Source organism: Paenibacillus sp. FW507-14B1B, assembly GCF_058781425.1.
This window is the reverse complement of the sequence record NZ_JBYSWS010000005.1, coordinates 115,344-173,014: the sequence shown is the minus strand read 5'-3', so window position 1 is coordinate 173,014 and position 57,671 is coordinate 115,344. Positions and strand designations below refer to the sequence as shown.

Here is a 57,671-nt window from a genome sequence, read left to right as displayed (position 1 = left end):
TTTCGATGCTGATCGGGGCCTTCATGGTCTTTTAATCGGGGTAGTTGAACTCGGGCGGGAAGTGGTATCTTATACTACGAATATCCCGCCTGTACCTTCAGGAGGAGAATGATGGAGAGAAGAAAAGTAAGGGTAGGGATTGATGTTGGAGGGACGTTTACAGACGCGGCTGTCATTGATAATGAAACTTACGAAGTCATAGAGAAGATGAAGATTCCTACGACCCACCACGATGAAGATGGTGTGGCAAAAGGGATTGTTCAGATTTTAAACAAAATTCTAGCAAGTCGAGGCATTCTACCGGATGATGTTACCTTTATTGCTCACGGAACAACACAAGCCACAAATGCTCTCCTTGAAGGTGACGTTGCATCTGTTGGTATTATCGGCATGGGTTCAGGTCTTGATGGTCTCAGTGCACGTTCCGAATCGAATCCAGGTGATATTGAACTTGCACCGGGAAAGTATTTGAAGACATTTCACACATATCTAGACTCTAAGGATTTAAGGGATCAGCAGATCGAGACGTCTATTGATGATCTTGTGAAGCAAGGTGCTGAAGTCATTGTAGCTTCGGAGGCCTATAGTGTAGATGATCCGACGAACGAGCTACGAGTGGTGGAGATTGCGAATCGCAAAGGTATTTATGCAACTGGTGGACATGAAATATCACAACTATATGGACTTAAGACGCGGACAAGAACCGCAGTCGTGAATGCATCACTCATCCCGAAAATGATGGAGACGGCTAATATGACGGAGAAGTCCGTCAAGAATGCCAATATCAAATCCCAGCTCATGATCATGCGTTGTGATGGTGGGGTTATGAGCATCGATGAAGTGCGCAAGCGGCCAATCTTAACGATGCTATCTGGTCTCGCAGCAGGCGTCGCTGGAGCATTGATGTATGAGAAAATCTCAGACGGCATTTTTTTCGAAGTTGGGGGTACGAGTGTCGATATATCTGTCATTAAGAATGGTAAAGTTATGATCAAGAATGCGCAGGTGGGAGGCCACCGAACATATCTTCAGTCACTTGATGTGCGCACACTTGGTATTGCAGGTGGAAGTATGATCAAGGTGGCTGGCGGTAAGATCACGGATGTTGGACCACGGAGCGCACATATTGCCGGTAAAGCATATGAGGCATTCGCGAAGACAGAAGATATTGTGAACCCCAAGGTGAAGTTTGTAAGTCCTAGACAGGGTGACCCGGCCGAGTACGTCATTCTTGAGAGTGAGAATGGAGAGGAGTATTCGTATACTTTAGCGGGAGCAGCGAACATCCTTGGGTATATTCCGGAAGGCGATTATGCTCAAGGCAATAAGGAGGCAGCTGTTAAGGCATGGGAAGCTCTTGCGGCGCATGTCGGACTAAGTGTGGAAGAGGCCGCTAGAGCAGTCATGAATATCGCGATTGACAAGACCATGAAGACGGTCAATGAAATGATTGAGGATTATGAACTGGACCGCTCGTTTGTCACCCTGGTAGGCGGAGGGGGAAGCGGGGCAGTTCTTGTACCAGCGATGGCAGAGCGAGAGAATCTAAAGAGCAAGATCGCGAACAATGCCCCATATGTGTCCACGATCGGTGTGGCTCTGGCGATGGTGAAGGAGCAGATGGAACGGACCGTTGTGAATCCGACAGAAGAGGACATTAAGCGGATACGTTCGGAAATTGTAGAACGGATCGTCAAATCAGGTGCCAGTGAAGAGACGGTTGAGGTTACGATTGAAATCGACAGTCAGAAAAATATTTTGCGAGCCGTAGCTACCGGCTCTACCGAGCTTCGTTCGAAGGATTTAGGACAAGAAGCGATGTCAGATCAAGAGATGGTAGCCATTGCTGCGAAGTCGGTGGATCAGCCGCTGGAATTAACAAAGCTTGCGGCAAGAAGCGGTCGCTGGAGTCTTTTTGCAAGTGAGCATGTGAAGAAATCATTCTTTGGGCTCATTAAGAAAAAGTCTAACAGTGTAAGTGTTCTGGATCGGGAAGGCGTTGTGCGCTTCAAGAAAGCGAATGTGCAGTATACGAAGCTGACCAAATCGCAGCACGGGGGTAGGCTTGGTGAGTTCCTGGATGATAATACGATATACTCGGATGCGAATGCGACCATTCCGAAGGTGTTTGTATTCTATAAAGAGAAGATGCTGGATCTAACAGGGATGCAGACGAAAGAGCAGTTGATGTCGATCTTAGAGATTGAGACGGAAATGATGCGCGCAGAAGATGAAATGATTGTTGTTGCGTATCAGTAGGAAGGAGCGAAGGCGGACCATGATCGCGACTCGTGAAGAAGTGCAGTCTTTATCAGACGAGACAATGGCTTGTGCAGAGCTTGAACAGGACCCTTTGTTTCATAAAATACCTACAGAACAAATCCCGTACTATGTTAGCACATCACTTGCAAGAGGCCGGGATACCGCATTCTCCTATATCGGAAGGGATATTCGAGAGTTGTGCCTAGAGGAAGGTCTGCACTATGAAATCACGAGTCGGTCCGGTACGTTCCATAAGGTTCAATTTCGCGCACAGATTGATTTTGCTAAGAATCCACCGGAAATTATCGTGTACGCCGAGTCTTTAGCCGGGATGAAACAATCCTATCAAGAGGTGGTTGGATCGGACGCAGAGGGGGCTGAGCTGGATCGCTTGATAGATATCCATCTGGCGCATGAATTCTATCACTATCTTGAATATAAATCAGGAAAATTCACCAATGAAGTGTTGGAGCCGATTGAAGTATTCACGCTTGGAAAATGGCTGAAGAAGCGTTCGACTGTGGTGAAGACCAGTGAGATTGCGGCACATGCCTTTTGCAAGGAACTTATGGGACTACCATGCTTACCGAATGTGCTTGATTACGTCTATCTAATGCAGAACAAGGCGCTTTCGAAGGCCCAATTCATGGAGCAGGTAAAGCGCTGGAAGTCTTGGATGTAAGCTTTATCAATACCTTACTTCAGTGTGATATAATGGGTTGTGCTAGTGTCCATTGGTAGATCAGGAGGAGGTATCATGTCTTCACAGGTTCCGGCTGTCATTGCAAAAATCGTATCGCAAACACAGAAATTAACATATGGGGAAAATCAAATTGCTAATTATGTTATCCATAACCCCGAATTTATTACGCGGAATACCATTACGGCTATCGCTAATGAGATTGGTGTGTCAGAGACAAGCATCAATCGTTTTTGTAAAAAGGTAGGGTTTAAGGGATTCAACGATTTCAAAATCGCCTTTGCACAAGATGCCTTCTATCGTGACATGCAGGCGAAGAAGAAAGAAAGACGAGAAATCAATGCCATTGATGCTCTCGCACTGGATTATAATGAACTGATCGTGAATACCTCGGCGCTGATCACGGAAGAACAGCTGCATGAAGTGGTCCATCTGCTGAAGGGTGCGAGAAGGATTGTGCTGATCGGATTGTTCGACTCCTTCTTGGCTGCCATTGCTTTAAAGAACCGGCTGGCGATCATCGGGATTATGTCTGAAGCAATCAGTGATAGTCGCGCGATGAAGATTGCGGCTTCTCAGTGTAACTCGGAGGATGTTGTAATCGCCTTCTCACGTTCAGGCTCTACGAAGGAAATTGTCGATGCAGTATCGATTGCTCAGGTGAATCAAGCGAAGACCATCGCAATCACTTGCTATGACTCGTCACCGATTACAGAGAATGCCGTTGTCGATATGATCGTGCCAGACAAAATCTCGGTCAGTAACAGTGCTCTCATGTCTAACCACATCACATTCTTGTTCGTCGTGGATCTGATAATGAATATATTCATATCCTCGGACAAGAAGTATTTGAAGAAGAAGCTCGATAGTGAAGCTATTCTGGCGAGTGATCAATCGATCACAAATTATTTTTTATAATGTATAAATAAGTGGTCCCTCCTAGGCATGATCAGAATGCTTGGTGAGGGACCACTTGTCTTTTTACTAGTTTTGTTACGAAATCTAAATCTCGTATCTATAAATAATCCCCAGGATCGATCAATGCCTCGATCCAAAGTCCGTTGAGAATAATCACGAGCCCCAACAAGGCATGAACACGCATCTTACTTAGCTTGGTTAATTCAAACACAAGTACGAGTAAGCCCAAGACCAGTGGGAATGTTAACTGTTGCAGCCAACCGTTCGAAGTGATCATATTAACCCACTGGGAGGCCCGCAAAGACAAGCCAATGGATAATATGAACAGTGGAACTCCTAGCTCAATATACATCCAGTTTACTTTGGGAGTCATTATGGTTCCTCCTTCGTTGTTCAGTTCACACCTTAATAAGGATTTATCGAAACACCATATATATTCGGTTTTATGAGCATTCCCAGACGTTCTGCGATGACACGTACAGGGACGAAAACAATATCATCATGAACAACAGGAACGGTATCCATCTTTATGATTTGACCATTCCATCTCATATCTGTGGATCCAACTTTCATGATCATAGATACTCCCTCATCCTTGATCGTAATGGTGTGAGACTTTTTATCGAAGTGTACTTTGGCTCCTAGTAGGTCGCTGACCACGTGAAGCGGGACGAACATTCTACCTTTGCGTTCAAATGGAGCGGCTGGAAGCTTTACGTATTTACCGAAAGCGTAAGCTTTCTTTGTCTTGGTTATTAGGAAAACATCCGGAAACGGATCAAATTCTGTATAACTAATTTGGGTCCCTTGTTGTTTTAACTGAGCTAAAATGGTGGCTGATGAGTTGTCTCTAACATCAATCATATTATAATGCAGCGTGACGGATTTTAATTGTTTCTTGTTCTCTAGACCTTGCATAGATACAAGGCGGTTGTCATTAAATTCGGCCTGCTTTAGATATTTCATGTGGGTTAATGGGGCGAGTGATTCAATCTGATTGTCACTTGCCTTGATGATCCGTAGTTCCTTCAGGCTTTCCAGTGGCTTCAAGGATTTCACTCGATTCTCCGCTAGGTTAAGAACCTGAAGCTGCTTCATGCCGGCAAGCGGTGTCAGATCCTCAACACGGTTGTACACCATCGATAGCTCCTGCAGCTTGCTCATTCCCTTCAGCGGCTTTAGGCTGGCTGCATTAAAATAATCGATATTCAGCTTGCGAAGATTAGTTAATGTGCTTAAAGGTTGTAGATTTCCATTACCGGAACCACCTAAGATTAATTCCTGCAATCCGGTAAGCTGACTTAACGGCGAGATATCCTCCATAGCATTCATTTCCAAGTTTAATGTTTTCAGCTTATTTAAATTCTGCAAAGGGGCTAGTCCGCTCTTTCCTTGATTCAGTTGATTCCAAGACAGATTAAGCTGCTCTAGCTTAGTTAAATTCTGAAGGGGGGCCAGATTCTGAATGGCGTTGGAACTCACATTGAGTGAGTTAAGTTCAGTTACGCCTTCTAATCCCCGAAGAGATTCTAAGGAAACACCACGGAGTGTTAATTGTTTTAGATTTTTCAAATCTTTAAGCTCGGACAGATCCTTAATCGTATGCAAGACGGTTGCTTGTTTGTGTATTGTCTGGATACGGAGAGATTTCAGATTGCGAAGCTGAGAAAGTCCCTTTAGATTTTTAATTCCGACTCGGTGAGTGCTGGCGCCGGGCTTCTTCAGTTTACTTACGAGCATGGTATGAACCTCGTTTGTATCCAGAACGGTGATCTTATCGACATCCGACTGTGTGATAGTACCTGTTGGTTTTTTGACGTAGTGCCGGATAATCATCTCAAGTACGGGATCAGGGAAAGATACTCCTGCGGATGCACCAGCTTTTGCAGAAAAAACGGAGTTTGGTATAAGGACTAGGACGAGGAGTAGAAGTAGTGACGTAAGGCTTATTTTTTTCATAAAATCGTCTCCTTCTTTATTGCATCAGATGAATCAATTCAAAGCGCCTAATAATATAACGTTCTCTTTTACAAAATGTTGCTATAAAGGTATTACATGTATTGAAAACTGTGAGAATAGGAACGTTGTGTGACGATGTCTGTTTTGAGGGTTTAGCATTTTTATTGGCAGATTTTTTTGTGATACACTTGTTAATAAATTGTAGTTATAAGAAATGTCAGCAAGGGAGCGGATAGAGTGGCATTTGTATCGATAAAAAATGAATACAAGCGCTATCAGATGGGGGAGACCACCATCGTGGCGAATGATGGCATTGATTTTGATATTGAAAAAGGTGAGTTCGCCATTATAGTAGGTCCCAGCGGTGCAGGGAAATCAACCGTTTTGAACATTTTAGGCGGTATGGATACGGCGGACGAAGGACAAGTTCTTGTAGATGGGACGGATATTGCTAAATTCAATAACAAAGAGCTTACTGGATACCGCCGGACGGATGTCGGATTTGTATTTCAGTTCTATAATCTAGTGCCCAATTTAACAACGATTGAAAATGTAGAGCTGGCATCGCAAATTTCTCCTCGAGCTCTAGATGCAGAGAAGGTACTTCGAGATGTGGGTCTAGGTGAACGATTGAACAACTTCCCAGCTCAGCTCTCCGGTGGTGAACAGCAGCGAGTAGCGATAGCGAGAGCACTTGCGAAGCAGCCAAAACTGCTCTTATGTGATGAGCCAACAGGCGCACTCGACTATAATACGGGCAAGCAGGTGCTGAAGCTCCTTCAGGATACATGCAGGAATACCGGAACAACCGTAATCGTCATTACACACAACTCGGCAATCGCGCCTATGGCTGACCGGGTTATCGAGATTAATAACGCCAAGGTCCGGAAAGTCGTGCAAAACCCAAATCCGGTCTCTGTCGATAGCATCGAATGGTAAGGGGTTAATATTTTGAAGAAAAAGGCCTTATGGAGTGATATTTTCCGGGAAATATGGCGGACCAAGGCGCGGTTTCTGTCCATTTTTGCCATCATCATGTTGGGGGTTGGGTTTTTTGCGGGGATCAAGGCTACGGGTCCTGACATGTTGAATACCGCAGACCACTATTACAAGGAACTTCGATTAATGGATCTCAAAGTTCAATCGACCTTGGGTTTGAGACAAAAGGATATTGAAACGATTAAAAAGGTCCCAGATGTTTTAGATGTACAGCCAGCTTATAGCTCGGACGTGTTTCTGGGGGATACCGGACTCATTGCCAAAGTTCTCTCCTATCATAAGGATAACCAACTGAACCAATATAAGCTTACGTCAGGCAGATTACCACAGTCTTCTGGGGAGATTGCCATTGATGATAATGGCGAGATGGGGAGCAAATATAAGCTTGGAGACACAATTACCTTTACGAATCCAGACTCAGAGGCTTTAAAAGATACGTTCAAGAAGGTTAGTTACAAGGTCGTTGGAACTGTGAAAAGCCCGATGTTCATTAGTAATCTGGGGCGGGGAAGCAGCAGTATTGGTAAGGGGACGGCCGATGTATTTGTGGTTGTTCCACAGGAGGATTTTAATCTAGAAGTATATACGGAAGCCTATTTAAGCTTTAAAGATACGGCGTCGCTAGCGCCATATACTGCAGAGTATGATGATCGTATTGAACAACATAAGGAGCAGGTAGAGCAGGCGCTTAAACTTCAACCGGAGGAGCGGTTGAAAGAGATTCAGAAGGAAGGTCAAGCTAAGCTGGATGATGCCCGGCTTAAGATTGTTGAAGCAAAACAAGAGTTAGCCGAAGCTCAGCAAGAGCTTGCAGATGCTAAGGTAATCTTGGACGATGGACGACGCAGTTATCAGCAAGGCGTGGACAAGCTTCAGTCGGAGCTTGCGAATGGACAGCGGAAGTTAGATTCGGCCGAAAGAGAGCTTGAGCGCGGAAAGGCTGAGTTGGAGCGTAACCGAACACGCTTAAGCGAAGGTCAGGCTCAGCTAAAGGCAGGTCAAGCAGAGCTGGACGGGCAGAAGAAAGCTTTAGAGCCGAAGCTGGCTCAAGGACAAGAACTAGTGAAATCGCTGAAGCAGATTGCGAAGCTGCCGCCAGGAGCTATCCCGCAGGAGCAGAAATCGCAGCTGATTAGCGCAGCGGGAGCAGCAGATAAGGGATTAGGACAGGTGGTTTCGGGTTATCTAAATGGTTCTGTGGATACTTCGGTATTAAAGGGTGCTGTGAGCTCTTTCGAACAGGGACTAAGTAAGGCTTCGGCGACACTTATTTCCGCACAGAAGGAGCTGGATGCGAAGAAACAGCAACTACAAGAAGGTCAGACTCAGCTTCTTGCTGGTGAAAGCAAGTTGATACAAGGACAAAATGAGCTGGATAAGGGGAAATCCGTGCTTGCTGAGGCAAGACAGAAAGGCGAAGCTGAACTTGCATCTGCTAAGGCGAAGCTGGAAGAAGGCCAGGCTGAATACGATAAGGGCCTAGCTACTTATAATGAAGAGAAGAAGAAGGCGGACCGGAAAATCGCTGATGCGGAGAAGGATATCGCTAACGGAGAGAAAGAATTGGATGAGCTTGAACTGCCGAAGACGTATGTTCTGGATCGCAGTATCAATCCGGGATATACCGAATTCAGTGATAATGCGGATCGCCTGGCATCCATTGCAACTGCGTTTCCCGTTTTCTTTTTCCTCATTGCTGCCTTGGTCAGTCTGACCACGATGACACGGATGGTTGAAGAACAGCGACTCCAGATCGGAACCTTAAAAGCACTTGGGTACAGCAACGGGGATATTATGAAGAAGTTTCTGGTATACGCAACACTCGCAAGTGTCACGGCTTCGGCAGCAGGCCTGGCTGTAGGATATACACTATTCCCCAATATTATCTTCGATGCATACGGTTCGCTGTATAATCTACCTAGCATTAGAATCAGCTTCTATCTAAGCTATAGTGTGATATCGATTGTAGTTGCACTCTTATGTACTACAATGACTGCGTTCATTGCGTCAAGGGTAGAACTACGAAGCAATGCTTCCGTGCTTATGCGGCCAAGGGCGCCTAAGAGTGGACAACGTATTTTACTTGAAAGGGTAAGCTTTATCTGGAAGCGGCTTGGATTTACGGGGAAGGTTACCGCGAGAAATTTGTTCCGTTATAAACAACGGATGTTTATGACGGTGTGTGGCGTTGCAGGATGTACTGCACTGATCCTTACAGGATTCGGTTTAAAGGATTCGATCGGGGATATCGCTCCTATGCAATTCGGCAAGATTATGAAATATAATGCATTGATTGCTTTTCACGACGATAACAGCGAACAGATCAAGAAGGATTACGATACATTGATTGCGAATACGTCGGGGCTTACAGGTGTACTGAATGTAACACAGGATGCAGTAACGGCAGTTGCAAAAGGAAAGAATAATCAGGATGTGAACCTATTCGTTCCTGAGTCATCGGATGAGCTGAGTAATTTTGTGGTGCTCAATGATCGGAAGACCGATAATCGTATTCCGCTTACGGATCAAGGTGCTGTCATGACTGAGAAGCTGGCAAGACTTTTCGGTGTAGGGATCGGTGACACTCTAACGATTCAGAATAACGATAATGATACTTTTGAAATTAAGATCGCAGGCATTACCGAGAACTATACGATGCATTATCTGTACATGACACCAGCTTATTATGAATCCATCTTCGGCAAGCAGCCGGAAGTTAACACACAGCTTCTCAAATACAAAGATACAAGTTCACAATGGGAGGATACCTTCGGTGAACAGCTGACGAATAACAAACGGGTTGCGATGGTAAGCTTCACGAGCGGAGTGAGTACCGCTTTCGATGATACAATGGGAAGTATGAATGTCGTTGTTGTCGTGCTCATTGTTTCTGCAGCAGCGCTGGCGTTTGTTGTATTGTACAATCTGACCAATATCAATGTGTCGGAGCGGATCAGAGAGCTGTCTACGATTAAAGTACTCGGCTTTTACGACAAGGAAGTCACGATGTACATTTACAGGGAAAATATGATCTTGACTATCCTAGGGATTATCGTTGGTAATTTCCTAGGGATTTGGCTGCACGGGTTCGTGCTTCAAACCGCAGAAGTGGATGCGATGATGTTCAGTCAGAATATCAAGTGGATGAGCTACGGATATGCGGCGTTGTTAACCTTGCTGTTCTCCGGTATTGTGATGCTGTCCATGCATTTCAAGCTGAAGCGGATCGATATGATTGAGGCGTTGAAGTCTGTGGAGTAGGTAGTGATAGAGAAGCATTTCTTATGAATCGTATAAAAAGATATAAGTTTAACAACAAAGGGCCCCGTATGATGTGCGGGGCCCTTTGTTTATGTAATTAACTGACGGAATGCTCGATTCAAAATATGCGACATCTGCATCATGTCTTTTTTGTTGCTATAAATGCCGTGTGTCACCATTTCTCTTTCGGTCTGCTGCTTGAACTCCAGGAACATATTTTGAGCTTGGATTAAGGTGTCCATAGTCCCTGCCTGATCGCGATTGTCATCGGATTTAAGATAATGAATCAGATTAATATTCTTAACGATGCTAAGTGCCACAGCCTCTTGGGGGATCTGGCTCAGCATTTTGCCCACAGCACCACCAGCAACGGTACCAAGCACGCTGCTCCCGCCAACAAGTACCGTCATGCCGCCCATCATGCCGAGTCCACCTGCTGCAATGGAGCCGCCACCAAGCATAGCCAATCTTGCGGAAGTGGCCGCTGCACCAGATAGGCCCAGTATTCCTCCAACGGCGGGGGCAATAACAGGAAGGGCGAGTACCGTGGCAACCGATCCGATCCCCACAAGACCAGTGATGCCCCATTTCGGCAGTTTTCCACCTTCATCTTTAATGTCTTTGAAGAATTTTTCAGTATTCTTATAAATTTTCTTCCCCCAGGGACCGAATCCACACATGAGTGAGATTTTATCGATATGGGCTTCAAAATAGGTTTCTTCCAAGGCATTGTTGAAGGGTTCCATATCATAATAGATCGGAGTATGGATAACTTCCTGCATAATGAGAAATAACTGTACACGTCCATCGGACGTTTCATTACATTGGCTAATCAATCGATCGATTGGGGTGTTTCTGAGATTTTCCGGTAGTACGAGCAGGTACTTTGCTTCCCAGTAAGCTTTCCATTCCTCTTTCTTACGGATCCGCTCCATAACTTTGGAGGCAGCATGATCTTTATGAGCTTTGTTAAGCGAGTGAATAAATCCGCTCTTTTGTGCGATATTTTGCTGCTTCTCTTCAATTAGTCTCAAGGTATGATGTTCATACGACAGATCTTCTTCGATTCGGAAAAGCACCAGCTTCTGGATTAGGGTGTATCCTTCTTCATTTAATGTAAACGTCTGTAGTAGATTCATTGCATCCTCTTCTTTCTACATTGCTATATATTATATCGAGAAAAGTGTGATAATAATTTAGCGAGAAACGGTTCCAAATTCCTTTTTTAAACGATCTTGTTGAAAAAATACGTTATAATATACATATATATCAATGAACGTTATCATTTGTTGGCCTTCGCATAACGTGCAGTTGCGACATCAGGGCCCGGAAGTCGGAGGAATGTGAATGGGAATTGTTTTTACTTTTTTGAAAAAGTATCGGGTAGCTGCACTCGCGGCGCTTGCCATGATGCTGATTGAACTGTCACTGGAATTAGTTCAACCGCTCATCATGTCCAAGATCATTGATGACGGAATTCAGCATCATGATCTATCGGTTGTATGGATGTGGGGAGGTATACTGACCGCCAGCTCCCTTGTTGCTTTTGCAGCCGGGATAGCTAGCTCATTCTTCGCAGCGCATACAAGCCAAGGCCTTGGGTATGATCTGCGGGACAAGTTGTACGACAAAGTGCAATCGTTTTCTTACTCGGTGTTTAATCGGTTTGCAACATCTTCATTGATCACGAGATTGACAGGAGATGTGACGCAAATTCAGGACACCGTATTCATGGGATTGCGGTTTATGACGCGGGTTCCGCTTGTTGTATCGGGAAGTATTATCATGGCCCTAGTTGTTAATGTGAAGCTTGGACTCTGGCTGGTATTAACTGTACCGGCATTATTTATTTTTATAGCTTGGATTATGAAAAAAGCCGCAACTTCTTTCCGCCAAGTGCAGCAGCAGCTTGATTCGGTGAATGGTGTCATTCAGGAAAACTTAACGGGTATTCGGTTGATCCGTGTATTTGTACGCATGGGCCATGAGATCGAGAGATTCGCTCGAACCTCCGGTAAACTTATGAAGAATACGGTATCTACGCTACGTATGACGGAACGAACGATGCCTTTTATTCTGATTGTGATGAATGCAGCGATTCTGGCGGTTTTATGGTTCGGTCGTCATGATATCGCTACGGGTAGTGGCGCTTCGATGGGGGAAGTAGTTGCGGTCCTTAACTATACCCTGCGCTGTATCGGTGCGATGTCCGCGTTGTCAGGTCTAGTTATGGTATTATCTAGAGCTCGTGCGTCAGCGCAGCGGGTTGAGGAAGTATTGAATACGGAGAATGATGCTTATGAAGCGCAATCAACTTCCGGAAGCAAAACCCTGAAAGGCGCCGTTGAGTTTGAGGAGGTTAATTTCAGCTATCCAGGCAGTGATATTGCTGTTCTGTCGGATATATCATTCGCAGCTCGTCCTGGAGAGCGCATAGCAATCATGGGTGCTACGGGTTCAGGTAAATCTTCATTGGTTCAGCTCATTCCCCGCTTGTATGAAGAGAATTCGGGTGAAATCCTCGTGGACGGAGTGAAGGCCAGTAAGATGGATCCCGAGCATTTACGGAGAAATATCGGTTATGTTCCACAGGAAGTGTTACTGTTCTCGGGTACGGTGCGTGACAATATCGCTTGGGGGCAAGAACAGGCAACGATGGATGAGATCAAGGAAGCAGCTAGAAGAGCACAAATTCATGAAACCATTGAAAGCCTGCCTAACGGTTACGATACAATGCTCGGACAGCGTGGTGTGAATCTGTCTGGTGGTCAGAAGCAGCGGTTATCTATTGCAAGGGCGCTTGTACGTAAACCTGCGATCTTGATACTGGACGATAGCACGAGTGCGCTGGATGTTCGGACTGAGGCTGCGCTGCTAGATGCACTGAAGGATCTATCTTGTACAACATTTTTGATTACACAGAAGATTAGCTCCACGACATCGGCGGATCTTATCCTGCTACTTGACGATGGCCGTTTGATTGAAAAGGGAGATCATGAGGCTTTAATGGAAAGCTCCTCACTGTATCGCCGTATTTATGAATCACAGTATGGGGAGGAGGCGCAGCATGTTCAAAGCACTCATTGAACCGTTCCGTCACCCTAAGCCAAAGTTTGAACTAGGAAAGGGCAAAGGCATATTTAGTCGTAAATCAAATGTTAAGGCAAAGAATTGGTCGGCTACACTTCAACGAATTTGGTCGTATTTGGCACGTAGAAAGGGCAAGTTATCCCTTGTCTTGTTTATGGTCATGCTAAGCTCGGGTTTAGCGCTGCTTGGCCCGTATTTGCTTGGAATTGCAGTAGATGACTTTTTGGAGACTGCAAGTATATCCGGTGGTACCGGTGGATCAGCATGGATCTATTTCTTAATTGGCTTGGCTGTTGTGTACATTCTTCAAGCACTGACCACATGGCTACATAATGTATGGATGATCGGTATTGCTCAAGAGACTGTATATCGAATGCGGATGGACTTGTTCACACACTTACACCGATTACCGATTCCATTCTATGGTAAAAGGCAGCAAGGTGAGATCATGAGCCGACTAACGAACGATATTGAGAATGTAAGTTCAACGTTAAACAGTTCGGCCATTCAGATTTTTTCCAGTGTTCTAACGCTCGTAGGGACATTGTCGGTGATGTTATGGCTTAGTCCACTTCTAACACTCCTGACATTCATAGTGGTTCCTCTTATGGCACTTGGTATGCGTTGGATTACCCGGCGCACAGGTCCGCTATTTAAAGAGCGGCAACGAAATCTTGGGGAACTTAATGGATACATTGAAGAAACGCTCTCCGGTCAGCGCATTATTAAGGCATTCTCTCAAGAGGATCGGGTCATTCGCGAGTTCGGTGAGCGTAATGCTAAGATTCGCTTGTCCGGCTTCTGGGCACAGACGATATCAGGATTTATACCGAAGCTGATGAACGGTCTTAACAACTTGAGCTTTGCAATTGTTGCCGGCATCGGTGGAGTTATGGTCATCAAGGGATATATTTCGATAGGCGTTATTGTGATTTTTGAAAGTTATGCAAGACAGTTCACTCGTCCGCTGAACGATCTGGCGAATCAGTGGAACACACTTCTCTCTGCTATTGCTGGTGCGGAGCGCGTGTTTGAGGTGCTGGATGAAGAAGTGGAAGCAAAGGATGAAGGCGCAGCAGTTAAACTGCAACAAGTCGAAGGGGCGGTAACCTTCAAGGACGTATCCTTTGCATATGAACAAGATGGTGATACGCTAGAAGGCATCAGTTTTGAAGCCAAGCCAGGTGAGATGATTGCTCTAGTCGGCCCAACCGGGGCTGGTAAGACAACGCTCATTCAGCTGCTGTCCCGCTTTTACGATCCGAATGGCGGCACGATTACACTGGATGGCCGGGATATTACAACGATTCAACGGGAGAGCCTGCGTAGTCATATGGCATTTGTGCTTCAGGATTCATTCCTGTTCGAAGGAACCATAAGGGAGAATATCAGGTTCGGCCGTCTGGATGCAAGCGACGAAGAAGTTGAGGAAGCAGCGAAGCTAGCGAATGCCCATTCCTTTATCATGCGACTGAATGACGGTTACGATAAGGTACTGAAGCAGGGCGGAAGCGGGATCAGTCAAGGACAGAAGCAGTTGCTTGCTATTGCCCGGGCAATTCTTGCGAATCCTGCGATGCTGGTGCTGGATGAAGCGACAAGCAGTATAGATACCGTAACTGAGATTAAAATTCAAGAAGGACTACAGCGCCTGATGAAGGGGCGTACCAGCTTTGTAATAGCGCACCGCTTGAATACGATTCGGCAGGCTGACCGCATCCTGGTTTTGAAGGATGGCCGTCTTCTAGAGCAGGGCTCACATGATGAGCTGCTTGAAGAAGGAGGATTCTACAGTGATTTGTACCATGGGCAGTTAAAGCGAGCGGCATTGTAGAAAACGTTTGGAGGTAATATCGTTGTTACTTTTCTTTTGATATATATCATCAATCTAATAATGAAGACTAAATTAGGAGCTGATATATATGATGGTATACAAGAATTCACTGGATGGTATTACAGAGGATATGTTAAAAGGTTTTTTTGTGGATTGGCCGAGTCCACCTAGTCCACAGACTCACTTCAAGCTACTGAAGAACAGCAGTAAAGTAATCTTGGCATTTGATGATCATATAAATCAAGTCATTGGATTTATTACAGCGATCAGTGATGGAGTATTATCTGCCTACATTCCGCTTCTTGAAGTTCTACCAGAATACCAAAACCAAGGTATAGGCAAGGAATTGGTTAATCGGATGGTCCAAGAATTGGATCACATCTATATGATTGATTTATGTTGCGACGATGATTTAGTTCCTTATTATGAGCAAGCCGGAATGTCGAAGACAAATGGTATGATATTAAGGAATTATAAAAGGCAATCTGGAAGTTTTTGAGGTGTGTTAAATGGAGGAAGATGTTATGCAGCAATTGAAATCACTTGAGGATATTCAACAGGTAATAGCGGAACAACAACTTGTACTACTAGTGATTAAGACTGGACAATGTGGTGTATGTGAATCGGTTCAGGCCAAGGTGTCAACTATGCTAAAACCACGTTCTGACGTGACGGGTATATATGCATACATGGAAGATGCTCCTGACGTAGCATCGGCTTACTTGGCGTTCTCTGCACCGACGGTGCTGGTGTTTTTTGAAGGTAAGGAAGTATTCCGCATTGCCCGTTTTGTACGCTTTGACGAGCTAGACCATGTATTGTCGCAGTATGAGGAAGTACTCAAGGAGCAAAGCTAATCATATGGAAACGCCGAATTACAGGGGGGGGCCTGTCTTCGGCGTTTTTTTGTCCCCAAAAAATCTCTTGCCTCTATTGGAATGTTTTGGTATGCTATTGTCCTTCTCTCAATTTTCGCCTTGTCTGAAGTGGACGGATAGCCGTCAACAACTACTTATCGGAGGTGTTCCATGCTTTATTTCACTCTGGCTTCCAAAGCCTATGCCCGAAACTTGCAGTATCGGGGAGCGCACATGGTCCATAATATCGCGAGCGCGATGTTCGGCTTTATGTACGCATGTATCTGGATCGGTCTAGGTGCGGATTATGCACTTGGAGAGTACGGAACGCAAGGGATGGTGAACTATATTGCCTTTACCCAGTCTGCGTTATGGGTCGCTAGCTTTGTCACGAATGGTCTTGGTATACCTCAAGCGGTCAGGACGGGCCACATTTCACTTGATTTAATGCGACCCGTGCATCTGTTTAGCCATTTGATGGCTAAGGAATGGGGGCAAATCGGTTACCAGTTCGTGTACAAATCCATTCCGATCTACCTTGTTTATTACTTCGCCTTTTCTCTTTCTCTCCCGGAACAAAAATCATCTCTTCTTTACGCAGCTTTTGCTTTAGTTGGCGCAGCCTATCTGTCCATCTGTATGAATTATCTGATTGGTGCATCGGCATTATGGACAACCGAATCTTCGTGGCTTTACTGGGCCAACCACGCCATGATTAATTTGCTTGCCGGATTTTTTATTCCGATTGAGTGGCTGCCTGATTGGCTAGAGCGTATCGCATGGTGGTCGCCTTATCCTTACTTGCTGTATGTGCCCACGCGTTTCTATCTCGGTTTAGGTAACGTCTCTGCATTATGGGGTACGTTGTTCTGGTGTGTTCTGCTCACCCTGATCTGCATATTCGTTACTGGCTTTTTGCGCCGGAAAGTGGAGGTGCAGGGAGGATGACGATGAAATCATGGATTTCTTTATACGGGTTACTTATTCGAACGAGTATCAAAAGCCGTATGCAGTATAAATTCAACTTCTTTTTGGCATCGATCCTGGCTGCGCTCATTCAAATCTCAGAATTTCTGATGGTAGCGATTGTACTTCACAAATTTGGTGCCATCCAAGGCTGGTCTCTGTATGAGATTGGGTATTTGTTTGCCGTGATGACACTTTCGAAGACGCTGTACCGAACTTTTGCCGATGAAGTGCACCATCTGGAAAAATATCTTGTCACCGGGGAACTTGATCAGCTGCTGACAAGGCCCATGCCGGTGCTGCTTGCACTGATGCCCCAACACTTCCGCATTATGCTTGGTGAGTTGTTGCAGGGAAGCTTTCTGCTGATCTGGTCACTTGGCGCCATGATAAGCAGTGGTAAAGTAGACTTCATCGCTGTGCCTCAGACGTTGCTCATTATCGGTACAGGAGCTGTCATTCTGTTCTCCATTGGCCTTGCTACCGCAACGCTCGGTTTCTGGACGACCCGAATTAACGAACTCCAGACCATTACTGAAGATGCTGCCCGCACCGCTGCGCAATATCCGTTATCGCTGTATCCCAAGTGGATGTCGTCCTTACTACTTATCGTTGTGCCTGTTGGTTTCGTCAATTACGTTCCATCATTATACATACTGCGCGGAGAACTCGGGCCTTGGGTGCTTGCTGCTGTAGCGATGGTTGCGGTGATCTGTCTCACCCTATCCTTGCGATTCTGGCGGTTTGGCATTACCAAATACCAGAGCGCTGGGAGCTAAGGAGGAGAATAAGATGATTGAGGTTCATAACATACACAAGGAATTCAAGACACCTGTAGTACGTGAAGGCCGTTTTGCAGGCCTAAGAACATTATTTTCAAGGGATTACAAGACCAAAGAAGCAGTGAGAGATATTAGCTTTCACGTCAAACAGGGAGAGTTTGTTGGTTATATCGGACCTAACGGGGCGGGGAAATCGACGACGATCAAGATGCTCACAGGCATTCTGCATCCAACCTCTGGCGAGGTGTCCATCGGTGGAATGGATCCCCATAAGGACCGGCGCCGGGTCGTTCAGAACCTGGGGGTCGTGTTCGGTCAGCGCAGTCAGCTGTGGTGGGATTTACCGGTGAAGGATTCGTATGATATTTTGGCAAAAATGTATTCGGTGGATCGTAGGGATAAGAAGCGTAGACTCGATCAGTTTACAGAGCTTCTGGATTTGCACACGTTCTGGGAAACGCCTGTGCGAAAGCTATCGCTCGGACAGCGCATGCGCGCAGACCTCGCGGCAGCGATGCTTCATGATCCGAATGTGTTATTCCTAGATGAGCCAACGATTGGTCTTGATGTGAACGCGAAGCGGAATATCCGTCAGTTTCTTACGCTTCTGAACAAGGATTTTGGCAAAACCATTCTCTTGACCACGCATGATATGGACGATATTGAGCAGTTATGCAGCCGAGTGATGGTTATTAATGATGGTAAGCTGACCTATGACGGAACGACCCGTTCACTTCGTGATACGATTGGATTGCCAACGCGAATTACAGTTACTTATAAAGGTTCTTTTCAGGTTCCAGATGTATATCAGTCTCTGAGCCCTGGAGATTCCAGCATTAGAGGTTGTGGTGGATCGATCGTGGCAGCTAAGCCATCTCTTATCCGTGTAACAGCAGTAACGCAGAATATCGTTACCATTGAGGTTAATCGTCAAGAGATGAACACGATGGCTGTACTTAAGGAGCTCGGGCGTTGGGGGGAACTGGATGATATCGATATGGAGAACCCCGACTTTGAGGATGTCATCCATAAAGTGTATTGAATGAGAGACACTGGACATTTATCGCCTTTTTATACAATATAATAGATATATGAGAATAGGGAAGCCGATGGGTTTCCCTATTTCAAGTATTTAGGGGTATTGTGAAATGGATAGTGACTTACATACAAACTTAAAGGGTGAGAGAAATGCTGTTACTGGATAGAATCTGGCTTAAGCTCGGTAGCTACTATCGTGGTCGTCAAGATTTGGAGAAAGCACTCAAATATATCAGAAAGGGCCAAAAAGCTCTAAAGTCATTAAATGATCAGATCATTTATGCAGAGCTGCTGCATCATACGGCTCATTCGGATGAGGCAATAGCGTATCTTGGACAGGTTATAGATCGGACGGGGGCAGCAAGAGCCTATGAAAGGCGAGCACATATTTTACGTGAACTGAACCGTGAAGAAGAAGCCATATTAGACCTGAATGAAGCGATTGAGCTGAATAGCGATAACTTTATGAATTGGTACACAAGAGGGATAACCTATAAAGATATGGGTAGATACGAGGAGGCAATTCGGGACCTGAAAGAATCCATAAAGCGAGAGGATGCGAGTACAGTCATCTCGACTTACTATGAATTGGGTGTGACGTATTATGAGAATGGTAACCCGGCCGATGCCGTTCACTGTTTCAAAGAAAGTGTGAAAAATCCAGATCGGGCAATCCCCATGTATTACTTCATGCTTGCGCGGTGCTTAGATTTAGTTGACTCCATGGAAGAAGCAGTCACTGTATTAAAGAAAGGCGTAGCGTTGTCTAATCGGTATGAAGCGGAATCAGACCAAGGTTACGCCATATTCGATGGCGCTACCAATTACAGCTATGGTGCATTTATGACGTTTCAAAGGCAGACGAAGGAGAATTTCTCATTCCGGCGATTACTGGCAGATCTGTACCTGCAGCTAGGGCAATACGAAAAAGGCGTTGAAGCGGCAACGGAAGGGCTGCAAATCTATACAGGAGCTGTGGATCTGTACCTGAAGCGTGCGGAGATTTATGCAGCTTGGGGTAAGAAGGCTGAAGCGATAGAGGACTTTGGCCTCGCCATTCACCAGGATGAGAACGACTTCCGTGCTTATTTCGAGCTTGCGAGATTGTATAGAGAGGATGGAGAGGAAGCAGCAGCAGCTGAAGTGATAACGAAATTGTATCGACTGCATTCCGAATCTCCACTCGTATGCTACTGGATGGCAGATTGTTTGTATCGCTTAGGCAAGAATCAAGAGGCTATTAAGCTGAACGATAAGCTGCTGGAGATGGAAAAAGACGACGCGGCTAATTTTACGCAGCGTGCAGATATTTTCATTGAAATGGCTGATTTGCCAGCTGCTGAAGAGGCGCTAAGTGAAGCGCTGAAGCTAAGTGATACTTCGGAAATACACAATAAACAAAGTTATGTGATGTATTTGCAAGGGAAGAATGAGGAAGCATTGATTGAGTTGCAGAAAGCTGTTGCACTAGACCCAGATTATGAAGACCACCCGACCTATTTAACTGCAAGTGGTCATATTTATAAAGAGATGGGCCTATGGGACTTAGCGATTGATGCATATACCAAGGCTATTCATATGACCTCTGGAAATTCGAGGTTATATGAATTCCGAGCAGGTTGTTTTTTTGAGACGGGACAGCTGGATCGAGGATTATCTGATTGTACGCAAGGGATAGAACTCGATAACAATTACGCGGCGCTATATAGTCTTCGAAGTGCTATTTATTTATCCATGATGGACTACGCCAGAGCTAGAGTAGATATCATGAAATTCCTTGAACTTCAACCAGGCCATCCGGGGGCATATTTTAGGTTAGGGCAGATACATTATAAGGATCATGAAGAAGATGCTGCGCTAGAAGCTTTTGATGAAGTGCTGAGCATTTTGCCGGAGCATGCAGAAAGTTATTTGTACAAAGCGCATATCTATTTCCGTCAGTTTGAGACAGAGGAAACCATACAGAATATTGTGAACTGGAGTCTTCACCTGAACAAGGAAAGTTCACCAGCGGATAAGATCAGAGCTATCGAAGGACTAGACGGGTTTGATGAAATGATACTTGAACGTGCTGCCGAAAAATTGACTGAGATGTACGGTAATCAGTTGTATTTATCTTAGATTATTTGAGGTTAAGATACCAAAATTTGATTTATTTTTAAAAGAGACAACATTCTTTCATTATGTGATATGATTCGAATAGTTGGATTCACATCGAAACGGTCATTGTACCCTAAAGGGTTCGAGCCGTTTCTTCTTATGTTTATATGCAAAATGAAAGAATGGAAAGTGGGGGTGCGCAGCTTAGACTATGATTGCTTTACAACAGGTGAGTAAGAGTTTCGGTCCCCCGAAGAGCCGGTTTCTTGCCGTAGATTCTGTCTCCCTATGCATTAAAGAGGGTGATGTTCACGGCATAATTGGGGCGAGTGGAGCAGGTAAATCTACGCTTTTGCGAATGATGAACGCTCTTGAACGACCTGATCTTGGTGAGGTGAAGGTGGCTGGTAGAAGCCTGACTGCGATGAGGAATTCACAGCTTCGAGAGGCAAGAAGATCGATCGGAATGATCTTTCAGCACTTTAATCTGATCGGTAATCGGAATGTTGCTGGCAATGTAGGGCTTCCCCTTGAGCTTGCAGGGATACCCAAGAGAGAGCGACTGAAGCGGATAGAAGAATATTTACATTTTGTAGGACTCAGCGACAAAATTCACCAATATCCTGCAGAACTTAGTGGAGGACAGAAGCAGCGGGTAGCGATTGCACGAGCTTTAGTGAATCAGCCTAAAGTACTATTATGTGATGAACCGACTTCCGCGCTGGATTCACAGACGACTTCGGATATTCTTGATGTGCTTAGCCGCATTAACGAAAAATTCGGGGTTACGATTGTGATCGTTACGCATGAGGTAGATGTGGTAAACCGGATTTGCAAGCATGTCTCAGTTATGGATCAGGGTCGTCTGATCGATACCTATCCGGTGGAGGCAGATTTATGATGGATTGGTTAAGCAGTATCGTCCATTATATGAGCGATTATTTCACATATGTAGGACAGTATCAGTCGGAGATTTGGAAAGCGATTGGTGAGACATTCGTTATGGTCGGCATCTCTATTGCTGCGGCTGTCATCCTTGGTCTGCCGGTAGGAACACTGTTGTACCTTTGCCGTAAAGGTCAAATATACGAGAATCGTATTGTCTTCTCAGTGCTGAACGGGCTCGTGAATGTCATTCGTTCATTTCCGTTCTTGCTCCTAGTGGTCATTATGATTCCGGTTACTCGTATGCTAGTGGGGACATCCTTAGGTACATTGGCGGCTGCTGTACCATTATCCGTGGTAGCTATAGCTTATTACTCCAGGCTAGTAGAACAAGCATTGCTCGACGTTCCGCGAGAAGTGACAGTGACGGCTTCCTCGATGGGAGCCTCGACACTGCAATTGATCTTCAAATTTCTCTATGTGGAAGCCCGATCTGGTCTTGTACTAGGACTGACAACTTCGACGATCAGCTTTATTTCCTACTCAACCGTGATGGGAATCGTAGGCGGTGGCGGCGTAGGGGATTTTGCTATTCGATATGGGTATCAGCGGTTTGAAACGGAGATTATGGTATTTACGATTATCATCATGATTATATTGGTTCAGTCTATTCAATTCACGGGGAACTTGTTGTCAAGGTTGTTAGATAAGAGGTAAAGTGCTTGTTTCGATCATGAAGTAATAACATCTAAGATGGGGGTAAGATGGTAATGAATTTCAAGTCAAAACACTCAAGAAGTATGCTCGCAGGTCTATTAGCTGTAATGATGATAATCGTCGCAGGTTGCGGTCAGAAGGAAATAGGAGACCAAACCGGTAGTGGTGAAAAAGAGACAACGGGTCAAGAAGTTACGCTCAAGGTAGCAAGCCTGATTCCACCAATGACCGAAGTTTTGGAGCTAGTTAAGCCACAACTTAAAGCGGAAGGAATTAACCTAGATATCCAGATTCTATCGGATAATGTGCAGCCGAACAATGCGCTTGCGAACAAAGAAGTGGACGCGAACTTTTTTCAACATGTTCCTTATATGGAGGAATACAATGCGAACAACGGAAGCGAGCTTGTGGCCGTTCAGCCGATTTATCACGCCATTTTCGGTGCTTACTCCAAGCGATATAAATCTATTGAAGAGCTTCCAGAGGGAGCAACGATCGCCGTAGCGAATGATCCTTCCAATCTTGGTCGATCGCTCGTGATGCTAGAGAAGCACGGCTTGATCAAGCTGAAGGATGGAGTAGGCATTAAATCGACAACATCTGATATCGTTGAGAACGCTAAAAACTATAAATTCCAAGAAGTAGATCTGCTCATGCTTGCTCGTACATTGGATGATGTAGATATGGTTGTCATGACGCCTGCCTACGCGAAGCCTCTTGGACTCACTCCAAAGAAGGACGCGTTGATTACGGAAGGCACAGATTCAGAATTCGCAATCACACTGGTTGCTCGTAAAGATAATGCTGATTCTGAAGCCATTCGTAAGCTTGCTAAAGCGATGACTGGACCTGAAGTTAAGAAATTTTTTGAAGATAATTATGATGAGATCGCTATTCCTGCATTTGAATAATGAAATTGATAAGGAGTCCTTCATCATGAAGGGCTCTTTTTTACATAGAAATCTGTATTTTGCATAAAATTATACAATTTTATCCTATCTTTGTAAGAATGTATCCCTTCTCATTTACTGAGCCAAGTTTCATTATAGTACTAGTTACAATTATTGTATTATTTTGAAGAATGGAGGTAATATTTCAGAAAACATCACTAGAGCCTCATAAAGACCGAATGTTGCACTCACCGAAATGTAACCGCTTTTATGCATGCCTGACCCCGAAATATAAAACTTAATAGAGGTGAAATTAATGAATCTAAGGATACATAACAGGTATTCCAAATGGATGGTAATCTTTCTTGTATTTGTTCTATCTTTTACTCCGTTATTGAACGCTCCCGTCTCTTACGCAGCTGAGACAGATACTCCACTAGTCACGGACTCCGAGACTCCACCAACGAACGTAGCACCCGAAACGCCACCTACTGAAGTAACTCCTGATACGCCAACAGACGTAACACCTGAAACACCACCAACCGATGAAACACCACCTACGGATGAAACAACTGCGGTTCCACCTGCTGAGGGTGAAAAGACTCCAGCCACTGAGCTAAAGGACGCTGCAATTGCTGGGGAGCAAGATCCGCTGGCACCGCAGAATCTGAGAGTGAAAGAAATTTACCATAACCGTGCTTTGCTTGAATGGGATTTCAAGTCAGGACCCAATGGAACAGAAGATCCGAATGATATTCAGATTTGGGATGCGGATACGGGAGGATGGAACAATTGGGGAAATAAAGAAACCCGTTATGCAATTAAGTTAAAACCAGAAACGAAGTATCGGGTTTATATCACTTGGAATAACGACCCTGCAAAAGCACACAAGAGTAACATCGTTGAGTTCACAACAACAAAAGACGAGAGCGATTATCAAGAAGCACCTCTGACACCACCAAGTAACTTAAAGATTACCGAAGTGACCGGGGATACAGCGACTTTGAGCTGGGGGCCAAGCCCCAATGCTACAGGGTATGACATTTACGTGAATAAAGGATGGAAAGGTGGAACTTGGAGTAATGATGCGACAAGATTCACAGTAGATTCTTTAAAAGCTGGTGAAACTTATACTTTTGAGGTAGGAGCACAGAATCCTCCAAATCCAGTTTCCTTAAACAGTAACAAGGTAACGCTTACGTGGGGCGAGTTAGATGCACCTCAAGCATTGCAAGTTATTACAGCTACTCGAACGACTGTATCTCTTGGTTGGGCACCGGTCTCGGGTGCAACGGGGTATGATATTTTCCAAGATGGCGTAATGATTGGATCAAGCGAGGATAATCGGTATGTAGTTGAGGGGCTTGAGGAAGGTAAGAATTATAACTACCATGTTACTGCCAAGAACAGCCTCTGGACTTCTCAAGAAAGTGCATCTATCTCTGCCGTTCCAGGCAGTAATTACACGAACGTTACTTATTACACTTCATGGTCTAATACCTCTGGTAGATTTGATTTTAAACCAACTGATGTTGACGCCTCACAAATCACTCACATAAATTACGCCTTTGCTGATGTATGTTGGAAGAAGTATGGAACAACGGGAGCTAGAGCTTGTGAAAATCCAGAAATAGCTCTTCAAAATCGTTATGTCAATGACGGAGAAATCGTTATAGGTGATCCAGGTCTTGATTTTTCGAATATGAGCTCATGGGTATCGATACGAGAAAAAAATTCTCATTTGAAATTAATAGTTTCTGTTGGAGGATGGACCTGGTCTAAGAACTTCTCTAATGTAGCCAATGATGAGGTTACTCGTCGCGCCTTTGCTAACTCTGCTGTGAAGTTTTTACGGGAATACAAACTAGATGGGCTTGATATTGACTGGGAGTATCCCGTAGAAGGTGGAGATGACAGTAATTCTCGAAGACCAGAGGATAAAGAGAATTTCGTGTTATTAATGAAGACAGTTCGAGAGGCTTTAGATGCTGCAGGTTCTGAGGATGGTAAGTACTATTTGCTTACTATTGCATCTTGGCAAGCAGATAAGTTTGTAGTCAATGCAGACCTTCAGAATTCTTCCAATTATCTAGATTTTATTAATATTATGACGTACGATTACAGTGGAAAAGGGGACAAAATAGGTCACCATAATTCCCCACTTTATTATGACAAAAATCTTCCTACAGCAAGCGCTAAACGTAACAATGTTCTTGGAGCTTTAAACGGTCATTTAAAAGGTGGAGTGCCTACCTATAAATTAGTTGCAGGAGTACCTTACTACGGAAAAGGTTGGAGGGGTTGTCCAGCAAACGGTGAGTATCAAGCGTGCGATGGTTTCTTCTCGGGGACATTTGATAGTAACGACAATTTATTTGATTTCTCCGACATCGAAAACAACTACCTGAACAAAAACGGCTATAAGTACTACTGGAATAACGCAGCCAAAGTAGCCTATGTATATAACGAAGAGAACGGCAATTTCATCACGTTCAATGACAAGACAACGATGATGTATACCGCTTCCTTGGTGAAGACACTGGATATTGCGGGCGTCATGAGCTGGGATATAAGCGGTGACCGCAATAAGACGCTGACTACACAGCTCGTGAAAGATCTACCGATTCATGGCGAGGTGAATACATCTGCCCTGCCGGCTCCTCATAATCTGCAATTGGCATCCAAATCAGCAAATGCTCTTTCTCTGAAGTGGGATGCTGCACCGGGAGCAACAGAGTACGAGATTTACGTTGATAAAGCCATGGTGGGAACGACCAAGGAGACAACGTACACCATTACTTCTTTGAAACCAGAACAAACTTACCAATTACATTTGCTTGCTATCACAAAATCAGGAGATGAAGTTCAAGCGGTGTCCGTCGCTTCAGAAGAACTGAGTGCGGCGACTGCATCTGCACCTACGGAACCGGGTAGCGGCAATGGCGGCGGAAGTTCCAGTGGCGGAAGCTCCAGCGGAACACCAACAACACCAGCTCCAACTCCGACACCTCCAAAAGGTAAAGATGAGCTAGGTGTGCAGATTAATAAACAAGCCGACAAATCGGTTGTAAGTATACCAGAAGCAGCAGCGATTCAATTAATTAATGCTTCATCTTCCTCGAACTTCCAGATTGCACTTGGGGATATAACGAATCAGGCAGAGATCGAAATTCCGCAAGGGGTTATCGCAGCGATCGCCAAGAAAGATCCAAAGGGTACCTTGTCGATGCTGATGAATGGCGCTGAGCACCGAATTCCTGTTGCATTAATATCTAAGGGCAACATGAAAGTTACCATTGGCGCTCCGTCTGAGAAAGACGCAGAGACTGCGAATGGATTGCTTAAAGGAATGAAAGGTCTCTCGAAACCAGTCTTGTTCAAGATCGAACAAGTGAATGCGGATAAGAGTGTTACAGAGCTGAAGCAGTTTGGATCATTATATGTGAGTGAGTTCATTACATTTGATCCGAAGCAGATTGATCAGAAACGTGCAGCAGGAATGGTGTTTGTACCGGGTACAAGTGAGCTTCGTTCTGTGCCTACACTGTTTACGCTTCTACCTGACGGCAAGGTTAGAGCGGAACTTAAAATGACAGCCGGAGGTATTTATGTGCTGGCTGAGAACGAGGTTACTTTTGGAGATGTTATCCCTGCTTGGGCGAAACAAGATGTAGCAAGAGCCGCTGCTATGCTGATCGCACAAGGAGAGCGTGCGAATGTCTTTGGAGGAAACTTGGATATTACGCGTGCTGAGATGACATCGATCATCGTTAGAGGTCTTGGTGTTATGCCTAACAGCAATGAGACCAACTTTAAAGATGTAGATGCGAATTCGAAATATGCGAAGGAAATTGCGGCAGCAAAAGCAGCAGGACTTGTTCAAGGTAAATCCGGAGATCGCTTTGATCCGAATGGATTACTGACAAGAGAAGAACTAGCTGTGATTCTAGCTAATGCAATGAATTATGCAGGGAAGTCTAGTGATGCTAATTCCGCATCGCTGGCCAAATTTAAGGATCAGAAGGATATTTCGGCATATGCTAAATCATCGTTGGCGCTGCTTGTTGAGCATAAAATCATTCAAGGAGTATCCAAGGATCAGATCGCTCCGCAGATGAATGTAACGAAAGCGCAAACCGTAGTTACGGTGATGAGAATGCTTCGAGTGTTAGGATTATCTAATTAATTAAAGAAGGCCGCTCAAGGGAATAACCTTGAGCGGCCTTCTATCATTTCGGTCTATTCTAAACATCAGGCCAGCGGTAGAGATATCGTGAAGATTGTTCCGGAGCGTGGCTCACTTTCTACTGTGACTGTACCATTCATGGAACGGATGGCTTGGTAGGAGTAAGTTAGACCAAGTCCGGTTCCTGTACTTTTCGTAGAGTAATAGATGGAGCCAAGACGGCTAAGCTGGTCATGATCCATTCCCACTCCGTTATCCTCAATTAGAAGCTGAACCCGCTGTAAATGCACATGGAAAGTAATACCAACACGCGCTTTTGGGATGTCCGTACATGCTTCAATCGCATTTTTGATGAAGTTAACGAGTACTTGCTTTATTTCTGTGGGACTGCCGAAGATGAGTATAGGCGAAGATGGAATTTCCGATTCAAGGGAAACGTTATTCATATTTGCATAAGGAGTCATCACTTCTACGACGGTTGTTAATTGGCGGACCAGATCAATCTGCTGCTGAATCGAGATAGGAGGTTTACTGATTGAGAGGTAATCGGACAGGATTTGCTCTGTTCGATGGATTTCTTCAATACTGATATCGATGAAACGCTCGGTCTTTTCCCGTTCAAAACGGTTGGCTCTTATTAGTTTCAGGAAGCCTAGAACCGTTGTTAACGGATTTCTAACTTCGTGAGCTAAGGAAGCGGCGACTTGATTGATGGCCTCTACCTTTTCATTCTGAATATGCTTAAGGTAAAATTCCTTGTCAGATACGGATTTGTTAAACAGTGTGATAAGTAGCCATATACCAAGGCTGTTCTGAACGGGCATAACGAGAATATTGAATGAAAAATAGCTGACAACATAGTTCGGTTGGTTTATGTATAGCGCAATAAGCGGGATGAAGGAGAAGCTGATTCCTGCGATAAACGTAATGATATGTTTCTTTCTCATCTTGTGATAGAGAGAGCCTAAAAGTAAGGATAGAGGAAAGGTAATGGCTTGGATAATCAGGGCATCAAGAGTACCAGCGCCGCCGATGTACATCCGGAAAGCAATAAACTCCCCTAATAAAATAAATCCTGATATGACTCCTCCAAATAAAATACCGAAGAAGATGATGACATACCTGACATCAAATATGAAGCCTGCCGCTGTACTAGAGGCAAAGATCATAGATAGTATTAGACAAAAGGAGCAGGTAATCAGGATAAATCGTCTGGAATAGTTAATTTCGAGGTTGCGGTAGAAAATGTTGTATACCACAAATGGTGAAAGTGCAAATAGTAACTGTAACAGAATATTTTTGATTTCCGACAAAATGTTTCACCCTCTGATTCAATAATACATCTTCATTGCACTAATCTTTCGACATGGAATGTGGAAATCCCTTGGTATGTATACGAAATTTAAAAATTTACATTTTAGTAGGATGCTATTTTATAATTCGATGAAGAAAATCGCCATATTTAGACAAGTTTTGGTACAATGGGATAATAATTCTGTGAATGGCCATTCCTGCTGGGGGCAACAGGATATCTATCTTAGAACGAAGGAAGGCTCATCGTGAGAAAGCGTAAAGGTTTAAAACTTCGTATGATACTTGGTTTGTTAGTAGTTGGCTCTGTATTGCTAACTGCTGTTGTCGGAGGGTATCTAGCAATAACTGCTAATCTAAAATCTTTGACCTCGAATTATTTGGAGAGCAATTATCAGTACGCTAAGAAATTAGCTTCGAATACAACTGACTTATTGAACATAATGCAGAATAACATGAATAGTATCGCTGGCTTGGCAGGTGAAAATTCCTTTAGTAAGCGTGACTTAAATATCTGGTTTAAAGCTAATGAGCAGTACTTCAACTCGGTTGTGATTGTGGATTCAGAGCGAAAAATTCAATCGATTACACCAGATCAGTCCTACAGTTTGATAGGGAGCCAGTTAACTTCTGATGCATCAATTCAAGCTGTTGAGTTAAGGACTCCTCTCATATCAGAGCCTTATATAGCGGCAACTGGGCGTCTGATCTTACTGGTATCATCCCCCATATATGATACTGAAGGACAGTATAAAGGCTTTGTTGGTGGTACGATTTATCTGCAGGAGGATAATGTTCTAAGCCGGCTGTTGAGTGAGCATTTTTATGGCAACGGCTCCTATGTCTATGTTGTTGATAAGCACTCCCACCTTATATTCCATCCGGATGCTGAGCGGATCAATGAGAAGATTGAAGGAAACTCAGTCATTAATAACGCAATTCGTGGAATAAGCGGGTCAACGGAGATAACAAACTCTCAGGGACATGACTTTTTTGCAGGATACGCGTATGAACCAAAAAGTGGATGGGGAATTGTCTCTCAGACCCCTGTAGCTGTTCTCAATGAACCGCTTAAGAAGCTTGCGTTGCATATTATACTGCAGGCGCTTCCAGTGTGTATTATCATTCTGTTCGTGGCATGGCGCGTATCTCGATATATCTCTTCACCACTGTACGAATTGGCAAGGTTCTCGGAAGAAGCAGTGATGACTAAGAATTCTATTCCACCAGAAATGCCGAAGATTGCTTCCCTCATCTATGAAGTGAAGCAGTTACATCAAAGCATAGGCAATCATCTGAACCTTCTTAATGATGAGATCCAGATTGATGGTTTAACGGGGCTTGCGAATCGAAAGAAATTGGACATATCTCTTGAGGAGTGGATGGAGGCAGAGGATTCATTTGCAATTATTTTACTCGACATCGATTATTTCAAATGTGTGAATGATAGGTACGGTCATGCGGTTGGGGATGAAGTACTGAAACATCTAGCTTCAGAGATGCTCTTATGCGCTAGGCAGCAAGATGTATGCTTCCGCTACGGTGGAGAAGAGTTTGGAATTCTCGTTCGGGAGGAAGGCCTTCAGAAACCTTCAGCCATAGCGGAGAATCTGAGACAAAGGATAGCAGCAGGTCCAGATTCAAATGGAGTGGCGATCACGATATCAATAGGCATTGCGCTCTATACCCCTTCCGAGGACATAACTGCTAAGGAGCTTTTGGAGCGGGCCGACATGGCTTTGTATAGATCAAAGCAAGAAGGAAGAAATCGGATCACGGTATTCTCAACGAATAACGGATGATTTATCTATTAATATAGTAAGCAATATAAAGAAACCTTATGTTTATTGTTATCGGAGGATATTTAGACCGATGCAGGGCAGAGGTTTCTTTTTTTGTTACTAGGATAGTACTTCTATTTAAAATTTCAAAAAAACATTCGCATTTGCGCAAAAAATGCCGATAATAATCATAGTTAGTCTACATGAAATGATAAAAGGGGATTCCGATAAAGTTTGAATATATACGTTCTGCTCTCGTTGCTTGAATTGATTGTAAGTGTTGCAATTGTTTATATGATGTATCGTTGCAAGCAGGATGCCGTAGATATGCACTACAGGAATTGCAAATATTCACAGGATAAGAACATAAATGTTGACCATAATTGTAAGCCGTATTTAGTTGATAGTTTTAAAGAGAGTTATGAACGATATGGGAGATTAATCGACCTTTATACTCAGCCCATGATTGTTCAGCGTGATGAGAAGTTTATATTTGTTAATGCAGCGGGGGTGAAATGGTTTGGAGCCGACTCACTTGAGGAACTCATTGGTCGGTCCATATTCGATGTTCTTCCTCCGTATGAGATGGCTAAAGCTCGTAGTCGAATCGAGTACATCGTCACACATCAATATGGCCATGCGATTGAATATGAGATTCTAACGCTCAAAGGACAAGTCATTGTAGGGGAAGTTACTGGCATATATGATGAGCAGACCAGAGCTACCGTACATGTATTTCATGATATTACAGAGCGCAAAAAAATGGAGAGAGCTTTAAAAGAGAGTGTAGAGCGTTACCGTAAACTTGTAGAGTTATCACCGGTCGCTATTGCGGTCTCAAAAGATGGGGTTCTGACCTATCTCAATCCGAGTGGTTTGAAGGTGCTCGGAGCCAAAAGCCTGGAGGGCATTATCGGAACAAGTCCATGGGAATGGGTTGCTGCAGGAGAGCCTAACTGGGCGGGTATGATTAGACTGGAGATGCAAGAGAGTGGCTATCTGTCACCTAAAGAACTTAGGATTAATCGAATGGATGGTCAAACCATTGATGTGATGGTAAGTGCAATATATGATAATCAATCTGAAATGATCGAAATTGTATTTGAAGATATCACAGAACGTAAACGAGTGGCTAAAGCCTTGATGGAAAGTGAGCAATTGAACCGTCAAATTATTGAAATTTCACCAGTAGCCATGTTGCTACACAAAAATTTTAAATATACATATTTGAACTCTGAAGCTTTGGCATTAAATGGTGCAACAGAGCTCGATGAGTTCGTTGGTCGTCCAATTCTGGACATCATACATGAAGATTCGAAAAGTATGGTTCAGGAATATTTACAAGAGGTATACCGCGAGCGTGGGACCATTCGTCTTGGAGAACACCGGATTGTGCAAAAAGATGGTACCGTTATCGATGTAGAAGCCATTACTGCTTCTATTCCTTTTGCAGGATCCGATACAGAATCTGTGACCATTTTAAGAGATATCACGGAACAAAAGCGTGAAGAAAAAGACCGGCAATATGCTGATGAGATGATACGAGAGAGTGAGGATCGATATTTCAGACTACAAATGAGTCTGGATCAGTTCTCTTCGGATTTGTTTGGTATGGTTAAGATTGAGGATTTAAACATTCGCTTTGTTCGAGAGGTCTGTCAGGTCCTAGAGACAGATCATATTAGCTTCATTGATATCGATTGCCATTCAAACATAACGTTAAAGCATGGAAATCCTCGAATTCCCGAGGATATATTGTTGATGATTCGTGAACTGGGTGCCGAGAATCTGCCAATCTGTCAAATCATGAATACACCGACCGGACATTTTGTGAAGATCGGAGAGATACATGGAAAGAGTTGTATCCTATGCGTAGGAGAAAAAACATCCTATTTACACGTGAAAGCTGTAAAAGTATGGCTTGATACGATATCACGTTATGTCAACGTTCTTTATGATAATTTTCGTGTAATTGAGGATTTGACACGAGGGTTAGAGCGACTTGCTCCTCAGTCGTGTGCCCCTGTGTGGCTGCTACGGCTTATGTTCCAACTGTCAGAGAATGAGCGAAAGAACTTGGCACAGGATTTACATGATGCAGCTCTACAGGAGCAGATAATATGGTACCGAAGATTGGATCAACTTATATCTGATCCCCATATTGAGATGTCTGATGAATCACGTGAAGAACTGGAACGGATCAAGCAAGGGCTGCTCGATGTCACGTACCAGATACGCATTACGTGTAATGAGTTACGGCCGCCGCTACTAACTGAAGTGGGGCTAAAAAGATCACTTGAAGCGCTCTTTGAATTTACACAGCTTCGTTCAGATTATGCGATTTCGTTTGAATGTTTAGATGTGGGGAAGGTCCTTAGTGATGATCTATTAATCGGACTTTATCGTATTGTGCAAGAGATGCTCGCTAACGCCACCAAGCATTCAAATGCAACCGAGGTTTTTATAAAGTTGTTCTGTGATATAGAGCGTATATACCTGGAGTATGAAGACAATGGAGTTGGTATGAAGATAGTAGATACGAATCCGCAATTCGGAAGTATGGGGATTTACGGAATAAAAGAACGGGTTCGGAGTATGGATGGGGAGATTGAATTTGTGTCATCTCCACACAACGGATTATGTATTTATATTTCGATGCCCTTAGATTAAGACGATGATGCTGCATACTATAAAACGGGGGTAAGTGATAATGTATCACATCTTATTAGTAGACGATCATCCTTCAGTTATGGAAGGAACCAAAATGCTACTTGAACAAGAAGGAGACTTTAAGGTTGTACTGGCGAATACGGGTGATCGAGCACTCGATTTGGTTAAAGAGCAACGCTTTGATGTCATGCTGATTGATCTACATATGCCTGATATTAATGGTATTGATCTTGCTAAGAAGTTTCTTGCTATAGTGCCTGATGCTATAATTTTGACCTATACTGGATATGATTTTACGAATCATTTCAATCTAATGATCGAATCAGGAATTGCAGGACTTGTTCATAAAACATCTAACAAGGAGCAGCTAGTGACTGCTGTCCGTTGTGCATTGCGTGGAGAGGTGGTGCTCCCACTATCCCTAGTGAAACAGATGCGAAGAATAACAGGGCATGTTCGTAATGTGGCTCAGGTCACTGAGTCAAGCTCAATTACCGGAAGGGAATATGAAATATTAAAATATATTGCAAACGGTAGAAGCAATAAGGAAATAGCAGAACTGGTCATTATGAGCCAGCGCTCCCTAGAATACTGCTTGACCAATCTGTTTCAAAAGTTGAATGTGAAATCCCGTATAGAAGCAGCGATTAAGGCAAAAAATCTTGGGCTGTTGTCTGACTTAGACTTTTGTAGTTCGTCCTCATAAGAGTACATATCCTTTCCTTTTTATCAAAAATGACTGATGTCCAAACGGATGTCGGTCCTTTTTTTTTGTTAATCGACAAAAAACAGCAAATATCCGCAATATTTTTGCGTGGCAGCGCAATTATTTTTCGGTTACCTCTGAAGCTGTGGGGTGTATGATTATTTTCATACATAAATATAGGTCTATTTTCTTACAAAAGGGTGAATTTAGTGCAAATGAACGAAATGGATTTAGTGATATTAGATAGTACCATCGAAGCTATGAAGCAGGTAATTATGCATCCCTTGGAGGTGTCTTCACCTGATCTAATAAAGCAAGGATTCGCACAGCAAGGAATTGCGGTGTTGATCGGCATTGTAGGCAACGTACAGGGAAGATTGGTATTCCACGCTGAGCCCGAGATTTTTAGCAGACTAGGTGAAACGATGTTCGGTATGCCGCTCGAGGGTGAAATGTTACATAGCTTTATTGGAGAAGTGGCGAATATGATCGCGGGTAACACATCGACCATTTTGTCTGCAAAAGGTAAGCATGTTGATATTACCCCTCCGACCATATTAAAAGGAGATTTAAAAATATTTGGTTTCGAATCAGGTGTTCAAATATCTGTCCAAGTCCAGGGAATCGGAGTAATCCATATCGCGATGTTGTTTCATAACTAAGGGGGAGCACAATGATGAAGAAGATTTTAATTGTAGATGATGCGGCATTTATGCGGCTTGTATTAAAAACGATGCTGGAGAAAAACGGATTCGAAGTCGTAGGGGAAGCAGCGAACGGATTGGAAGCGATAGAGAAGTATAAGACGCTTACGCCGGATCTGGTTACGATGGATATTACGATGCCGGTCATGGAAGGAATTGAGGCAGTTAAACGAATTAAAGAGGTAGACGGCGGGGCCAAGATTATTATGTGCTCCGCTATGGGGCAGCAGACTATGGTCGTGCAGTCACTACAGGCAGGGGCCAGAGATTTTATTGTGAAGCCATTTCAAGAAGAAAGAGTATTAGAATCCATTCGTAGAGTCATTTAAATGTAAGGCGAAATCATAGAATAAGGGGTTATTATAATGAAACGTTTAAAAGGAATGTTCGGGATGAGACTCCGATCTAGAATGCTGTTTTTTATACTTGGCTCTATTATTATTTTACTAGCAGGAATGATATACACCATTATTGTATTTTCGGGTAGTCGAACGATGGATTCAGCCATGTCTCTGTCTGAGACCGCAGGAGAGAAAATCGGTGTATCGGTTCAGAATGAGTTGGATACCACGATGGGGATTGCTCGTACTTTGGCACATAACTTTGAAATCATGAAGGATACTGGGGAAACGAACCGTGCAACGGTCGACGCCATTTTAAAAGATGTACTGGAAGACAACGATAATTATTTAGCTGCCTGGACGATTTGGGAAGCGAATGAGTTTGATGGTAAGGACCTGGATTATCGAAATACAGCAGGCACGAATCAGAGCGGTAGATTAATTCCATATTGGAAAAGGACGGATCAAGGGATAGAGCTGAGTGCGCTGCAAAGTTATGACAAAGAGGGCGTAGGTGATTACTATCTATTGACCAAGAAAAGTGGGAAGGAGACAATTTTAGATCCGTATAAAGAGATCATTAACGATAGAGAAGTCATGATGACCTCTCTTGTCGTTCCGATTAAAGAGGATGATAAGGTCATAGGAGCTGTTGGTATCGATATTGATCTGGAGAAGCTGCAAGCTATGATGGATCAATTCAAGCTGTTTAAGACAGGGTATGCTCACCTCTATTCCAATGAAGGAACAATTGTTACTTTGCCCGATAAAAGTAAGATTGGAAAAAATCTAAAAGAAGTATTTCCTAGTGAACGAGTCTCTGATATATTGGCAGCTATTCATGGAGGAAAAACGCTGAACTATAACGTTGATGGCACCTATCTGATGTACACGCCTATTCAAGTTGGACATACGGATACACCGTGGTCTGTTACGATTGTTATTCCAATGAAGGAAATAGCAGCTGATACACTGGAGCTTTTATTTTATATCATTGGTGTTGGTGTCATTACATTAATACTGCTTGGAATCATCATTGTAGTGTTAACAAACACGATTGTGAGACCTTTGAACCGCGCGGTCGTGGTCGGGGAAAGTATGGCCTTGGGTGATTTTACACAAGAGCTTCCGGAAAAATATCGGCAACGTAAGGACGAGATTGGAACTTTAGCAAACGTGTTTCATAATATAACGCAAAGTATGACCCGTATGATTGGGCAAGTGAATATGAATGCTTCACAGGTTGCAGCTGCATCGCAGCAAATATCAGCCAGTGCAGAAGAACTGGCGATGGGAAGCAGCCAGCAGGCTGAAGCTGCACAAACGATGAATGAGTTATTTAAAGAGCTCTCATATGCGATCAATGCTGTAGCCAGCAGTGCCACATCTGCTGCTGAGCTAGTGAGTCAAACTTCGGATGTTGCTTCTCAAGGCGGTACCGTCGTTCAGCAGTCCATTAAAGGCATGAATCGTGTGAGCAAGCAGGTATCGATGCTTGAGGAAGATTCAGTGCGTATCGGTGAGATCATTAAAGTGATTAACGAGATCGCAGGACAGACGAATCTGCTCGCTTTGAATGCAGCGATTGAAGCCGCCCGAGCAGGAGATCAGGGAAGAGGATTTGCTGTTGTTGCGGATGAAGTGCGTAAACTCGCGGAACGAAGCGGGGAAGCGACCAAGCAGATTTCGGTGATTATCAAGGGGATGCAGGATAATACGAATGAAAGTGTGAAGGCTGTGGAATCTGGTGTTATGACTACGGAAGAAACAGGGAATTCTTTTGATCATATAATTACTATGGTAAATGAATCTTCCAACACGGTAACGGAAATCGCTGCAGCAAGTGAAGAACAAGCGGCTCAAGCGGCTGAAGTCGTTACGGCAATCGAGAGTATTTCTGCCACTGCGGAAGAAACGGCAGCCAGCAGTCAGGAGACCGCTGCGACTGCACAATCACTGGCTCAATTGGCAGAAGAGTTGAACAATATGGTGGCAGCGTTCAAAATTAAGTAGCGTATATAATGGTAGAAGATCTACTGAAGTTGGGTAAAATGCTGTAGAGAGTACTCATACTTCATGTTAAGGAGAGCTGAAAGCCATGATTATAGGAGTTCCGAAGGAAATAAAGAATAATGAGAACCGCGTTGGGATGACACCGGGTACGGTAGTTAGCTATAGAAATTCAGGTCATGAAGTTAGGGTGCAAACCGGAGCGGGAGAGGGTATCGGATTCACTGACGAAGATTATACCATCGCTGGTGCTTTGATCGTTCCGACTGCCAGAGAAGCATGGTCTGCAGACATGGTAGTTAAGGTGAAGGAACCGCTACCTGAGGAATACCCATATTTCCGTGAAGGACTAATTCTGTATACTTATCTTCACTTAGCACCAGAAGCGGACCTGACAAAGGCACTGGTGGATTCAAAAGTAACGGCCATCGCGTATGAAACGATACAGCTGGATGATGGAAGTCTGCCACTGCTCACACCCATGAGTGAAGTAGCCGGGAGGATGTCCATTCAGATTGGAGCTCATTTTCTAGAGAAGGCTCATGGCGGCAAAGGTGTATTGCTTAGTGGAGTGCCTGGTGTGGCGCCGGGGAAGGTTGCTGTGATCGGAGGTGGCATTGTAGGAACGAATGCGGCTAGAATTGCACTTGGCATGGGAGCGGAGGTAAGCATACTTGATATTAACCCGAATCGATTGCGTCAGCTTGATGATATGTTCCAGGGTCGAATCAAGACAATCATGTCAGACCCCTTCCATATAGCAGAGACGGTCAAGGGAGCAGACCTTGTCGTGGGTGCGGTTCTTATCCCTGGAGCGCGAGCTCCTCGGTTAGTGACGGAAGAGATGGTAAAAGATATGAGTCCTGGATCCGTGATTATCGATGTAGCTATTGATCAGGGAGGTTCCATTGAAACCATTGACCGCATAACCACACACGATAATCCTACCTATCTTAAGCACGGCGTGATTCACTATGCTGTTGCCAATATGCCAGGAGCGGTAGCGCGCACCTCTACACTGGCACTTACGAATGCCACTACACCCTATGGGTTAAAAATAGCAAAACTCGGAGTGCGTGAGGCTTCGATGACGAATCGTGCTTTGGCCAAAGGAATCAATGTTATTGGCGGCAAAGTTACCTATCAGGCTGTAGCGGAAGCTCATGGTTATGCTTATACGAGTTTAGATGCATATTGGACCAGTCCTTGATGAAGCGAGGATGATGCGGTTCTCGGCAGCTATATTCCAGATTTAGTACAATAAATAGCCGTCCTGTGAAGGTACGGCTATTTGTGTTATTTAGTTATTGTCATAGCCGTCGTAGAAGTCAGATCCACCATGATCTTCATCTGCAACGGCCTGAATCTCTTCCGAGCCAATACTGATGTAATGGTATCCCTCTTCCATATGTTTTTTTAGTGCACGTTCCTTCACGAATTTCGGACTGGCTTCACCTGAGTCCTCATCATACACAAGTAAAATTCCCTCCGTCTTACGGAATAGCAGTTCATCTCTGGCTTTAAATTGCCAACTTCCCTGATAAGAATCTTTACTGACAGCTGCATAATAGTCGATTCCGTTTAGGATCTGTTGGTAGTATTCTTTTTTCTCCTCGCTCCATTTTTCTTCTGGATGGTTATAAGCTGTAATAATAGAGCATTTTAGATGAGGGTACTTCGCTTTTAACGAAATGGCTGCTTCACAGGCCCACAGATCGACTCCATATTGACCAGGTGTAATGACCCATTCCAGTCCTTCTTCAATGAGGGGGATCAGTCTTGCCTCAATCGCTTTTCGGATATAGGGAATCCCTTTATGTTTATTGTTGTATATGCCAAGCTCATGAGCTCTGTAGCCTGTAATAAGGAGATTTTTCAATTGAAGCACTTCCCTTGATGATATTTCTTACTTCTTTTTTGATGATAACACATTTATGTTGTTACGATCTCTGGAGATGTGGGTAAATACAGTAGAATACATATTTTAGGAGGAAATGATTTTGAAAAAGTGGACAGTGGCGTTACTCAGCGTGATTTTGGTGATGGGGATCACAGCATGCAGCAAAGAAGATGGAGCGGATGGAGGTACAGCGAACCCGCCAACGACAGAGCAGCCAGGAGGCAATAATGAGACGCCTGGGGAATCACCAAAGGAAGATGCTCTTCCAACCGTAGATGAACTGATTCAGAAGTCGGCAGAAGCGAGTCAGAATATGAAGAGTTTCGCCATGGATGCTGATATCAAGCAGCTGATTACTATGAGTGATGGTAAAAACAAACAGGAGCAGAACGTCGATATGTCGATGAAAATGGAAACTACATTGAATCCGATGGAGATGGTTCAAGAGATTATTATGGATGTACCTGGTGAGGGCAAGCAGAACATCAAGCAGTACATCACTCAGAATGGTGTATATTCTTCTGTAGATGGTCAATGGTTCCAACTGCCGGAAGAAAGCGTTAAAGAAATTATGTCTAGCATGGAGATGACAACCGAAGGTCCTGAGAAGCAGCTTGAGCAGTTTAAATCGATCGCCAAAGATACGAAAGTGAGCGAAGAAGGCGATGCATATATTTTGACAGCTGATGTTTCTGGTGACAGTCTGAAGGAGCTAGCGAAATCTTATATGAATCAAGCTGGTGGTTCCAATGATCAAACCGCTGCGATGATGGAGCAAATGGATATCAAGAGCATGAAGATTATTTATGGGGTGAAAAAAGACACCTATCTGCCAACCAAATCCGATGTGGATATGGTGATGTCGATGGATCAAGAAGGACAAAGTATCTCACTGGATATGAAGATGAAGAGCACGTACTCGAAGCATAATGAGATCAAGAAGATCGAAGTTCCACAAGAAGCTTTAGATGGTGCAAAAAGCCCTGATAATGTGAAGTAGATGATGAACTTTAACTAACTATAAAAACGGATGCCCTAGGGCATCCGTTTTTGTTCGTTTATTGGACGGTGACAATTACACTTCCGAAGAGCTGACCGTCAATGGATACCATAAGTCTCCATATGCCGGGAGTGGGGAGACTCATGGTAGTAGGAATCGCAGCATCTGCTCCATTGAGCTTACTAGGATGCAGTTTGGCTTCGAATATATCTATGATTTCTAGTGAATTTTGTTTCACTGCCGTAATACGAAGCTCACCAGTAAGATTCGAGTCGGATCCCCAGAAATGCCACATGTATTTATTAGGCTGGCCCGCTATAAACCCAGGATTAATGAAGCCCAGGCGGTTCGTTACACCTGTCATCTCATAATTCCCTGATCTGAATACAGGGCTTGGTTCCCATCTACTATCCGGTATATCAATCACAACATCTCCGAATTTTTCTTCCCCTGTAAATACATCAAATCTCCACAAGCCGCTGAGTGGGAGGGAGAAAGTTGATGAGACACGAGTGAAATCTTCATACTTCATATCAGATGTGATCGTAGTAGCAGGTAGCTCCTCTATCTGCATGCCAGTATCCTTATGAACCGCCGTGATGTGAATGCTCTCCCCGGTAAGTGTCTCTATAGGAACGTATAGATTCCACCAGCTTCCTGCTGGAGTTCCTGCCTGAAATTCACCCCCGGGAAAGACTTGAAGTTTCGGACTTCCGTCCTTAGCCAGATATTCCACATGAGGTGTCCAGTTACCAGGAATAGTCATGGGCCCGTTCTCTGGCTGGACCTTCTGGCTATCCAATAGATTAGGGAGGAAGATAATGAGCATTCCGAGGATGGCGAACGAGCCTAATCCTGCTACAGTAGCACGAAAAATACTTTTTTTTCTTGTCTTAGATGACCGATTACTCTTACTCGAACGATCGAGCACATCGTTCTTCATGTCTTGTGTGAAGTATGGCTTCTTAAACGGAGAGGTACGTAGCTCTTTAGTCCAATCTTGTTCTTTTTCGTTCTCAGGGTGGCTCATTTATGCTTCATCTCCTTTTAGCAGCACTTCCATGCGAACACGGGCACGATGAAGTCGTGATTTAACTGTACCTTCAGAAATATCAAGGAGAGCTGCAATTTCACGTCTCGGTATCTGGTAATGAAATTCGAGGAGCAATACCTCTCTGAGTTTGAAAGGTAAACTGAGTACATGCTGCCATATTCGAGATACTTCCATACTCCCGATGGCTTCCATTTCAGCGGATCGTTGATGACTCTTTGGTGATACCCAGTCGACAAGCGTGACCTTACGGATGAATGCGGATTTAAGGTAGTTTATGGTCAAATTGCGAGCAATGGCGAACAACCAAGTCTTCACGGAGCTGCGACCTTCGAAGTGCTGAATATGTTGAAGTGCTCTCAGAAAGACCTCTTGGCTGATGTCATCTGCTACATCACGACGCTTTGTGAGGAAATATACATAATTCCACACATCCTGTCCATAGGCCTCCATCATCTCGGTTAATACAGTGCTGGGATTATCAACGCCGACCATGTTATTCAAATATTCCAAGCCCAATCGCCTCACCTCTCTATTCATTAGACAACAGAGTTATCGTTTGGTTCCAGAAATACTAAAAAAACGATAAGTGTAGCGTAAACAATTCATCTTGCTGAAATTATCGGAAAGGAGACATATAATAAAGTTACATGTTTTGGGTAATGGATGGAAGGGAGCAGCCGCGATGGGGATATATTTTAAAGATAATTTTTTTAGTGCGGGTATGACCGACATTATGAATGAAGCCGGTGATATTCTTGGACATGTAGATTTGAAAAGTGCCTTTGGTTCTTCTCTAGATGTGTATGATCAGGCAGGAACTAGGGTTTGTGGAGGGAAGTTTCGCTTCTTCTCGAACAAGTGGGAAGTTTCGGATGCTAATGAATATGAGCTTGGTGTGCTCCGCATGCGTATGAGTTTTTTTACGAAAAAATTCGAATATGATGCCGGAGAACGTGGGATCTATGAAATTACATCCCCATCCTTCTCTAAGGAATATGAGGTGCAGGGAGAAGACGGACGAATAATTGCTAGCTTCAGACAGACGAGCAATTGGCTGCAATCCGGAGCTTTTTATTTGGCGAATGGTAGTGAGCGTCTTGGTGACTGGGAGCTGATTGCTATCGTTATGGGTGTTCATGCCATTCGTAAACGAGCCAATAACAGTTCTGCTTAAGATCTATGAACGAAGCTGAAATCTTAACAATAGTCATTCCATTAGTACAAAATGTCAATCACAGGAGGGAGCAAACATGCACGAGATTATGGATCATCTGGACCACGGGCTCTCCATCCTCTTTATTGGCTTTAATCCAAGTCTGCGTTCTGGTGAAGTGGGACATCATTATGCGAATCCTCGGAATAATTTCTGGCGCATATTGCACCGATCGGGGTTAACGCCTCGTCTATATGACACTTCGGAGGATGGTGAACTACTGAAACTAGGATACGGGTTTACGAATATTGTCGCTAGGCCTACGCGCGGCGCGGAAGATATTACCCGTGAAGAGTACGAAGAGGGACGTGAAATACTGAGAGTGAAGCTAGAACAGTATCGTCCGCGCATCGCCTGTTTTGTAGGTAAAGGAGTGTATACTGAATACAGCCGTAAGTCTCAAGTGAAATGGGGCTTTCAGCGGGAGTCCGTTGTAGATGGAGTACTGGAATTTGTAGCCCCTTCCTCAAGTGGCTTGGTTCGTATGAAGATGGATGACATTATCGGAATTTATCAGCAACTCAGTGACTTCATTCAAAATGAAGGGGAATTTGGTTGTTGATTCGTTAGCGTAATGGGAAGAGAAAAAGGAGTGCCAATGTTCATCTGAACGTTGGCACTCCTTTGTTGTTAAGTTCTGGCGATTAATGATTCGAATAATCTTGCTCTTTAAGTTATCGAAGCTTTGCTGGATCAATTCTAGGAACAAGTCCTTCATCTGCTGCACGAGTCAGCAGTGCAGATACAGCCGCAAACCCATCATCTCCAAGATCTCCAGTAAATGAATTCACATATAAGCCGATGTGTGCATCCACCACTTCTACATCCATCTCCTGGGCATGGCTCAATACATACTCACGGGAAGCTTCCGGATGAGCCCATGCGTATTCGACGGACGCCCGAGTCCATGCGGTAATCTGATCTAGGTCTAGGCTGCGACGCGCGATGATCGCACCGAGTGGGATGGGGAGCCCTGTATCGGATTCCCACCAGCTTCCAAGATCGGTCATGAGTTTGAGGTCATAAGAAGGATAGGTGAATCGGGCTTCATGAATGACAAGCCCTGCATCAACTTCTCCATCTCGGACAGCAGGCATGATCCGGTCGAACGGCATAACAATAATCTCACCGAAACCGCCAGGAACGTTCTGTGCAGCCCAGAGTCGGAAGAGAAGGTATGCGGTAGAGCGTTCACTCGGGACAGCGACCTTGCGACCTGACAAGAAGGTAGGATCAGCTGAGTTCACAGATGGATCCCAAGATGATCCATTAGTCAGCAGAAGCGGGCCGCATCCACGTCCAAGCGCTCCCCCACATGGAATTAGTGCATATTCTTCGAGAACCCACGGCAATGCAGCATATGAAATTTTGAGTACATCATGGTCAGTTGGATTCTTTCCAGAGGCCCAGTTGTTCGTCATATCGATATCTGCATAAGTCACTTCCAATTCAGGTGCACCAGGAATAAGGTTATGTGCCCATGCGTGAAAGACAAAGGTGTCATTCGGACACGGAGAAAAGGCGATTTTCATGTCAGCACCTCCGGTAGTTTTGAACTTGCAACTTCTAATACTTGCAGTGCTTCAGGTATTCGCCAGGCTTCACGGTCACGAGGACCTACCAGATTAGATATGGCACGGATTTCAAAGACAGGAAGTTCGAAATCCTGTGCAGCCTGTGCTACACCGAATCCTTCCATAGCCTCTCCAGCAGCTCCAGGGACACGGGCTGCCAGTGCCGCGGCAGTCTCGCTAGTTCCGGTTGTTGTTGATACGGAAAGGATTGGAGCATATGTTGCAGTCAGTCCTGCCGCTTGCAGCGTACGACTAAGCTGTTCTGCAAGTTCTGATGATGGCCGGATATGGGACGAACCGAAACCGAGCTCGTCCACACTAATGAATCCTTCAGGTGTTTCAGAGCCGAGATCTGCGGCAATGATCGCACTAGCTATGACAAGCGATCCGACAGGAGCTTGTCCTGGGAAGCCGCCGCCAATACCTGCGCTGATGACGAATTTATAATGACCTGACGCGAGCGTCTTTGCTGTACGAGATGCTGCCGCTGCGGGTCCCACGCCTGCGGCGATAACCTCATACTGAGTATTGCCAGCAAGTCCACGAAGCACGGCATCTCTTTCTGCGGCAACGGCCGTGACGATTAATATTTTTGGTGAAGATTCATTCATAAGTTTTCCCCCTCATCAAGCAGTTACACCTTCTTATTGTAACTTAACGTTAAAAGGTTTTCGGATGAATGTAAAGTCGGGCAGGAGATATTGAGTAAATCTTCAACGAGATACTTAACTTAACCGAAGAATATAATATGGGAATTTATAGATATCTTCGAAAGGAAAGATGAGCATGAAACTTTACGAGATAAATCCGATGTACAATAAGGTGATGACGATAGATAGTCCTGATTGGGAGGGACATCCAATAGCCAGTGATTTTGACGGTAGTTCTAAATTGAACATTTGGACTCCTTTTAAGGTTGTGACTACGCACAAAAGATTGTGTAATGATTTTCCATCCTATCGGCCTGGCGTTCCTATCGTTTCAGTTAAAGCTAAAAATATTATGGACGATCTGGTTATCAAGGAAGTAGAATTTCTACCGCTAATACATGATGATTTTAATTTGTTTATTATGAATGTAACTAATGTTCTGGAATGTGTTGATTGGGAGAGATCATCATTCGAAAGATACCCTACAGGTAAATTTTCCAATTTTAATAAACTAGTATTTGATTTTAACAAGATCACTTCGGATACTAGCATCTTTAAAATCAAGGAAATGAAGACATCCGTTTTTGTTACGGACGCATTTAAACGACTAATTGAAAAAAATGAATTGAAAGGTATTGAATTTTCTGTCGTCTGCGACTCCGAGTTCACAGAGGAAATGGAAAGACAGCAGCAGATGCAATACCAAACAGCTTTAGCAGAAATAGAGCGAAACAAAGGGACTGAATTCAGTTATGATGAAGCATTGGATAAGACACATGAAGGAAGAGCAGTGGCCAGTAGGGAATGGAAAATGCAGCGTGATGCTCAAGGGAGGTTATGGCTTGGAAGTTTGACGCTCGACCTGACATACCAGTGGTTGAGACCCGTCTACATTCCGCCAATATTGTTACTGCAACAATGGCATGAGGTTGAAAAGACAGATATCTGTTTGGTCGGAGAAAAATAAAAAAACGCATACTATGCTGCTATACAGGACTATTGTACCTTCTTAGAAAAATACATATAATGGAACACTAGAGAAGTACTTACTATTAAGGAAGGGACAACAATGCCTAGAAAATTTGGTTTATTGTTATTGGGACTGATTGTAGCTAGCACAGTGACACTTTATTTGGAGGGAAGTCCAACGGCTAAACGTTGGATGGAAGTTGTAGAGAGGAAGTTAAGAGAGCCAAAGATTGATAGTCTTGTCATGTCACAACCTAAGGTAATAGAGAAAGAGACGATTAGCTTTCTTGGTAAACCGACTGAAATTGATCGGAGTGGAGAGATACTAATTAGCTATGAGGCAATTGAAAAGATCAATTCACGAATGCTGAAGCAGCTTATTAGTGACAAAGAGAAAGGTTTGGAGATTTATGGTTCTTCCCAGTATAGCGGCAGATTTCTAGCCGTGTATGATGTGATCGATTCGCTTCCGGCCACCGTTAATCGGCATTTGAAGAATCATGTACTTGAGAATCGGTGGGGGCCAGATCATGATAACATTCAAATTGATTTAGAGGGGTACTCTATATTTTTGTATTATTTTAAAAATGATGACGGAAGCTATCAAAAGATCTCTAACGTCCGCTGGATCCCATCCGAGTTAAAGGACCAAGAGCTTCAGTATGAACGATATGAGGAGCAGTTGGATCTTGAAATAGGGCCTAATTATTCGGTTAACAACGAGTATTTGGATGTGTTTGCTCGCTCAGACATGGAGATGCAGAACAGAGAACAAAGACGAGAGCGAATTTATAAATTGCGAGATCGCTACATAACGAAAGACACTCTTGGAGCAAGCGCAATCCTTCCTTTCAAAAAAAATTAACCGCTTTCAATCGTTCTAGCATTCACAGTAAGCACGATTGGTATATAATGATTACACAACTAGATAAAGACGGAGGTTTGATAGCTTTGCGAAAAAAAGGTGCAAACGGACAAGAAAGTAGAGCGAGACTGCTCACAGTTGCGGCAAGTGAATTTGCGCGGTCTGGTTATCACAAAACAAAAATCAGCACCATTGTTTCACGGGCCGGACTAACCCAGCCGTCGTTTTACCTTTATTTTGAAAGTAAAGAGGCTGTGTTTAACGAACTGATGGATAAATTTCGCTCACAGCTGAAGGAACTTGTAATAGATAGTAGGTTGGAAACGGGAATTAGCCGAGAAGATGTTCCTTCTCGAATTAGAGCCGTACTTGGCAACTTATTTGGATTTTTAGAGCAAGACCCGGATTTGACCCAGATCGGGTTTTTCATAGGTGAGTATGCAGAAGAGATTAAGGAAGAACTCACTAGCATACTTGCGCACAATTTGAGGGCTGAACAGGCAGAAGGATATTTTCAACAAGAAATTGATATGACGATTGTTGCAGAATGTCTAGTGGGAGCAATTGAAAGATTGACTTTACAGGAGCTGCTTAGCGGTAAGCGGACGGCTGATGAGCTGGCACATCAGGTAGTAAATTTATATTTGTTCGGCATTCGTGCACATCGAGAATCATAAAAAGAGGGGACCTTCATGAAACAGGTCCCCTCTTTTTATCGTCCGCTCTATTTCTCTGCCTCCAACGATTCATGTGAATCCATAGGAGGGCGTTTACCCCTCTTTAACTCTCGCAAAGACAGACCGAAGTCCATCTGAAGGTGTGGATAGTCGGGGAAGTTCGTCCAATCGCCGCCCCACTCGAAGCCGAGATCCTTAGCAATGGCTACGACCTCTAACCAGTCGGATTTTCCATTTCCATTACCGTCATACTCCATATCCCAGATCACACTCCCATCCTTCAGGCGGAGGGCAAAGTCGATAGCAAGACCGTAATTATGTAGCGATTCACCTGCTCTGGCGTTCGTTACAATATTTCCTTCGCTGCTTCTTCCTTTGCTATACAGGCGGTTCTGCTCATCATCACTTCGATAACCATCCGTAATCATTATTCGAATGCCGATTTCCCGAGCGTGAGCCACAAGTTTATTCTTCTGGGCGAGCACTACAGGGTGGATATCGGTAACAGGAGTGGGATCCTCCTCATTTATATCGGGCAAAATATCTGGTAAAGACGTTGATAACTGCATATATAAAATAGCAAGCAAAATAGCAATAAAGATAAATAATGTCGATCTTGATCTTCTGCGTTTGACTTGTGCCATATCGTCTCTAAGTTACCTACTTTCATCGTTGATACGTTTATAACGATTATATCGGTTATTTAGTCTTCATTCCAATAGAGTGATTTTCCATGTTAATTCTCAGAATCTACGATCTGTTAGCCTTTTTTCATAGAGATGCTATATTGTACAGACCGTTTCTATATGCAAGCATAAGATAGATTAAGCCACCACAAGATATACGTCCTCCCGCTCTCCTGATCTGTTAGCCAGTGCCCGTTTCAAACGGGTGCTGGCATTTTTTCTTTTGTATAGTCTGTAAGGAAAATACGGATATAGAAATCGTATGAAAGTTCGATAGAATTTCATGCATAATGAAGCAATGATTTTTGCATGCTAATGGTAATTACACGTTATCTGGATTTGAAAGGGGAGACTTAAATGACTAGTATTCAATCCATAGCAAGCAGATTGGGTCAAGTATCCGGAATGCTATCAGAGATACAGCAGAGTGGAAATGCAGAGCAGCTGGAGGCAGTGCTGAATGATTTGGGGCAGGTGGATGCTGAATTGAAGAGTGCTCAGGCAGAATTCACGCCCGAAACATCAGAAACGATGAGGAAAGATCTGGTTCATTGCCGAATGGCACTTCACGGTATGCTAAGTCTCGTATCGGATATTCGTTCGGAGACGGCTGAGCGATATCGTCAAGTATTGGGGGAGCAGAAAACTTCTTTCGAGCAGATGGATGAGTCTACGCAGCAGGGTGCTCATCCTGAGGCTTATCAACACAGACAGATGTTTAAACAGATGGATGTAGTCAGCAGTCAGCTTCATCAGCTGAATGGTGCCATGATGGATGCAGGGTTTCAGGCCGGACGTGGCCAACAGAGTGACATCGAGACAACTTACGGGGACAGCGTCATGAATGATCCAACAACTGGAACAGATTCCACGAATTACTCCTGAGGACGGAGTATTAGACAAGATTTTCACTCTGGATAATGGATCTAGCAGATAAACTTAATATGATACCAAAACAAAGGAAGAGGGTGCTTAGGTTAATAAACCTAACGCACCCTCTTATACATTAACCTTCTTTACGCCACTGCTCAACAGCCGTGTGAAGACGAGTCATGGCTTCTTGCGCCGTAGCACGTGTACAAGCGACATTCATACGCATGAATCCTTCTGCGTTCTTTCCGAAAGTGGTTCCGTTATTCATGCCGATTTTAGCTTTCTGAACTAGAAAGCGGTTCAAGTCATCTTGGGCCATCCCGAGCCCCCTAAAATCGATAAAGAGGAGGTATGTGGCTTCGGGCAGCGCAACTTTTACTTCAGGAATATGCTGCTCTAAATAGTCTTTGATATACTCCATGTTTCCACGCAAGTAGGTCAGCAAACCATCAAGCCATTCCCCACCTTCACGGTAGGCAGCTTCCGTAGCGGCCGCACCCATGGGTGTGATTGACCCTAGCGCATATTTTTGGAGAGCTTTCTCGAATCGGCGGCGAAGCTTATCATTCGGAATAATGATGTTCGCTGTATTCAGCCCGGCGATATTGAATGTTTTGCTTGGGGCTGTACAGATGAAAGAGCGATTCATAGCGTCCTCAGAAAGAGCGGCGAATGGTGTGTGGGATCCTGCTTGGTAAATCAGATCAGCGTGGATTTCATCCGATACCACGAGCACATCATATTGTTCACAAAGTGCAGCCAGACGAGAAAGTTCCTCACGCGTCCATACTCGACCTACCGGATTATGAGGACTACATAGGATGATCATTTTTACGCGGCCACCGGAAAGGCTTCGCTCAAGATCTTCAAAATCCATCTCATAATCACCCTGATCATTCACCTGAAGTGGATTCAGTACAAGCTCTCGTCCATGATCCTTAACGACACTGTAGAAAGGCGGATATACCGGGGTCTGGATGATCACCTGATCATCAGGCTCTGTGAAGGATTCAACGATCAGGCTCAGTGCAGGTACGACACCGGGACAGAATTGAATCCACTGTGGTTGAATACTCCAGTTATGACGAACATTCATCCAGTTGGATATCGCTTCGCGGTACGAATCAGTTTGAAGGGTATAACCGAAAACACCATGTTCCACGCGGTTATGCATTGCACGAACAACGGCCGGAGGTGCTGCGAAATCCATATCTGCCACCCACATGGGAAGTGCATCTTCAACGCCAAATATGGCGGGGATGTGATCCCATTTCAGTGAAGCGGTACGGCTGCGGTCAATAGTTAAGTCAAAATCAAATTTCATTCAATCTCCTCCAAGCGATGACAAGTGTGATTAAGCTACAAGTTTGGCAATAGATATTAAGCCGGTAATAGTAATAACGTTCAGAATGGTTGACAGAAGTACAGTCTGTGCTGCAAAGTCGGGTTCATTCTGATATTCTTCCGCAAGAATGGATGTGTTTACTCCTACTGGCATACCTGATGCAATAATGAGGGCTTGAGCTGGAATTCCTTTGAGTCCAAGTGCGAATACAATAAGTACACCGATTGCAGGTGCAACAAGCAGCCGCAGAGCTACGCTTAAGTATACATCAAGTCGACGCAGTCGCAGTGGATACTTGATAATCTGAGCCCCAAGCGTTAATAGCGCAATGGCGACCAGAGATTGATCAGCATAGATCAGTGGCCGAGAAACAAAGACCGGAAGTGGAACGGCAAGGGCATGCAGCAATAATCCTAGAATAAGAGCGTAGGGAACCGGCATTTTTAGAAATCCGATAATAGCATGTCGGTATAATCCTTGTGTTTTGGCCCCTTGAATAGAAATAACCCCAAAAGTAAATGTAAGCAGACTTTGCAGGGACATGATGAGCGCTTGTACAGAGCTGGCTAGAGGGTCCCCTTTAAACGCAAGGTCATTGATTGGTAGTCCGTAGTTTCCTGCATTGTCGAGAATAAGACTGTTCGTAAAAGCGGCTCTCATGCCAGGACTAAATTTGCGGCGTGCAGCCATCAGGCGTCCAATGAGATAGAGCGCTAATACATATATCGCATAGAACAGTGTGACCGTTCCAAGCAGCTTTGGAGACATTTCAGATTCATACATGCTCATGAATACAGCGGCCGGGGTGATGTAATAGAAATTGATCTTGGCCAGTGTGTATAGATCTAGTTGAAACGCCCGCTGCATGAGGATGCCGAAACCGATCAGGACAAAAATAGGCAGAACCACTTCAAGAAGGATGTCAGTGATCATAAAGGTTTTGTTCATCTTCTTTCTATCGACATAAGGCTATGTAAGCACCCAGTCATTATATCATGGTAATTCTGTTTGCACACCGTAAGAAGTGCATAATTCTGTATGATTGAAGATAAGAAGATGGCATATAAAAAAACCGCCTGATACCCTTAGAAGAGTATCGACGGTTTAATCGATTTAAGAATTAAATCAGGTATAGAATCTTACTGTGGATTGGTTGTCCAGATCCCAGCCGTTTTAACAAATACACGAGAAGGGAGTTTTAGGGTAGCTAGTGCCAATTCAGCAACATCCTCTGGCTGCATCATATGGTCCTCGGTACCAATCTTCAGCCCTGCATTAACAGCGAGGTCTGTATTAACGGTACTAGGTGTCAATGCAGTAACTCGGATGTTATGTTTACGAACCTCTTGCAGTACTGCTTCAGTCAGACCCATAACAGCAAATTTGGAGGCATTGTATGCTGAACCTGTAGCGAATCCGCGCTCTCCAGCTGTGGAAGAAATATTGATGACATCACCTTTTTGGTGCTCGATCATACCAGGAAGCACCGCACGAAGCATATGATAAGTACCCATCAGGTTAACATCCACGATACGCTTCCATTGTTCAGGCTCCATATCGAGCAAATTGCCGAACTGCGCAATACCTGCATTGTTTATGAGGATGTCGATAGCCCCGAGTTCTTGACTGATCGTAGCAAAAGCGGCTTCAGCTTCGCTCTGTATCGAAATATCAGCAATGGCGGCGACTACCTTGACGCCATATTGTTCTGTAACGAGCTTTCCTAGGGATTCAAGATCAGATGCAGTCCGGGCAACGAGACCGAGATGAACCCCTTCCTTCGCAAGGGCGAGCGCTAGTGCACGTCCGATTCCTTTACCTGCTCCGGTGATGATAGCTGTTTTATTTTTCAAGCTCATATCCGTTCACTCCTTAATTAACATACTATGGTTTCAGTTACAGTATAACTCGGAGAGTACCCTGATACCAAATCAGCGGTTATTCATCTATTCTATTCTGGTATAATCAGAATCGACATGAATTGGGAGTGGGTCTTATTATGTTGACTCAAGGAGTGTGAATATCAGATGTTAGATTCACTTTGCGCAATATCTGCTTACAGGCAGGGAGATTTCTCCGTTACTGAGAAATATGAATGGCTTAAATATATCGTTTCAGCAGAAGAACAAATTGTGAACCTGGAGCGTATCACATCAATCAGTGAGCTGGCTGGCGCGAATCCAGTACTTGATTATGTGGAGAGGACACTACGAATTCTGGATGATCTCTCGGTTTCGTTTTGGATCAGAGAGCTGCTGGAGGAAGTGCTCGTCTGGTCTGAGACGGCTAAGGGTGGCACGATGCGAGAGAGGATGAAGTGGCAGGCGTCGGGTGTGAATCTGTTTGTTCATAATCAAGGCTCGGGGGAGCTATATGCCAGATATATTCAGGAACATCATGGAGATATGAACTTACGGCACAAGGTCATTCATACCCTTATTACAACTCACGGGCTTGTGGGTCAGTATATTCGGGGTGAGATTGTTTTTAGCGAGAATCATAGCTTAACACAGCTTGTTAAGGCAGGGGATCTGACTGCAGATGAGCTTATCAGGCTACTAATCCCTCTTAACCGCTGTATTATGAGCGGGGTATCTGAAGAGCTGTGGCATACCGTAGGGAGCGAGACCAATCAGATTGTTATAGCGATGGCTGAAGGAAGAGAACCAGAGGAGCGTACATATATCAAGCGATTAGAGCGATTGAGGTCAGGAAGTATCCGGCAAGGTGAAGCTTTTTATTCGGAAATATCTCAAATTGAGGCGAAGATAGATTTACCTTCTATTTTGTTACCCCTTGGTAATCTGACCTTATGGTTCGTGGAGGCTGCATTACAGGATTACTCTGTAGAGGAGTTTATGAAGGTAATGCTCATTAGTTTAAATGGTGAGATTGAGCAGCACCCAAAGAATCTGAATATGTCGTCAGCATCCATCACGGATCGTACGAAGCAAGAGCAAGACAAGCCTGTCCGTCATTTAAGCTTTGAACCCTTGATGAACGAGATGTATTACGATTATAAAGGGTTTAAGAAGCTGAATGTGTACAAAAAGAGGATGATTGAGCAGTATTTGCGTCAGATGAGTTGGGATTCTTGTCTTAAGGGAATCCCGGGTGACAACCCGCATTTGCGTTACCGGATGGAGCAGAAAGAAGGTCTTGATGATACTATCTTTTTTACCTTTGAATTTTCACGTGCAGCCGAGAAATTAATTGAGTTCTGTATTGAAGCCGAGAAATCCCCACTTTATGAAAAGGCAGTTCTGATGCTCTTTGACCTGTTTGGTCTTCGGAGAGATGCTTACGATCGTTTTCATAACGAGGATACTTATTTGCAGGATATGAATAGCTCAGGCGATTACAAAAAAGTTATTCTGGACTATATTGCTGGTACCCGTGTGGTCGATATCGGTCCGGGTGGAGGTATTCTGCTGGATCTCATTGAAGAGGAAATGCCCCATGTTCATGCGGTTGGAATTGATATTTCATCCAATGTGATTGAGGCGCTTGAGAAAAGAAAGCGACTGGAAGCACGTAGATGGGATGTTGTAAAAGGTGATGCTTTAAATCTTAGGGAAGATTTAGAGCCGGGAAGCGTGGATACAGTCATTTTTTCGTCTATACTACATGAGTTATTTTCGTATATTGAATATGAAGGTTGTCGGTTCAATCCGAGTACGGTTACAGCAGCGCTGAGAAGCGCTTACGAAATCCTATCGCCAGGTGGCCGGATCATCATCCGTGATGGGATCAAGACAGAGCCCGAAGAGATCGTTCGTCGTATCCGTTTTCTCGAAGAGGATGGGATGCAATGGCTGCAGCGTTATGTGGAAGATTTTAAAGGCAGATCAATTAGATATGAAACACTTTCCGACAATGAGGTTCAAATGCCTATAAATGATGCGATGGAGTTCTTGTATACATATACATGGGGGGAAGAGGCCTATGTTCATGAGGTACAGGAGCAGTTTGGGTATTTTACACCGTCACAGTACGAATCTGTCATTCGAGAAGCAATTGGACATGAAGCGAAGATCGTGGTTTGTGAACACTTCCTACAGGCAGGTTATACAGAGGCCCTACTTGGGCGTATTGAATTTATGGATGTATCCGGTCATCCCGTATCTCTTCCGGATAGTACATGCCTGATTGTGATCGAAAAGCCTGAATAGAACCTATCTCATAAAAAAGAGGACAATGCCGCACTGATGCAGGCTTGTCCTCTTTGTGATGTGTAGCAACTGAATTATTTCTTTTCAGGTTCTGGATACTCTTTACCAAGTGTATCGACGGTTACCTTTTTCATCGTTGGTAGTGGTTTATTCGGGCGGTCATTTGCACCCGTAGGAAGAGTAGCAATTTCATCTACGACTTCAATACCTTCGATTACTTTACCAAACGCCGCATATTGAGTATCCAAGGACGGGTAGTCAGCATGCATAATAAAGAACTGAGAGCCAGCAGAGTCAGGTTCTCCGGTTCTGGCCATGGAGAGTACTCCACGTGTATGCTCCAGATCATTCTGGAATCCGTTCGAGGTGAACTCTCCCGCAATACTATAGCCAGGACCGCCTGCACCCGTTCCATCTGGATCGCCGCCTTGGATCATAAAGCCTGGAATAACACGGTGGAAGATTACCCCATCATAAAAGCCTTTCTTCACTAAAGAAATAAAGTTGTTAACGGTATTTGGGGCTACTTCTGGATAAAGTTCAAGCTTGATAGTCTTGCCGCTATCCATTTCGATCGTTACGATGGGGTGGCTTGCTTCGGGATCAGGTACGACCTTCTTCGCAGCAGGCTCTTCTGTTGAAGGTGTTTCGGTCGTAGGCGTTCCACTTGCATTACTGTTATTATCGCTTGCATTTCGATTTTCGTCTTGACCACAGCCACTCAAGATCAAGAGCAGGGTCATCATAGACACGAGAACGAGCATTAACTTATTCTTTTGTTTCATTTCGTTACTTCCCCCTAAGAGTATGGTTCATGGTTGTTATCTTATCACATGTAAAGCTTTACCGAAAATGCCACAGAGGGACTATATCTGCATTTGCATGAAAAAATTCCCGTTCCTGATTCAGGACCGGGAATATGGAGTATCACCTGCATTCATGTCATATTCATCAAGTTGATTCGTTGACCGCTATTGTACAAGATAAATCCCTTCGACTTTGTTTAGTGGAAACAGGATTCGGGAAGGAGCCTTTCCCTTTCCTTGTAGTTCGATGAAATCGGAGCCGATTCGAACAAGCCGAATCCGGTTGAAGGCTTTTCCACTTGAAAATGTTGTTCTTACACCAACCAGAATGCTGCGGTGGGGAGGCTTAGTATCGAATACACGGATTGAATTAAGGCTAGCGGGAACAAATAGTTCACCCTGGACCTGAATGAAATTAGTTTTATATACAGCTTCCAGCCGTCCAGGTTCAAGTCCTGTATTCGGTGCATTAATCTCAACAAGATGCCCTTTAAGCATGGCAAGCCGCTGTTGAAGCGTGAGAAGGCGTTTGCCCTGTAATGCCAGGATTCTATTCATGCATATCATCCTTCCATGGTCATATGCATTATTGTATGATGCCGGCATCAGATAGGGTGACAGACACCTGGTTTTTCTTTATTCGAATAGATGCTGAAATGCTGTCTATACTGGGTACTAACGAACGGATGTAAAAGGGGGAGCAGCCGATGGAGAAGCAGGGGAATATTTGGACCGGATTGATGTGGGGAACCTTAATTGGTGTTTTATTATGGATTGCGATTCTCGGCTTGCTCAGCTTTATATGGTAGACAAGCGTTATTCAGCAAAAAGAGCAAAGAACTACCCACATAGAAGGGTTGTTCTTTGCTCTTTTTGCTTTTTCTAGAAATCATCAGGTAACTTGCGTTCATTCTCGTCATCTACGCCGCCTACACCATTGAGCAGGTCAATCCCATGTTGATCTATACCGCCAGGAACAGCGGGATCTACAGGGCTACCGGCATGAAGCTCATCTGCATCGGGTACATCTTCTAGTGTCGTTTCAGTCGGCTCTACGTCTAAGGATTGAGTGGATTTATCTGCGAACACCTCATCATGGCGGATGTCTGTATCCTGCTCAAATGCTGTATTATTAACAGGGGTTCGACGCGGATAAGTCGCATTCGCTTCTGAACCAAGTGAGAAGGAGGTATCTGCGGGAACATGATCCAGCGGCAACTTGCCTGTGATTACGGCTTCATCGCTGTTGTTCTCTTCATAGTCAATACTGATCCGTTCCTCAAGTGGCTGGCTGGCTGTTTCCTCACCAAGTGTTCGGTTATCAGGTTCAGCCCCGGTGGCTTTCCATGCTTCGAGTGCGCTAGGATCTGGATTAAGCCATTCCTCTTTATCGGCATCTGCAGGTCCCGCGACATTCTGACTGAACCCGCTATGGTCCGCATCCTCTCGGCTTAGGCTCTGACTTGTAGTAGTTCCTACATGTTTAGATTCATCTTCAGGAATGTCAGTCATGGGTTCAAGAGGATTCATGCTTTCGTTCTGCTTATAGACTAAGTCTGCATAGGTACTCCGATTTAACTCATCACGCATGATGTACATCTCCCTTCTGAGTATCATTCCAATTTCGTATAGTAGGATTTTACCCTGATAAGCGGGTTTGAATCCTTCCTTCATTAACAGGTTGCTCAAAAACAAGGTCGATATGTATCGTTTGCCGCATTTCATCTATAAATCTATGTAATTTATTCTGATTGGTTTGGAGCCGAATAGTAGGGGGATGCGCCTCATTTGTCATTGCCGTGACGATTTCGTTCTTTGGAGGAAGTTCTGGAAACATTCAGCTGTGACTGCAGCGATGACTTCTCTGATGGGATTGAAGCTGGGCGAAGTACATTCATAAACGGCTAATTTAGACGTAAGTCAAAATAAAGAGCACCTCTCACTTAACTGAGAGGTGCTCTTTAGGATGAATGCCGTTATTTAACGGAAGCGATATTTTTACCGGATAACGAAATAGATTGATTGACGAGAACTTCCATTGCATCAATAGAGCATTCTTTATAGAAATCACTCAGTTCAATACAGGAAAGTTCTGTGCATGCAAGGATAACACACTGGCAATGCTCTTCATACACTAGGTGATGAATAAGTGCTTCGAGTTTACCAGGGTCCACGTTTTTATGACCTTTTACATCATTGTAAATAATATCCATGACTTTCTGTTGAAGGGAAGCATCAGGCTCATAGAGAGACATATGATATCGTTCACAGGTATCCCGATAGATTCCAGTACGAACCGTTCCATTTGTGGCCAGGAGTCCGATCTTGCTGCCGTCACCATATCGTCTGTGAATTTCTTGTACCGTCTCATCAACCATATTAATAATATTGATCGAGGTCATCTGCTGCATTTCGTTATAGAAATAATGGGATGTATTGCATGGTATAGCGATATTCGCGACGCCAGCTAGTTCAAGTAGCTTGAAATCTTTCTCTACCGCGTCCAGGAAACGTTCGCCACGTCCTTCTAAGATGACTTGGGTTCGATCGGGTAGGGTAGCATGATTCAGTATGATCATATCAATATGATCCTGGTCACGCTCGGCCTCCGTACTCTCTATCAACTTCTCAAAAAAAACTGAGGTTGCCTGAGGTCCCATACCCCCGATGATGCCTAATTTTTTATTATCCATTATTCAACAACTGCCTCTTTTTGAATTCATTCACTATCTCTGCCTCGTTAAAAGGAATTTCTGTTGTACCAATCACCTGAGTTGTTTCATGACCTTTCCCGCTAATCAGGACGATGTCATCTTTTTGACTGATGGAGAGCGCATACTCGATGGCTTCTTTGCGGTCAACAATGGCTTTATATGAGCCGCCTGTCTCATCCATGGAAGCTGCAATCTCAGCAATGATC

General features: G+C 44.2%; 51 protein-coding genes (2 of these 51 cut by a window edge). 33 read left to right on the top strand and 18 right to left on the bottom strand.

The window, feature by feature from the left end; translation table 11 throughout:
• The 4 genes from AC3WJJ_RS22020 to AC3WJJ_RS22005 form a co-directional block, all read left to right on the top strand.
• Positions 1-35, top strand: the 3' end of a protein-coding gene (locus AC3WJJ_RS22020) for a citrate transporter (RefSeq protein ID WP_492543782.1). It extends 1,258 nt beyond the left edge of the window; 35 of the gene's 1,293 nt are visible here — the last part of the coding sequence; the start codon falls outside the window, past its left edge; the stop codon is at positions 33-35.
• A gap of 76 nt (positions 36-111) precedes the next feature.
• Positions 112-2,259 carry a hydantoinase/oxoprolinase family protein gene (locus tag AC3WJJ_RS22015; protein ID WP_492543780.1) on the top strand — a complete coding sequence of 716 codons (2,148 nt, stop codon included), beginning with the start codon at positions 112-114 and terminating at the stop codon, positions 2,257-2,259.
• A gap of 19 nt (positions 2,260-2,278) precedes the next feature.
• The gene (locus AC3WJJ_RS22010; protein WP_492543778.1) at positions 2,279-2,944 is read left to right on the top strand and encodes a hypothetical protein; all 666 of its coding nucleotides are present in this window, start codon (positions 2,279-2,281) and stop codon (positions 2,942-2,944) included.
• Between the two features lie 75 nt (positions 2,945-3,019).
• Positions 3,020-3,880 carry a MurR/RpiR family transcriptional regulator gene (locus AC3WJJ_RS22005; protein WP_492543776.1) on the top strand — a complete coding sequence of 287 codons (861 nt, stop codon included), beginning with the start codon at positions 3,020-3,022 and terminating at the stop codon, positions 3,878-3,880.
• 97 nt (positions 3,881-3,977) lie between these two features.
• On the opposite strand, the gene AC3WJJ_RS22000 is transcribed toward AC3WJJ_RS22005, so the two are convergent.
• The gene (locus AC3WJJ_RS22000) at positions 3,978-4,253 is read right to left on the bottom strand and encodes a hypothetical protein (protein WP_492543774.1); all 276 of its coding nucleotides are present in this window, start codon (positions 4,251-4,253) and stop codon (positions 3,978-3,980) included.
• 32 nt (positions 4,254-4,285) lie between these two features.
• Entirely contained in the window at positions 4,286-5,839 is a 1,554-nt protein-coding gene (locus tag AC3WJJ_RS21995) for a leucine-rich repeat domain-containing protein (RefSeq protein ID WP_492543772.1), read from the bottom strand.
• A 279-nt stretch (positions 5,840-6,118) separates the two neighbouring features.
• Between AC3WJJ_RS21995 and AC3WJJ_RS21990 the strand changes: the two genes are divergently transcribed.
• Positions 6,119-6,778 (top strand): ABC transporter ATP-binding protein, encoded by a 660-nt coding sequence (locus tag AC3WJJ_RS21990; RefSeq protein ID WP_422661386.1) that lies wholly within the window; start codon positions 6,119-6,121, stop codon positions 6,776-6,778.
• A gap of 12 nt (positions 6,779-6,790) precedes the next feature.
• Positions 6,791-10,099 (top strand): FtsX-like permease family protein, encoded by a 3,309-nt coding sequence (locus AC3WJJ_RS21985; RefSeq protein ID WP_492543770.1) that lies wholly within the window; start codon positions 6,791-6,793, stop codon positions 10,097-10,099.
• 89 nt (positions 10,100-10,188) lie between these two features.
• Here the strand turns inward: AC3WJJ_RS21985 and AC3WJJ_RS21980 are convergent, their stop codons facing one another.
• Positions 10,189-11,238, bottom strand: coding sequence for a hypothetical protein (locus tag AC3WJJ_RS21980; RefSeq protein ID WP_492543768.1), 1,050 nt, complete (start codon positions 11,236-11,238; stop codon positions 10,189-10,191).
• Positions 11,239-11,446: 208 nt separating this feature from the next.
• Here AC3WJJ_RS21980 and AC3WJJ_RS21975 point away from each other — a divergent pair, with 208 nt between their 5' ends.
• The 12 genes from AC3WJJ_RS21975 (at position 11,447) to AC3WJJ_RS21920 (ending at position 27,444) form a co-directional block, all read left to right on the top strand.
• Positions 11,447-13,186 (top strand): ABC transporter ATP-binding protein, encoded by a 1,740-nt coding sequence (locus tag AC3WJJ_RS21975; RefSeq protein WP_492543766.1) that lies wholly within the window; start codon positions 11,447-11,449, stop codon positions 13,184-13,186.
• Positions 13,167-15,023, top strand: a complete 1,857-nt coding sequence (locus AC3WJJ_RS21970) for an ABC transporter ATP-binding protein (protein ID WP_492543764.1) — start codon at positions 13,167-13,169, stop codon at positions 15,021-15,023. Before AC3WJJ_RS21975 ends, AC3WJJ_RS21970 begins: the two co-directional genes overlap by 20 nt.
• 91 nt (positions 15,024-15,114) lie before the next feature.
• A complete protein-coding gene (locus AC3WJJ_RS21965) occupies positions 15,115-15,522 on the top strand; it encodes a GNAT family N-acetyltransferase (RefSeq protein ID WP_492544051.1) in 408 nt (135 codons plus the stop codon).
• A 25-nt stretch (positions 15,523-15,547) separates the two neighbouring features.
• Positions 15,548-15,880, top strand: coding sequence for a thioredoxin family protein (locus AC3WJJ_RS21960; RefSeq protein ID WP_492543762.1), 333 nt, complete (start codon positions 15,548-15,550; stop codon positions 15,878-15,880).
• Positions 15,881-16,051: 171 nt separating this feature from the next.
• Entirely contained in the window at positions 16,052-16,828 is a 777-nt protein-coding gene (locus AC3WJJ_RS21955; protein WP_492543760.1) for an ABC transporter permease, read from the top strand.
• Positions 16,825-17,625 carry an ABC transporter permease gene (locus AC3WJJ_RS21950; RefSeq protein WP_492543758.1) on the top strand — a complete coding sequence of 267 codons (801 nt, stop codon included), beginning with the start codon at positions 16,825-16,827 and terminating at the stop codon, positions 17,623-17,625. Before AC3WJJ_RS21955 ends, AC3WJJ_RS21950 begins: the two co-directional genes overlap by 4 nt.
• 13 nt (positions 17,626-17,638) lie before the next feature.
• Positions 17,639-18,670, top strand: coding sequence for an ABC transporter ATP-binding protein (locus tag AC3WJJ_RS21945; protein ID WP_492543756.1), 1,032 nt, complete (start codon positions 17,639-17,641; stop codon positions 18,668-18,670).
• A 146-nt stretch (positions 18,671-18,816) separates the two neighbouring features.
• Positions 18,817-20,787: a tetratricopeptide repeat protein gene (locus AC3WJJ_RS21940; RefSeq protein WP_492543754.1), complete on the top strand. Its 1,971-nt coding sequence runs from the start codon at positions 18,817-18,819 to the stop codon at positions 20,785-20,787.
• A gap of 190 nt (positions 20,788-20,977) precedes the next feature.
• Positions 20,978-21,667, top strand: coding sequence for a methionine ABC transporter ATP-binding protein (locus AC3WJJ_RS21935; protein ID WP_492543752.1), 690 nt, complete (start codon positions 20,978-20,980; stop codon positions 21,665-21,667).
• Between the two features lie 29 nt (positions 21,668-21,696).
• Positions 21,697-22,368, top strand: a complete 672-nt coding sequence (locus tag AC3WJJ_RS21930; RefSeq protein WP_492544049.1) for a methionine ABC transporter permease — start codon at positions 21,697-21,699, stop codon at positions 22,366-22,368.
• Positions 22,369-22,451: 83 nt separating this feature from the next.
• A complete protein-coding gene (locus tag AC3WJJ_RS21925) occupies positions 22,452-23,279 on the top strand; it encodes a MetQ/NlpA family ABC transporter substrate-binding protein (protein ID WP_492544047.1) in 828 nt (275 codons plus the stop codon).
• A 295-nt stretch (positions 23,280-23,574) separates the two neighbouring features.
• Positions 23,575-27,444 carry a glycosyl hydrolase family 18 protein gene (locus AC3WJJ_RS21920; protein WP_492543750.1) on the top strand — a complete coding sequence of 1,290 codons (3,870 nt, stop codon included), beginning with the start codon at positions 23,575-23,577 and terminating at the stop codon, positions 27,442-27,444.
• A 65-nt stretch (positions 27,445-27,509) separates the two neighbouring features.
• Here AC3WJJ_RS21920 and AC3WJJ_RS21915 read toward each other — a convergent pair whose 3' ends face one another.
• Positions 27,510-28,757 (bottom strand): ATP-binding protein, encoded by a 1,248-nt coding sequence (locus AC3WJJ_RS21915; RefSeq protein WP_492543748.1) that lies wholly within the window; start codon positions 28,755-28,757, stop codon positions 27,510-27,512.
• Positions 28,758-29,003: 246 nt separating this feature from the next.
• Here AC3WJJ_RS21915 and AC3WJJ_RS21910 point away from each other — a divergent pair, with 246 nt between their 5' ends.
• From AC3WJJ_RS21910 to ald, 7 genes are all read left to right on the top strand, one after another.
• Positions 29,004-30,557: a sensor domain-containing diguanylate cyclase gene (locus AC3WJJ_RS21910; protein WP_492543746.1), complete on the top strand. Its 1,554-nt coding sequence runs from the start codon at positions 29,004-29,006 to the stop codon at positions 30,555-30,557.
• A gap of 213 nt (positions 30,558-30,770) precedes the next feature.
• Positions 30,771-33,206 carry a PAS domain-containing sensor histidine kinase gene (locus tag AC3WJJ_RS21905; RefSeq protein WP_492543745.1) on the top strand — a complete coding sequence of 812 codons (2,436 nt, stop codon included), beginning with the start codon at positions 30,771-30,773 and terminating at the stop codon, positions 33,204-33,206.
• A 40-nt stretch (positions 33,207-33,246) separates the two neighbouring features.
• Entirely contained in the window at positions 33,247-33,912 is a 666-nt protein-coding gene (locus AC3WJJ_RS21900) for a response regulator transcription factor (RefSeq protein ID WP_492543744.1), read from the top strand.
• Between the two features lie 215 nt (positions 33,913-34,127).
• The gene (locus AC3WJJ_RS21895; protein WP_492543743.1) at positions 34,128-34,574 is read left to right on the top strand and encodes a chemotaxis protein CheX; all 447 of its coding nucleotides are present in this window, start codon (positions 34,128-34,130) and stop codon (positions 34,572-34,574) included.
• An 11-nt stretch (positions 34,575-34,585) separates the two neighbouring features.
• Positions 34,586-34,945, top strand: coding sequence for a response regulator (locus AC3WJJ_RS21890; protein ID WP_492543742.1), 360 nt, complete (start codon positions 34,586-34,588; stop codon positions 34,943-34,945).
• Positions 34,946-34,981: 36 nt separating this feature from the next.
• Entirely contained in the window at positions 34,982-36,970 is a 1,989-nt protein-coding gene (locus tag AC3WJJ_RS21885; protein ID WP_492543741.1) for a methyl-accepting chemotaxis protein, read from the top strand.
• Between the two features lie 85 nt (positions 36,971-37,055).
• A complete protein-coding gene (gene ald / locus AC3WJJ_RS21880) occupies positions 37,056-38,177 on the top strand; it encodes an alanine dehydrogenase (RefSeq protein WP_492543740.1) in 1,122 nt (373 codons plus the stop codon).
• 90 nt (positions 38,178-38,267) lie between these two features.
• On the opposite strand, the gene AC3WJJ_RS21875 is transcribed toward ald, so the two are convergent.
• The gene (locus AC3WJJ_RS21875) at positions 38,268-38,846 is read right to left on the bottom strand and encodes an SLOG family protein (RefSeq protein ID WP_492543739.1); all 579 of its coding nucleotides are present in this window, start codon (positions 38,844-38,846) and stop codon (positions 38,268-38,270) included.
• A gap of 121 nt (positions 38,847-38,967) precedes the next feature.
• On the opposite strand from AC3WJJ_RS21875, the gene AC3WJJ_RS21870 reads away from it, so the two are divergent.
• Positions 38,968-39,867 carry a DUF6612 family protein gene (locus AC3WJJ_RS21870; protein ID WP_492543738.1) on the top strand — a complete coding sequence of 300 codons (900 nt, stop codon included), beginning with the start codon at positions 38,968-38,970 and terminating at the stop codon, positions 39,865-39,867.
• 58 nt (positions 39,868-39,925) lie between these two features.
• On the opposite strand, the gene AC3WJJ_RS21865 is transcribed toward AC3WJJ_RS21870, so the two are convergent.
• Positions 39,926-40,897 carry a DUF4871 domain-containing protein gene (locus AC3WJJ_RS21865; RefSeq protein ID WP_492543737.1) on the bottom strand — a complete coding sequence of 324 codons (972 nt, stop codon included), beginning with the start codon at positions 40,895-40,897 and terminating at the stop codon, positions 39,926-39,928.
• The gene (locus tag AC3WJJ_RS21860) at positions 40,898-41,431 is read right to left on the bottom strand and encodes an RNA polymerase sigma factor (protein WP_492543736.1); all 534 of its coding nucleotides are present in this window, start codon (positions 41,429-41,431) and stop codon (positions 40,898-40,900) included.
• Between the two features lie 172 nt (positions 41,432-41,603).
• On the opposite strand from AC3WJJ_RS21860, the gene AC3WJJ_RS21855 reads away from it, so the two are divergent.
• Together AC3WJJ_RS21855 and AC3WJJ_RS21850 are read left to right on the top strand one after the other, a co-directional pair.
• Positions 41,604-42,095: an LURP-one-related family protein gene (locus AC3WJJ_RS21855; protein WP_492543735.1), complete on the top strand. Its 492-nt coding sequence runs from the start codon at positions 41,604-41,606 to the stop codon at positions 42,093-42,095.
• Positions 42,096-42,171: 76 nt separating this feature from the next.
• A complete protein-coding gene (locus AC3WJJ_RS21850; protein WP_492543734.1) occupies positions 42,172-42,696 on the top strand; it encodes a mismatch-specific DNA-glycosylase in 525 nt (174 codons plus the stop codon).
• 112 nt (positions 42,697-42,808) lie between these two features.
• Here AC3WJJ_RS21850 and AC3WJJ_RS21845 read toward each other — a convergent pair whose 3' ends face one another.
• On the bottom strand, positions 42,809-43,666 hold the full coding sequence (locus AC3WJJ_RS21845) for a 1,4-dihydroxy-6-naphtoate synthase (RefSeq protein ID WP_492543733.1): 858 nt from the start codon (positions 43,664-43,666) through the stop codon (positions 42,809-42,811).
• Positions 43,663-44,319: a futalosine hydrolase gene (locus AC3WJJ_RS21840; protein WP_492543732.1), complete on the bottom strand. Its 657-nt coding sequence runs from the start codon at positions 44,317-44,319 to the stop codon at positions 43,663-43,665. The genes AC3WJJ_RS21845 and AC3WJJ_RS21840 overlap by 4 nt, the downstream gene beginning before the upstream one ends.
• Positions 44,320-44,494: 175 nt before the next feature.
• On the opposite strand from AC3WJJ_RS21840, the gene AC3WJJ_RS21835 reads away from it, so the two are divergent.
• The 3 genes from AC3WJJ_RS21835 (at position 44,495) to AC3WJJ_RS21825 (ending at position 46,869) form a co-directional block, all read left to right on the top strand.
• Positions 44,495-45,325: an imm11 family protein gene (locus AC3WJJ_RS21835; RefSeq protein WP_492543731.1), complete on the top strand. Its 831-nt coding sequence runs from the start codon at positions 44,495-44,497 to the stop codon at positions 45,323-45,325.
• A 102-nt stretch (positions 45,326-45,427) separates the two neighbouring features.
• Complete coding sequence (locus tag AC3WJJ_RS21830; protein ID WP_492543730.1) at positions 45,428-46,192, top strand: hypothetical protein; 765 nt, start codon at positions 45,428-45,430, stop codon at positions 46,190-46,192.
• Between the two features lie 86 nt (positions 46,193-46,278).
• The gene (locus AC3WJJ_RS21825; protein ID WP_492543729.1) at positions 46,279-46,869 is read left to right on the top strand and encodes a TetR/AcrR family transcriptional regulator; all 591 of its coding nucleotides are present in this window, start codon (positions 46,279-46,281) and stop codon (positions 46,867-46,869) included.
• Between the two features lie 47 nt (positions 46,870-46,916).
• Here the strand turns inward: AC3WJJ_RS21825 and AC3WJJ_RS21820 are convergent, their stop codons facing one another.
• Positions 46,917-47,513 (bottom strand): M15 family metallopeptidase, encoded by a 597-nt coding sequence (locus tag AC3WJJ_RS21820; protein ID WP_492543728.1) that lies wholly within the window; start codon positions 47,511-47,513, stop codon positions 46,917-46,919.
• Positions 47,514-47,912: 399 nt separating this feature from the next.
• Between AC3WJJ_RS21820 and AC3WJJ_RS21815 the strand changes: the two genes are divergently transcribed.
• Positions 47,913-48,440, top strand: a complete 528-nt coding sequence (locus tag AC3WJJ_RS21815; protein WP_492543727.1) for a hypothetical protein — start codon at positions 47,913-47,915, stop codon at positions 48,438-48,440.
• A gap of 121 nt (positions 48,441-48,561) precedes the next feature.
• Here AC3WJJ_RS21815 and AC3WJJ_RS21810 read toward each other — a convergent pair whose 3' ends face one another.
• From AC3WJJ_RS21810 to AC3WJJ_RS21800, 3 genes are all read right to left on the bottom strand, one after another.
• Entirely contained in the window at positions 48,562-49,752 is a 1,191-nt protein-coding gene (locus AC3WJJ_RS21810) for a MalY/PatB family protein (protein WP_492543726.1), read from the bottom strand.
• Between the two features lie 30 nt (positions 49,753-49,782).
• Positions 49,783-50,706, bottom strand: coding sequence for an AEC family transporter (locus AC3WJJ_RS21805; RefSeq protein ID WP_492544045.1), 924 nt, complete (start codon positions 50,704-50,706; stop codon positions 49,783-49,785).
• A gap of 206 nt (positions 50,707-50,912) precedes the next feature.
• On the bottom strand, positions 50,913-51,632 hold the full coding sequence (locus tag AC3WJJ_RS21800; protein ID WP_492543725.1) for a 3-ketoacyl-ACP reductase: 720 nt from the start codon (positions 51,630-51,632) through the stop codon (positions 50,913-50,915).
• A gap of 168 nt (positions 51,633-51,800) precedes the next feature.
• Here AC3WJJ_RS21800 and AC3WJJ_RS21795 point away from each other — a divergent pair, with 168 nt between their 5' ends.
• Positions 51,801-53,945: a class I SAM-dependent methyltransferase gene (locus tag AC3WJJ_RS21795; protein WP_492543724.1), complete on the top strand. Its 2,145-nt coding sequence runs from the start codon at positions 51,801-51,803 to the stop codon at positions 53,943-53,945.
• 74 nt (positions 53,946-54,019) lie between these two features.
• Here the strand turns inward: AC3WJJ_RS21795 and AC3WJJ_RS21790 are convergent, their stop codons facing one another.
• From AC3WJJ_RS21790 to AC3WJJ_RS21770, 5 genes are all read right to left on the bottom strand, one after another.
• Positions 54,020-54,730, bottom strand: coding sequence for a peptidylprolyl isomerase (locus AC3WJJ_RS21790; protein WP_492543723.1), 711 nt, complete (start codon positions 54,728-54,730; stop codon positions 54,020-54,022).
• A 186-nt stretch (positions 54,731-54,916) separates the two neighbouring features.
• Positions 54,917-55,309 (bottom strand): hypothetical protein, encoded by a 393-nt coding sequence (locus tag AC3WJJ_RS21785; RefSeq protein WP_492543722.1) that lies wholly within the window; start codon positions 55,307-55,309, stop codon positions 54,917-54,919.
• A 324-nt stretch (positions 55,310-55,633) separates the two neighbouring features.
• Positions 55,634-56,341: a hypothetical protein gene (locus tag AC3WJJ_RS21780; RefSeq protein WP_492543721.1), complete on the bottom strand. Its 708-nt coding sequence runs from the start codon at positions 56,339-56,341 to the stop codon at positions 55,634-55,636.
• A 386-nt stretch (positions 56,342-56,727) separates the two neighbouring features.
• Positions 56,728-57,444: a cysteate racemase gene (cuyB, locus tag AC3WJJ_RS21775; RefSeq protein ID WP_492543720.1), complete on the bottom strand. Its 717-nt coding sequence runs from the start codon at positions 57,442-57,444 to the stop codon at positions 56,728-56,730.
• A protein-coding gene (locus AC3WJJ_RS21770) for a UDP-N-acetylmuramoyl-L-alanyl-D-glutamate--2,6-diaminopimelate ligase (protein ID WP_492544043.1) crosses the window boundary here: on the bottom strand, positions 57,437-57,671 show its 3' end. Its footprint extends 1,241 nt past the window's final position; only the last 235 of its 1,476 coding nucleotides appear in the window; its start codon lies off the right edge, out of view — the gene reads right to left on this strand; the stop codon is at positions 57,437-57,439. Before AC3WJJ_RS21770 ends, cuyB begins: the two co-directional genes overlap by 8 nt.

What these genes read in the sequence shown, in the direction of transcription:
- AC3WJJ_RS22015 (WP_492543780.1), top strand. Translation starts at nt 112, where the DNA reads ATGGAGAGAAGAAAAGTAAGGGTAGGGATTGATGTTGGAGGGACGTTT.
- AC3WJJ_RS22010 (WP_492543778.1), top strand. Translation starts at nt 2,279, where the DNA reads ATGATCGCGACTCGTGAAGAAGTGCAGTCTTTATCAGACGAGACAATG.
- AC3WJJ_RS22005 (WP_492543776.1), top strand. Translation starts at nt 3,020, where the DNA reads ATGTCTTCACAGGTTCCGGCTGTCATTGCAAAAATCGTATCGCAAACA.
- AC3WJJ_RS22000 (WP_492543774.1), bottom strand. Translation starts at nt 4,253, where the DNA reads ATGACTCCCAAAGTAAACTGGATGTATATTGAGCTAGGAGTTCCACTG.
- AC3WJJ_RS21995 (WP_492543772.1), bottom strand. Translation starts at nt 5,839, where the DNA reads ATGAAAAAAATAAGCCTTACGTCACTACTTCTACTCCTCGTCCTAGTC.
- AC3WJJ_RS21990 (WP_422661386.1), top strand. Translation starts at nt 6,119, where the DNA reads ATGGGGGAGACCACCATCGTGGCGAATGATGGCATTGATTTTGATATT.
- AC3WJJ_RS21980 (WP_492543768.1), bottom strand. Translation starts at nt 11,238, where the DNA reads ATGAATCTACTACAGACGTTTACATTAAATGAAGAAGGATACACCCTA.
- AC3WJJ_RS21975 (WP_492543766.1), top strand. Translation starts at nt 11,447, where the DNA reads ATGGGAATTGTTTTTACTTTTTTGAAAAAGTATCGGGTAGCTGCACTC.
- AC3WJJ_RS21970 (WP_492543764.1), top strand. Translation starts at nt 13,167, where the DNA reads ATGTTCAAAGCACTCATTGAACCGTTCCGTCACCCTAAGCCAAAGTTT.
- AC3WJJ_RS21965 (WP_492544051.1), top strand. Translation starts at nt 15,115, where the DNA reads ATGGTATACAAGAATTCACTGGATGGTATTACAGAGGATATGTTAAAA.
- AC3WJJ_RS21960 (WP_492543762.1), top strand. Translation starts at nt 15,548, where the DNA reads ATGCAGCAATTGAAATCACTTGAGGATATTCAACAGGTAATAGCGGAA.
- AC3WJJ_RS21955 (WP_492543760.1), top strand. Translation starts at nt 16,052, where the DNA reads ATGCTTTATTTCACTCTGGCTTCCAAAGCCTATGCCCGAAACTTGCAG.
- AC3WJJ_RS21950 (WP_492543758.1), top strand. Translation starts at nt 16,825, where the DNA reads ATGACGATGAAATCATGGATTTCTTTATACGGGTTACTTATTCGAACG.
- AC3WJJ_RS21945 (WP_492543756.1), top strand. Translation starts at nt 17,639, where the DNA reads ATGATTGAGGTTCATAACATACACAAGGAATTCAAGACACCTGTAGTA.
- AC3WJJ_RS21940 (WP_492543754.1), top strand. Translation starts at nt 18,817, where the DNA reads ATGCTGTTACTGGATAGAATCTGGCTTAAGCTCGGTAGCTACTATCGT.
- AC3WJJ_RS21935 (WP_492543752.1), top strand. Translation starts at nt 20,978, where the DNA reads ATGATTGCTTTACAACAGGTGAGTAAGAGTTTCGGTCCCCCGAAGAGC.
- AC3WJJ_RS21930 (WP_492544049.1), top strand. Translation starts at nt 21,697, where the DNA reads ATGAGCGATTATTTCACATATGTAGGACAGTATCAGTCGGAGATTTGG.
- AC3WJJ_RS21925 (WP_492544047.1), top strand. Translation starts at nt 22,452, where the DNA reads ATGCTCGCAGGTCTATTAGCTGTAATGATGATAATCGTCGCAGGTTGC.
- AC3WJJ_RS21920 (WP_492543750.1), top strand. Translation starts at nt 23,575, where the DNA reads ATGAATCTAAGGATACATAACAGGTATTCCAAATGGATGGTAATCTTT.
- AC3WJJ_RS21900 (WP_492543744.1), top strand. Translation starts at nt 33,247, where the DNA reads ATGTATCACATCTTATTAGTAGACGATCATCCTTCAGTTATGGAAGGA.
- AC3WJJ_RS21895 (WP_492543743.1), top strand. Translation starts at nt 34,128, where the DNA reads ATGAACGAAATGGATTTAGTGATATTAGATAGTACCATCGAAGCTATG.
- AC3WJJ_RS21890 (WP_492543742.1), top strand. Translation starts at nt 34,586, where the DNA reads ATGATGAAGAAGATTTTAATTGTAGATGATGCGGCATTTATGCGGCTT.
- AC3WJJ_RS21885 (WP_492543741.1), top strand. Translation starts at nt 34,982, where the DNA reads ATGAAACGTTTAAAAGGAATGTTCGGGATGAGACTCCGATCTAGAATG.
- ald (WP_492543740.1), top strand. Translation starts at nt 37,056, where the DNA reads ATGATTATAGGAGTTCCGAAGGAAATAAAGAATAATGAGAACCGCGTT.
- AC3WJJ_RS21865 (WP_492543737.1), bottom strand. Translation starts at nt 40,897, where the DNA reads ATGAGCCACCCTGAGAACGAAAAAGAACAAGATTGGACTAAAGAGCTA.
- AC3WJJ_RS21855 (WP_492543735.1), top strand. Translation starts at nt 41,604, where the DNA reads ATGGGGATATATTTTAAAGATAATTTTTTTAGTGCGGGTATGACCGAC.
- AC3WJJ_RS21850 (WP_492543734.1), top strand. Translation starts at nt 42,172, where the DNA reads ATGCACGAGATTATGGATCATCTGGACCACGGGCTCTCCATCCTCTTT.
- AC3WJJ_RS21845 (WP_492543733.1), bottom strand. Translation starts at nt 43,666, where the DNA reads ATGAAAATCGCCTTTTCTCCGTGTCCGAATGACACCTTTGTCTTTCAC.
- AC3WJJ_RS21840 (WP_492543732.1), bottom strand. Translation starts at nt 44,319, where the DNA reads ATGAATGAATCTTCACCAAAAATATTAATCGTCACGGCCGTTGCCGCA.
- AC3WJJ_RS21835 (WP_492543731.1), top strand. Translation starts at nt 44,495, where the DNA reads ATGAAACTTTACGAGATAAATCCGATGTACAATAAGGTGATGACGATA.
- AC3WJJ_RS21830 (WP_492543730.1), top strand. Translation starts at nt 45,428, where the DNA reads ATGCCTAGAAAATTTGGTTTATTGTTATTGGGACTGATTGTAGCTAGC.
- AC3WJJ_RS21820 (WP_492543728.1), bottom strand. Translation starts at nt 47,513, where the DNA reads ATGGCACAAGTCAAACGCAGAAGATCAAGATCGACATTATTTATCTTT.
- AC3WJJ_RS21815 (WP_492543727.1), top strand. Translation starts at nt 47,913, where the DNA reads ATGACTAGTATTCAATCCATAGCAAGCAGATTGGGTCAAGTATCCGGA.
- AC3WJJ_RS21810 (WP_492543726.1), bottom strand. Translation starts at nt 49,752, where the DNA reads ATGAAATTTGATTTTGACTTAACTATTGACCGCAGCCGTACCGCTTCA.
- AC3WJJ_RS21805 (WP_492544045.1), bottom strand. Translation starts at nt 50,706, where the DNA reads ATGATCACTGACATCCTTCTTGAAGTGGTTCTGCCTATTTTTGTCCTG.
- AC3WJJ_RS21800 (WP_492543725.1), bottom strand. Translation starts at nt 51,632, where the DNA reads ATGAGCTTGAAAAATAAAACAGCTATCATCACCGGAGCAGGTAAAGGA.
- AC3WJJ_RS21795 (WP_492543724.1), top strand. Translation starts at nt 51,801, where the DNA reads ATGTTAGATTCACTTTGCGCAATATCTGCTTACAGGCAGGGAGATTTC.
- AC3WJJ_RS21790 (WP_492543723.1), bottom strand. Translation starts at nt 54,730, where the DNA reads ATGAAACAAAAGAATAAGTTAATGCTCGTTCTCGTGTCTATGATGACC.
- AC3WJJ_RS21785 (WP_492543722.1), bottom strand. Translation starts at nt 55,309, where the DNA reads ATGAATAGAATCCTGGCATTACAGGGCAAACGCCTTCTCACGCTTCAA.
- AC3WJJ_RS21780 (WP_492543721.1), bottom strand. Translation starts at nt 56,341, where the DNA reads ATGCGTGATGAGTTAAATCGGAGTACCTATGCAGACTTAGTCTATAAG.
- cuyB (WP_492543720.1), bottom strand. Translation starts at nt 57,444, where the DNA reads ATGGATAATAAAAAATTAGGCATCATCGGGGGTATGGGACCTCAGGCA.